The 57,671-nt window shown below is 41.0% G+C and carries 46 protein-coding genes and 1 pseudogene (1 of these 47 running past the window's edge); 11 read left to right on the top strand and 36 right to left on the bottom strand.

The features are described 5' to 3' along the window. Nucleotides 1-298: the 3' portion of an HlyD family efflux transporter periplasmic adaptor subunit gene (locus tag G7Y32_RS08350; protein WP_165212823.1), read on the top strand. 476 nt of this gene lie to the left of the window's left edge; only the last 298 of its 774 coding nucleotides appear in the window; its start codon lies off the left edge, out of view; its stop codon occupies nucleotides 296-298. 52 nt (nucleotides 299-350) lie between these two features. On the opposite strand, the gene G7Y32_RS08345 is transcribed toward G7Y32_RS08350, so the two are convergent. From G7Y32_RS08345 to G7Y32_RS08290, 12 genes are all read right to left on the bottom strand, one after another. Then, entirely contained in the window at nucleotides 351-1,679 is a 1,329-nt protein-coding gene (locus G7Y32_RS08345) for a sensor histidine kinase (RefSeq protein WP_165212822.1), read from the bottom strand. A gap of 2 nt (nucleotides 1,680-1,681) precedes the next feature. Further along, nucleotides 1,682-2,425 carry a response regulator transcription factor gene (locus G7Y32_RS08340; RefSeq protein WP_165212821.1) on the bottom strand — a complete coding sequence of 248 codons (744 nt, stop codon included), beginning with the start codon at nucleotides 2,423-2,425 and terminating at the stop codon, nucleotides 1,682-1,684. Between the two features lie 120 nt (nucleotides 2,426-2,545). Then, nucleotides 2,546-3,049 carry a phosphatase PAP2 family protein gene (locus G7Y32_RS08335; protein WP_165212855.1) on the bottom strand — a complete coding sequence of 168 codons (504 nt, stop codon included), beginning with the start codon at nucleotides 3,047-3,049 and terminating at the stop codon, nucleotides 2,546-2,548. 158 nt (nucleotides 3,050-3,207) lie between these two features. Then, nucleotides 3,208-4,068, bottom strand: a complete 861-nt coding sequence (locus G7Y32_RS08330; protein WP_165212820.1) for a patatin-like phospholipase family protein — start codon at nucleotides 4,066-4,068, stop codon at nucleotides 3,208-3,210. Nucleotides 4,069-5,349: 1,281 nt separating this feature from the next. Next, nucleotides 5,350-6,708 (bottom strand): phage holin family protein, encoded by a 1,359-nt coding sequence (locus G7Y32_RS08325; RefSeq protein WP_165212819.1) that lies wholly within the window; start codon nucleotides 6,706-6,708, stop codon nucleotides 5,350-5,352. Nucleotides 6,709-6,887: 179 nt separating this feature from the next. Next, nucleotides 6,888-9,032 carry a type I DNA topoisomerase gene (gene topA / locus G7Y32_RS08320; RefSeq protein ID WP_165212853.1) on the bottom strand — a complete coding sequence of 715 codons (2,145 nt, stop codon included), beginning with the start codon at nucleotides 9,030-9,032 and terminating at the stop codon, nucleotides 6,888-6,890. A 243-nt stretch (nucleotides 9,033-9,275) separates the two neighbouring features. After that, the gene (dprA, locus tag G7Y32_RS08315; protein WP_165212818.1) at nucleotides 9,276-10,115 is read right to left on the bottom strand and encodes a DNA-processing protein DprA; all 840 of its coding nucleotides are present in this window, start codon (nucleotides 10,113-10,115) and stop codon (nucleotides 9,276-9,278) included. A gap of 509 nt (nucleotides 10,116-10,624) precedes the next feature. Continuing rightward, a complete protein-coding gene (locus G7Y32_RS08310; RefSeq protein WP_165212817.1) occupies nucleotides 10,625-12,112 on the bottom strand; it encodes an ROK family protein in 1,488 nt (495 codons plus the stop codon). A 42-nt stretch (nucleotides 12,113-12,154) separates the two neighbouring features. Beyond that, on the bottom strand, nucleotides 12,155-12,736 hold the full coding sequence (locus G7Y32_RS08305) for a DapH/DapD/GlmU-related protein (RefSeq protein WP_165212851.1): 582 nt from the start codon (nucleotides 12,734-12,736) through the stop codon (nucleotides 12,155-12,157). A 34-nt stretch (nucleotides 12,737-12,770) separates the two neighbouring features. Next, nucleotides 12,771-13,538 (bottom strand): ribonuclease HII, encoded by a 768-nt coding sequence (gene rnhB / locus G7Y32_RS08300; RefSeq protein ID WP_165212816.1) that lies wholly within the window; start codon nucleotides 13,536-13,538, stop codon nucleotides 12,771-12,773. Further along, nucleotides 13,525-14,376 (bottom strand): ribosome biogenesis GTPase YlqF, encoded by an 852-nt coding sequence (ylqF, locus tag G7Y32_RS08295; RefSeq protein WP_165212815.1) that lies wholly within the window; start codon nucleotides 14,374-14,376, stop codon nucleotides 13,525-13,527. The genes rnhB and ylqF overlap by 14 nt, the downstream gene beginning before the upstream one ends. 132 nt (nucleotides 14,377-14,508) lie before the next feature. Beyond that, a complete protein-coding gene (locus G7Y32_RS08290; protein ID WP_165212814.1) occupies nucleotides 14,509-15,015 on the bottom strand; it encodes an ECF transporter S component in 507 nt (168 codons plus the stop codon). A 118-nt stretch (nucleotides 15,016-15,133) separates the two neighbouring features. On the opposite strand from G7Y32_RS08290, the gene G7Y32_RS08285 reads away from it, so the two are divergent. Beyond that, nucleotides 15,134-16,411: an aminotransferase-like domain-containing protein gene (locus G7Y32_RS08285; protein WP_165212813.1), complete on the top strand. Its 1,278-nt coding sequence runs from the start codon at nucleotides 15,134-15,136 to the stop codon at nucleotides 16,409-16,411. A gap of 342 nt (nucleotides 16,412-16,753) precedes the next feature. Here the strand turns inward: G7Y32_RS08285 and G7Y32_RS08280 are convergent, their stop codons facing one another. From G7Y32_RS08280 to G7Y32_RS08255, 6 genes and pseudogenes are all read right to left on the bottom strand, one after another. After that, entirely contained in the window at nucleotides 16,754-17,092 is a 339-nt protein-coding gene (locus G7Y32_RS08280) for an ATP cone domain-containing protein (RefSeq protein WP_004229942.1), read from the bottom strand. Nucleotides 17,093-17,311: 219 nt separating this feature from the next. Further along, nucleotides 17,312-18,259: a 4-hydroxy-tetrahydrodipicolinate synthase gene (gene dapA / locus G7Y32_RS08275; protein ID WP_165212812.1), complete on the bottom strand. Its 948-nt coding sequence runs from the start codon at nucleotides 18,257-18,259 to the stop codon at nucleotides 17,312-17,314. Nucleotides 18,260-18,495: 236 nt separating this feature from the next. Continuing rightward, a complete protein-coding gene (locus G7Y32_RS08270; RefSeq protein ID WP_165212811.1) occupies nucleotides 18,496-19,572 on the bottom strand; it encodes an aspartate-semialdehyde dehydrogenase in 1,077 nt (358 codons plus the stop codon). A 410-nt stretch (nucleotides 19,573-19,982) separates the two neighbouring features. Further along, complete coding sequence (gene cls, locus G7Y32_RS08265) at nucleotides 19,983-21,503, bottom strand: cardiolipin synthase (protein WP_165212849.1); 1,521 nt, start codon at nucleotides 21,501-21,503, stop codon at nucleotides 19,983-19,985. Nucleotides 21,504-21,654: 151 nt separating this feature from the next. Next, nucleotides 21,655-22,841: pseudogene (locus G7Y32_RS08260) on the bottom strand (FAD-dependent oxidoreductase). Nucleotides 22,842-23,042: 201 nt separating this feature from the next. Beyond that, nucleotides 23,043-24,713 carry a formate--tetrahydrofolate ligase gene (locus tag G7Y32_RS08255; protein WP_165212803.1) on the bottom strand — a complete coding sequence of 557 codons (1,671 nt, stop codon included), beginning with the start codon at nucleotides 24,711-24,713 and terminating at the stop codon, nucleotides 23,043-23,045. Nucleotides 24,714-24,893: 180 nt separating this feature from the next. Here G7Y32_RS08255 and G7Y32_RS08250 point away from each other — a divergent pair, with 180 nt between their 5' ends. The 4 genes from G7Y32_RS08250 (at nucleotide 24,894) to G7Y32_RS08235 (ending at nucleotide 28,543) form a co-directional block, all read left to right on the top strand. Next, entirely contained in the window at nucleotides 24,894-25,580 is a 687-nt protein-coding gene (locus G7Y32_RS08250) for a phosphopantothenate--cysteine ligase (protein WP_165212801.1), read from the top strand. Then, entirely contained in the window at nucleotides 25,573-26,121 is a 549-nt protein-coding gene (coaC, locus tag G7Y32_RS08245) for a phosphopantothenoylcysteine decarboxylase (protein ID WP_165212799.1), read from the top strand. Before G7Y32_RS08250 ends, coaC begins: the two co-directional genes overlap by 8 nt. Next, the gene (locus G7Y32_RS08240) at nucleotides 26,111-26,683 is read left to right on the top strand and encodes an ECF transporter S component (RefSeq protein WP_165212798.1); all 573 of its coding nucleotides are present in this window, start codon (nucleotides 26,111-26,113) and stop codon (nucleotides 26,681-26,683) included. Before coaC ends, G7Y32_RS08240 begins: the two co-directional genes overlap by 11 nt. 141 nt (nucleotides 26,684-26,824) lie before the next feature. After that, the gene (locus tag G7Y32_RS08235; protein ID WP_165212796.1) at nucleotides 26,825-28,543 is read left to right on the top strand and encodes a phospho-sugar mutase; all 1,719 of its coding nucleotides are present in this window, start codon (nucleotides 26,825-26,827) and stop codon (nucleotides 28,541-28,543) included. A 352-nt stretch (nucleotides 28,544-28,895) separates the two neighbouring features. Here the strand turns inward: G7Y32_RS08235 and G7Y32_RS08230 are convergent, their stop codons facing one another. After that, entirely contained in the window at nucleotides 28,896-29,513 is a 618-nt protein-coding gene (locus tag G7Y32_RS08230) for a phosphate-starvation-inducible PsiE family protein (RefSeq protein WP_165212794.1), read from the bottom strand. Between the two features lie 512 nt (nucleotides 29,514-30,025). On the opposite strand from G7Y32_RS08230, the gene G7Y32_RS08225 reads away from it, so the two are divergent. Then, nucleotides 30,026-30,295 (top strand): Blp family class II bacteriocin, encoded by a 270-nt coding sequence (locus G7Y32_RS08225; protein ID WP_165212792.1) that lies wholly within the window; start codon nucleotides 30,026-30,028, stop codon nucleotides 30,293-30,295. Between the two features lie 57 nt (nucleotides 30,296-30,352). Next, nucleotides 30,353-30,610: a hypothetical protein gene (locus G7Y32_RS08220; protein ID WP_165212790.1), complete on the top strand. Its 258-nt coding sequence runs from the start codon at nucleotides 30,353-30,355 to the stop codon at nucleotides 30,608-30,610. A gap of 132 nt (nucleotides 30,611-30,742) precedes the next feature. Here the strand turns inward: G7Y32_RS08220 and G7Y32_RS08215 are convergent, their stop codons facing one another. Both G7Y32_RS08215 and gyrA read right to left on the bottom strand, forming a co-directional pair. Further along, complete coding sequence (locus G7Y32_RS08215; protein ID WP_165212788.1) at nucleotides 30,743-31,519, bottom strand: class A sortase; 777 nt, start codon at nucleotides 31,517-31,519, stop codon at nucleotides 30,743-30,745. Next, on the bottom strand, nucleotides 31,506-33,977 hold the full coding sequence (gene gyrA, locus G7Y32_RS08210) for a DNA gyrase subunit A (RefSeq protein WP_165212786.1): 2,472 nt from the start codon (nucleotides 33,975-33,977) through the stop codon (nucleotides 31,506-31,508). Before gyrA ends, G7Y32_RS08215 begins: the two co-directional genes overlap by 14 nt. Nucleotides 33,978-34,183: 206 nt before the next feature. On the opposite strand from gyrA, the gene G7Y32_RS08205 reads away from it, so the two are divergent. Then, complete coding sequence (locus tag G7Y32_RS08205) at nucleotides 34,184-35,173, top strand: L-lactate dehydrogenase (protein ID WP_165212784.1); 990 nt, start codon at nucleotides 34,184-34,186, stop codon at nucleotides 35,171-35,173. A gap of 332 nt (nucleotides 35,174-35,505) precedes the next feature. Here the strand turns inward: G7Y32_RS08205 and nox are convergent, their stop codons facing one another. The 15 genes from nox to G7Y32_RS08130 form a co-directional block, all read right to left on the bottom strand. Then, nucleotides 35,506-36,876: a H2O-forming NADH oxidase gene (gene nox / locus G7Y32_RS08200; RefSeq protein ID WP_165212782.1), complete on the bottom strand. Its 1,371-nt coding sequence runs from the start codon at nucleotides 36,874-36,876 to the stop codon at nucleotides 35,506-35,508. A gap of 281 nt (nucleotides 36,877-37,157) precedes the next feature. Next, nucleotides 37,158-39,554: a glycogen/starch/alpha-glucan phosphorylase gene (locus G7Y32_RS08195; RefSeq protein WP_165212780.1), complete on the bottom strand. Its 2,397-nt coding sequence runs from the start codon at nucleotides 39,552-39,554 to the stop codon at nucleotides 37,158-37,160. Nucleotides 39,555-39,589: 35 nt separating this feature from the next. After that, on the bottom strand, nucleotides 39,590-41,020 hold the full coding sequence (gene glgA / locus G7Y32_RS08190) for a glycogen synthase GlgA (protein ID WP_165212778.1): 1,431 nt from the start codon (nucleotides 41,018-41,020) through the stop codon (nucleotides 39,590-39,592). Continuing rightward, nucleotides 41,017-42,150: a glucose-1-phosphate adenylyltransferase subunit GlgD gene (gene glgD / locus G7Y32_RS08185; RefSeq protein ID WP_165212776.1), complete on the bottom strand. Its 1,134-nt coding sequence runs from the start codon at nucleotides 42,148-42,150 to the stop codon at nucleotides 41,017-41,019. The genes glgA and glgD overlap by 4 nt, the downstream gene beginning before the upstream one ends. Further along, entirely contained in the window at nucleotides 42,140-43,279 is a 1,140-nt protein-coding gene (locus G7Y32_RS08180) for a glucose-1-phosphate adenylyltransferase (RefSeq protein WP_165212774.1), read from the bottom strand. Before G7Y32_RS08180 ends, glgD begins: the two co-directional genes overlap by 11 nt. A gap of 61 nt (nucleotides 43,280-43,340) precedes the next feature. After that, a complete protein-coding gene (gene glgB / locus G7Y32_RS08175; protein ID WP_165212772.1) occupies nucleotides 43,341-45,224 on the bottom strand; it encodes a 1,4-alpha-glucan branching protein GlgB in 1,884 nt (627 codons plus the stop codon). Between the two features lie 170 nt (nucleotides 45,225-45,394). Further along, complete coding sequence (gene pulA / locus G7Y32_RS08170) at nucleotides 45,395-47,584, bottom strand: type I pullulanase (protein ID WP_165212770.1); 2,190 nt, start codon at nucleotides 47,582-47,584, stop codon at nucleotides 45,395-45,397. A 181-nt stretch (nucleotides 47,585-47,765) separates the two neighbouring features. Further along, nucleotides 47,766-48,722, bottom strand: a complete 957-nt coding sequence (locus tag G7Y32_RS08165; RefSeq protein ID WP_004227041.1) for an ABC transporter permease — start codon at nucleotides 48,720-48,722, stop codon at nucleotides 47,766-47,768. Between the two features lies 1 nt (nucleotide 48,723). Further along, nucleotides 48,724-49,794: an ABC transporter permease gene (locus tag G7Y32_RS08160; RefSeq protein ID WP_165212768.1), complete on the bottom strand. Its 1,071-nt coding sequence runs from the start codon at nucleotides 49,792-49,794 to the stop codon at nucleotides 48,724-48,726. Continuing rightward, nucleotides 49,787-51,322 carry an ABC transporter ATP-binding protein gene (locus G7Y32_RS08155; protein WP_165212766.1) on the bottom strand — a complete coding sequence of 512 codons (1,536 nt, stop codon included), beginning with the start codon at nucleotides 51,320-51,322 and terminating at the stop codon, nucleotides 49,787-49,789. Before G7Y32_RS08155 ends, G7Y32_RS08160 begins: the two co-directional genes overlap by 8 nt. A 142-nt stretch (nucleotides 51,323-51,464) precedes the next feature. Beyond that, nucleotides 51,465-52,520, bottom strand: coding sequence for a BMP family lipoprotein (locus G7Y32_RS08150; RefSeq protein ID WP_157769183.1), 1,056 nt, complete (start codon nucleotides 52,518-52,520; stop codon nucleotides 51,465-51,467). A gap of 89 nt (nucleotides 52,521-52,609) precedes the next feature. Continuing rightward, nucleotides 52,610-53,005 carry a cytidine deaminase gene (locus G7Y32_RS08145; RefSeq protein ID WP_241154221.1) on the bottom strand — a complete coding sequence of 132 codons (396 nt, stop codon included), beginning with the start codon at nucleotides 53,003-53,005 and terminating at the stop codon, nucleotides 52,610-52,612. Further along, nucleotides 52,992-53,654: a deoxyribose-phosphate aldolase gene (deoC, locus tag G7Y32_RS08140; RefSeq protein WP_165212764.1), complete on the bottom strand. Its 663-nt coding sequence runs from the start codon at nucleotides 53,652-53,654 to the stop codon at nucleotides 52,992-52,994. The genes G7Y32_RS08145 and deoC overlap by 14 nt, the downstream gene beginning before the upstream one ends. A gap of 9 nt (nucleotides 53,655-53,663) precedes the next feature. After that, nucleotides 53,664-54,941: a pyrimidine-nucleoside phosphorylase gene (locus tag G7Y32_RS08135; protein WP_165212762.1), complete on the bottom strand. Its 1,278-nt coding sequence runs from the start codon at nucleotides 54,939-54,941 to the stop codon at nucleotides 53,664-53,666. Continuing rightward, complete coding sequence (locus G7Y32_RS08130) at nucleotides 54,938-55,528, bottom strand: class I SAM-dependent methyltransferase (RefSeq protein WP_165212760.1); 591 nt, start codon at nucleotides 55,526-55,528, stop codon at nucleotides 54,938-54,940. The genes G7Y32_RS08135 and G7Y32_RS08130 overlap by 4 nt, the downstream gene beginning before the upstream one ends. A gap of 63 nt (nucleotides 55,529-55,591) precedes the next feature. Here G7Y32_RS08130 and coaA point away from each other — a divergent pair, with 63 nt between their 5' ends. Together coaA and rpsT are read left to right on the top strand one after the other, a co-directional pair. After that, the gene (gene coaA, locus G7Y32_RS08125; RefSeq protein ID WP_165212758.1) at nucleotides 55,592-56,512 is read left to right on the top strand and encodes a type I pantothenate kinase; all 921 of its coding nucleotides are present in this window, start codon (nucleotides 55,592-55,594) and stop codon (nucleotides 56,510-56,512) included. 52 nt (nucleotides 56,513-56,564) lie between these two features. Beyond that, entirely contained in the window at nucleotides 56,565-56,813 is a 249-nt protein-coding gene (gene rpsT / locus G7Y32_RS08120) for a 30S ribosomal protein S20 (RefSeq protein ID WP_206221365.1), read from the top strand. The last annotated feature ends 858 nt before the right edge of the window (nucleotides 56,814-57,671 follow it).

The raw sequence follows: 57,671 nt of genomic DNA, 5'->3' as shown, positions 1-57,671 counted from the left end.
AACCTACTACGTTGATTCTAACTACATTGCCAGCATTAAGACTGGCCAGTGGGCACGACTCACCTTAAAAGGTGGCAATAATAAAAATCTTTTTCTAAAAGGAAAGGTCAGCCACATTGATAAAACAGCAACCACAACAAAACAAGGTAATGTTTTCAAAATAACAGCTAAGATAAAGCTCAAAAAGCAAGATAAAAGCTCTCTCAAATATGGTCTACAAGGTAAGGTGACCAGCATCGTGGCTAAAAAAAGTTATTTTGATTACTACAAAGAAAAGGTACTCGCAACCTTTAACTAAGCTAGCATGCGAAAACTCCCAAGTCTAACAGATTTGGGAGTTTTCATATCGTTCACACCTCTACCTCTAGCTGTTGAGTGAAGAGACCATTTTGACTGCTGGTTTTTAGGACAGCATTAGGATAGTTTGCCAAAATCTGCTTGACAATAGCAAGGCCGATCCCCCTATCATTTCCCTTAGTGGAGACATCCAATTGGAAAAGATCCGCAATGTTTTCTGTGGTTGACTGAGTACTATTGACCAGAATGAAAACAAAAGCGCCACCGTGTTTAAAATAAGACAAGGAGAGCTGTCTAGCCTCAGACTCATCAGCGGCTTCGATAGCATTATCCAGTAGATTCGATACTAATCTGACGAAGTCAAGAGTACTAAAGTCAGTCGGCAGTCCTATTGGGTCGGCAATCTCTATCTTGACATCCAACTCTAAATCAATGGCTCTAGATAATTTGGAAGACAGGACACTCTTAAGAGCATTATCAGTAATATTGGAGAGGTTGGCCATTTCAAACTTCTGAGCATCAAGAATTTCACGTGATTCCTGGCTAATCTCATCCAGGGTCTGACGAATACTGGTCAGGTCCTCGTTGTCGGCGCTGTATCGGAGACTGGCTAGGATATTGCTGTAGTCATGACGAAAGGAGCGAATCTGACCATAAAGCTCTTCAATCTGATGATTGTAGTTAGTAATATATTTGAGTTCATTTTCCTTTTGAAGTATCAAGCGTTTTTCATAAATCATCGAAACACGATAATTAAATGCTGAAATAAAGGACAAGAGAGACACCATAAACAAGGTACTTGTATTGACACGATAAGTAACACCAAAATTAGTAGGTGTAATCAAATAGCTCAGCCATAAAGTTATGAAGTAGATGATAAAGAAAATATTATAGTAGATGATAGAAGACTTGACACTCCGATCGTCAATTAACTCATTAATTTGCAGAAAATCCATTTTTAAATAATGAAGAATTAATTCATTGGCCAGAAGGGATAGAGTTGCCTGAATCAGGATTGATAGCACAGGAAAATAATGATGAGTTAATTGAGGGAAGAATGGGTAGATAACCATAAACATCATAAATCTAGCAATGATATCAATACCCAACTTGACATAAAATATAAAGAAAAGCCTTAACGAGAAATCTTTAACTTTATCGCTAAACTTAAAGATGAGAAAACTGATTAAAGCTAATTCCCAAAATTGATTGCTAGCATAAAAATCTTTTAACCAGACATAAGGCAAACTATTTAAGACAAGGAAAGCCAATTGATAAGCCCAAGGGATGCGAATCTTAAAAGAACGCTGCATGATAAATAACTCAACAACCGACCAAAGAAACATTTGAAAAGTCCGATTGATATACAATAAAGATAACATCACTACCTCCTATGCAATTTCTTCAGAGCGCTAGCTAAAGCTCGCATCTTAGTTTTGGCAATGACACAGGTTTCGCCATTGGGAAAATGGGCTAATCGCTGGATTTTATCGACCTTAGCAACATTGGCAGGATTGAGACTGATAGACCGATGGACTCGAATAAAGCGATCCGTTGCCTTATCAACCTCAGCTAGACTACCATAAAACTCCATATAATCCTTACGACCATGCAAAATAATCTTATGAGGACTAGATGAGGCTTCAATAAAATAAATATCACTGTAAGGCATTTGGATACGGAACTGCTCATTCTCAAAAAGGAAGGAATCCTCTGACAAATTCTTACCAAGATTTTCCTGAGCATGACGTAAAATATTACCCAACCGCTGCCGAAATGCTTCTTCTGGTAATTCTTTATCGATAAAATCCAAGGCAGAAACCTGATACTTAAAAGTCAAGGGCATAAAATTGGAATGGGTAGTGACAAAAACAATCAGGGCCTGACTATCCCTAGCTCGAATAGTTCTTGCCACCTCAAAGCCCTTCTTTTTTTCGCCATTTAAATCAATATCTAAGAAGAAGATATGCTGCTCCCCTTTACCTTTAATACTCTCCATCAATTGGTCAGGTTTGCCAGAGACTAAAAATTCATAATCTAAATCCCTTTCTTCTGCAATATTCCGAATGGCACGTTCAATTCTAGCCTGTTGCTTAAAATTATCTTCTAAGGCATAAATATACAGCAAAGACAAACCTCCTTAACACTTATGATAAAAGAAACCCATTTTTACTTATTATACAAAAAAAGACAAGCTAAAAGTTAGCTATGTCGTGAAATGGCCTTAATTTGTCGTGAACGGACAAAATTAGAGAAAAATGAGAAGCAAAAGTCCAGCTAGGACACCGGTGAAATAACCTAGAATAACGTCTCTGGGATAATGGACTCCCCCTAAGACTCGACAGAGAGCTAGAATAGCTGAGAAGACTAGGCAAAGAACACTAATGCGAGGACTAATTTGGTAGAGACAAAGGCTTATCATAGCTGCTGAAAAGACATGTCGGCTAGGTAAGGAATTCCCCTTGGAAGCCTTATCAATCAGAGGACTAATTGCCCAAGTCTCATAGGGTCTGGGGAGATTAAGCCGCATTCGAAAGTAACTAAGTCCTGTAAAAGCCAGACCAGGAATAAAGATGGTTAAACCTAAGTCGTAAAACTGTTCCCGCCCAAGCAAATCAAGCAACAAGAGGGGGTATAGAACAGCCATGAGCTTGGTTAAAATCCAATTGCTTACGCGTAATATTTTTATCATCCAAGGACGCTCTCGTAAGGGAGCCGTTAGACGGCTATAAAATTCAGTATAGTCTTTGATCACTTACCTACTGCTCCTCCCTCCTTTATTTTTCTAAATCAGCCTACCGTATGACTTAATTACTTAGTTTAAACTAATTTGCATCATTACTCCACATCGTCAGCAAAGCTAGCCCTTTTTTGATAGGCATTGGTTAAAAGGATAGATATTGCAAAACATCAAGCTTGGCCATGACCTTCTCCTTGCAAATAGGCCTTTAATTGAGGCATCATTTTTTGAGCATCCGTCAGACCAATATTGTAAATCTCATCAAACTTCTCAGGATCTGTTTCCAGACGGCCAATATCCAAATCTTTCTCAGGACGAATAGCAAATAAATCTCCTGCCTCTTCAAGCTTTATAACCTCTTCTACTTCTCGATTATAAGTTTTCCAGCGTTGACTGGCAGCTTTAACAAACTCGGGATATTTGCGATAAAAGAGCTGATAAATCCGCCCTCTAGATGGTTTCTTGCGGTAGTTCAACGGACGCGTCAAAACGACAACGAGTTTATCATAACCCAAACTTCTGGCAAATTCAACTGGAATAGAATCCGACAGACCGCCATCTAGGTATTTTTGTCCTTGCCAATCAACAATTCTGGAAACCAAGGGCAAGGCCGAACTTGCCCGAAAGATTTCCATCTCCTTAAATACGTTTTTGACAGGAAGATAGGCCGGTTGACCTGTCTCAACATTGGTTGCAACAGCATAAAACTCTGCCCCCGATTCTTCAAAAGTTTCTTGGTCAAAGACATCTAACTCCATCGGAACTTTGTAATAGGTAAACTCCTTATTGACAAAGTTCCCTGTTTTTAGCCAAGACCAAAAACTCATATAATTCTTCTGACCAATAAATCGTTTATTATAACGCAGGCCACGCCCTCTCTGTTTGGATAAGAGGTTAACACCAAATAGAGCCCCAGCAGAAACGCCAACTACACCAGCAAATTTAAGATCTTCATCTAAAAAAGCATCAATGACTCCTTGACTATAGAGCCCTCGCATGCCTCCACCTTCCAGTACCAAGCCAACTTTCATAAATAAAATTACCTCCAACAAATTAAAATTATTATAACAAAAAGCTGGGAGCGATTGAGTCCAACAGCATTAAATTAGACAAGGAAGGAGAAATGTCTAAAAACTCCTAAACGCTACTGAGTCTTACAGCCAACTCCAGCAAATGTGAGCAACGCTCCAAGTGCTAACTTTTTCCTACCTTAAAAACCAACTAAGCCCACAAGGCTTTCCCAACAAGAAACAAGAGAGCATTGGCTTACCGTAATGTTAACTTGACCGATTACTAAAAAGTTCTGTCTAATACCCCATAACCAAATACAAAAATTCCTGAGTTAGAAAAATCTGACCTCCAAAAGCCCTATTCTAGGTGCAGACAGCCCAGAGGGGACAAATAATAGTGAACAGCCAAACTACCGAATTAAACAAAAGTAGAACTGGCGATCAAGACAGATCTTGCTTTGGATCAGCAAAAAATAGAACTGGGCAGGCAGTGCCAGTTCAAAAGATACTACCAATCCATAAAGGAAGCTGCCATTGCCCCAACAGGCGCCCTGTTCCCAACGCCATCACCTGATTATATGAACGATTGTCAGTGCCAGACAGCGATCTCATGATTAACTAGACTCAAGTTTTTATACGTAATCTTCAGAGATTACAATACTTTGTGGATGAGGTTAAAGCCATCTGTCCCAAAAGCTTTTTAACGGAAAAACTCTACAATAGAATCCTATAGAAGCACTCATAAAACTAGAAACATAGCTGGCTCTTCCCCTAAGAAAATGCTGTAGCCCCCTGCTTGATGGGTGAGTAATAAAGCCTTTTATAGTTAATAGCCATGGGTTTAGTCTAGCAGAAATTTCACGAAAGTGCCAAATACAATCACGATAAAGAGAGTGAGATCAACCAAAAATTGAAAATTTTGGTTCTCACCACGCCCTAGTTTCAAGGTGATGACCTGAAACGGTCTCTCCCCAGATTGTTTTTGACACTTGCTTTGTAAGCAAGCTTCATTTCTAATCTCAAAAGATCTCTCAGACCTTTTGAGATTGGAAATAAGATGAACGAAGTTCATCATCACATTCATTTAAGTTTTCCACTTCGACCTTATTGCAAAAAGAAACCTAGCCAGCAGTAATTCATTGTGCTAAAGTACCTAATGAACCATGTAGGGGTAAGACTTCTTGGCTTAGCCAACAAGTCTTACTCTCAACCACTGCGTCCATCTAGTAAAAATCTAGAGCAATAACAAAAGAGGCAGGACTTCTGTCCTAACCTCTGATGGGTTAGCAATTATTATTGCTATTAATCATTCGAAATACCAGCGCCATAACCATATTTATAACTCAAATGGTAAGTATCACCATCATCATTTGTTGTGAACTCCAATGAAATACGTTGAGCATGAGAATCATCAGCATCGAAATCTTCATATTCGATTGTCAAACCTTTTTCAAGCTCATCTGCGGAATAAGTTCTTACCGTATAGTAAGCTGCTGAGGGTTTGGCATGCTTGCTTTTAACGTCAGACCAGCTGGCACCACCAGCACCGGTTTCATCATCCCCAACTTTAAGGGCATCAAAGTCGGCCTTGGTCCAATCAGACTTATAAGAAGCATTGGTATCAATATCATTTGCCTCGAAAATCCCATCAATATAGGAGATAACCCAAGTGCCATCATATCCTTTTTCAAAAGAGACTGTAACTTTCTGTTCGGTATCTTCTTTTGATTTATCTTCGTAACGCAGGGTTAACTCATCACCAGAAATTTCTGCTTCAGTGGCTTTACCATGCTTCTTAACAACATCAGCGACTGTGTCACTTTCAACTTTCAAATCTGAAACATCATCTTGTTTCCATTCAAATTTATAGTTCTTATCAGTATAGTCATTGACATCTGTACTATTATCTTTGACCTTACCGTTCTTATTGCTAGTCACTGATGATGAATTATCAGACTTAGATACAGAGTGGCGAGAATTACTAACAACAAGGCCAACAATGCTAATCAGAACAGCCAAAAGAGCGACAGCACTAGCAATGATTGACAGCAACTTTTTGCCCTTAAGATTTAAAATCAAAAGCACAATAGCAAAAATAAGACCAAGCACCGAAAGACCAAGAAAGACTGGTGCAACTACTGTAAATGAGAAGGCTGCGAACAAAACAGATAAAACCAAAGATACAATTGGCAAAATCAAATCTAAAACTTGATTGGAATGATTTTGCCCCGACTGTACACCAGAGAAAGCCTGCTGTTGGAAATTCTGGGGCTGACCAAATGCTCTCTGTGACTCATTTCCTTGTGGCATTTGCCCTACTTGAGCTTGTTGTTGTGACAAATCATTTGGTATTTGTTGATTAGGTATAACCGCTTGATCTTGAGATGCCTGTTCAGTCTGTCCAGCTGGAACTCCTTGAGATTGGGTTGCTTCATCCTCAGTCAAATTTGCTTGATTCATAACTTGGGCATTTTCTGTCGCTGCTGTTTCAGGGCTTACGCCTACGTCTGAAGCTTGAGCATTCGCTTGATTAGCATTTATAGATGCTGTCAATTGTTCCAAATTAAAGTCAGTTTCTTTAGCTTTTGCAAATTCCTCAGCTGTTGGTTTGCGACCAGTCAAAGCTTCAAACTGTTTGACCCACGCCTCTTTATTATTCATTGTTAACTCCTTTGTTTTAGCTTTTTTCAATAATGAATACTAATCTATTTTAACACGTTTTAAGTTTATGTAAAGGATTTTGCTCAATTTATTTGAACTCTTCCAAATCCGTTTACAAGCCACAACAGCGGTCGAGCTCAAATTCCAAAATAAAAAAGGAGAGCACACTCCTTTTTTACTTATTTCACTTTTTCTTCTTGATAATCACAGTCGGCATTGCTGCAAATAACCTGTTTGCCGCCACCACGGACCTTCTTTTCAACAAGATAGTGATCACATTTGGGACAGGAACGTCCAACTGGTAAATCCCAAGAAGTAAATTCACAATCAGGATAGCGGTCACAGCCATAGAAAATCCTATTGCGCTTGGTCTTGCGTTCGATGACTTGCCCTTGACCGCAGGTCGGACAAGTCACACCAATTTCCTTAGTGATAGCCTTGGTATTGTGACATTCTGGAAAATTGCTGCAGGCATAGAACTTACCATAACGGCCAAGTTTGATAACCATTGGATGGCCGCAGACGTCACAGTCGAAACCGGCAGGCTCATCCTTGATTTGAATTTTTTCAATACCTTCTTCAGCCTTTTCCAGTTCCTTTTCAAAAGGCTTATAGAATTCATCAATAACCCTCTGCCACTGCTCCTTACCAATCTCAACGGAATCTAGCTTGTCTTCCATCTCAGCTGTAAAGGCCACATCCACAATATCTGGGAAAAATTCGACAATCAGATTATTGACAATTTCTCCTAATTCGGTTGGTTCAAAGCGTTTAGCTACCAGACGGACATAGTAACGCTTCTGGATGGTTTCAAGGGTTGGAGCATAGGTTGATGGCCGGCCAACACCATTTTCTTCCAATGTCTTAATCAAGGTCGCTTCAGAATAACGGGCAGGCGGCTGCGTAAAGTGCTGCTCAGGACTAGTAGATACTTTCTTGACCGTATCCCCCTGTGCCATATCTGGCAACATCTTATTTTTATCAGAGTCGTTGTAAACAGCTAAATAACCGTCAAACTTGACCTGACTTCCGTTGGCTGTAAAGGTGACACCATTTTGATCCAAACTCACCTTCATGGTATCAAAAACTGCTGCAGTCATCTGACTGGCCACAAAACGATTCCAAATCAAGGTATAGAGTTTGAGCTGATCCTTGTTGAGGTACTTAGCAATAGACTCTGGTGTATTGAAAACACTGGACGGTCGAATGGCCTCGTGGGCATCCTGAGCACTAGAACTATTGCGAACTTTACTCCCATGCTTAGAATACTTAGCACCAAAACGATCCGTGATAAAATCAGCTGCATCATTTTGCGCTACGGGACTGATACGCGTTGAATCCGTACGCATGTAAGTAATCAAACCTTGCTGACCGCCACGCCCCAAACTGATTCCTTCATAGAGCTGCTGGGCCACCATCATGGTTTTACGGGTTCTAAAATTAATTTTATTAGCAGCATCCTGCTGCATAGACGAAGTCGTATAGGGGAGGGGAGCATTGCGACGTCGCTCCTTCTTTTCAACCTTATCAACGTTAAAATCATCACTGGTAATCTTAGCCAGAACCTTTTTGACATCATCGTTGGTTTCCAGCTTTAACTTCTTACCATCAAGGCCATAAAAATTAGCTTGAAACTTCTTGTTGCCCTTCTTGAAAGTCCCGTCAATGGTCCAATATTCTTGAGGTTTAAATGCCTTGATTTCATTTTCGCGATCAATAATCAGTTTGAGAGCAACAGACTGAACCCGACCAGCAGACAGTCCTTTCTTGACCTTCTTCCACAAAAGCGGAGAGATAGAATAACCAACAATACGATCTAAAACCCGACGGGCTTGTTGGGCATCAACCAAATCCATATCAATAGCCCTTGGCTCAATGAAGGCATTTTTGACAGCATCCTTAGTAATTTCATTAAAAACTACCCGATTTTTGTCTTTTTCATCCAAGTCCAGAATGTGGGCTAAATGCCAAGAAATAGCTTCTCCTTCACGATCCGGGTCACTAGCCAGAAAAACTTGTTTGGCCTTCTTAGCTTCTTTTTTTAAGTCATTAATCAGCGGACCCTTGCCACGAATATTAATGTATTGCGGTTCATAATTATTGTCAAAATCAATGGACATGGAAGACTTCTTCAAATCCCGAATATGTCCAACAGAAGCTACCACTTTGTAGCTTCGCCCCAGATACTTCTCAATGGTTTTAGCTTTGGCCGGCGACTCAACAATAACCAAGTTTTTCTTGGGGGTTGCCCGCTTCCTTCCTTTACTAGTAGCTTTTTTGCTTGTTGTTTGTTTGCCAGTTTTAGCCTTGGTTGCTACTGCCATCAGCATCACTCCCTCAATTTTCGAATAAACTTCTAGCATGATAACTTACTTTTTAGGGGCTGTCAATAAAAAACTTTCTCCTATAGGAAAATGCAAAAGGTCAACAGTTTAACCAAGAGAAAAGAAAAGGCGCTCCTTAAGGCAAAACGGAGCCTACAAACTAAATTAGAAACGACTAAAACCCAGTTACTACAAAATTCTATTTTTTGAATATTAAAAGAGACAAGTCAAAACCTGTCTCCTTTAATCAAATTCTTCCAAAATATCCAAACCAGTCATGATGCACTTGGCTCCTTCCTGAATCAGATGATGACAACCGTCGGAACGCCCATCCAGAATATTACCTGGTACAGCAAAGACATCGCGCCCTTCTTCCATGGCCCGTTCGCAAGTAATCAAACTACCCGATCTTTGCTTGGCTTCAACAACAACCGTTCCTTGAGAGAGACCTGCAATAATCCGATTACGCTCGGGGAAATGGAATTTCAAGGGCTGCTGGCCAGGTTCATATTCAGTCAAGACTAGATGGTGTTTGGCCAAATATTCCTGCAAATCATGATTTTCTTTTGGATAGAAAATATCCAATCCCGTCCCGATAACAGCAATACTTTTCCCACCATTTTTCAAGCAGGCAATGTGGGCTCCTGTGTCAATACCCCTAGCCAAGCCGGAAACAATGACAAAATGATTTGCCAATTCTCTAACAATTTTTTGGACAGACTTAGTCCCAAGATTTGTGCAATCTCGTGACCCCACAATAGAAAGCTTGGGAGCGTCCAAAAGGGTTAAGTCCCCCTGGTAAAAGAGGAGGACAGGCGGATTGTAGATTTGGGCTAAATTTTCAGGATATTCCTTATCCAAAATAGATAGGGAAGGAAATTGATTAAACTGTTGGCGAAGGTATTTGAGGTCTAAATGCTTGTAACTTTCCATGAAATGACCTGCCTTGCTGGTTTGGGAGACGACAGCCATATCCCGCAAGGACAGAGATTTGCCAACTTCTTTTTGATAGTCCAGAATATTGATAATCTGCAGATTAGTCAAACCAGCCTGTTTGAGTTTAAAGAGCTCAAAATTATTCATAAAATCACCTCTACCTATTAATACGAAAAGAGGTTGGGAAAAAGTATTCCAACCTTCTATTTTTTGCAGTAATAACAGTTTGACGCAGTGGTTGATAAGGTTCTAAGCCTTACTCTGCAATGGCTAGCGGCCATCCTAATCAACTGTGCGGAGGTGGGTTAAAAAGCTCTGGTAGAGCTTTTTAATCGGGAAATAAAGGGAAATAAAACTTGCAAAGCAAGTGTCAAAATGCTCCAGTGGACTTTGGCAGTCTGGGGATAGACTGCTAAAGCCTGCCACCTAAAAAACAGGAGAGTGGCAGAGCTCTGAGCCTTAAAATGGAAGAGCGAAGAAAATCAAAGTCGTGATTTTATCACAATTTACGATTTTTATACGTAATCTTCAGAGATTACAATGCTTTGTGGGTGAGGGCTAAGCTATCATGGCTGTTTGTCCTACTCTCTAAAAACCATATACATATTAATAGAAAAAAATAATAGTTTGGCTTTGTGAAATAAGAGCTTTTACTGCTATTTTCGATTGGCCATCAGGTGAAGGTAAGCACCGATGAGATTGGCATCATTACCATTAACAGCTGCTTCAATTTCTAACTGTTCAAAATGCTGGAAGGCAAGAACACTGGTGAAGAGCTTATCATATTGCTCATTGATCGTCTTAACTAAAAGTGGCTGTCTACTGATTCCGCCACCGATGGCTAAGTTTTCCACCTTAAGGAAAGTCTGGAGGTTGAGCACAAGATAGGCAATGTCTCGACAATAGGTTTCAAAAAGTTCCTGCAAAGCTCCTGACGGTTCTTCTTCCAAAGCTTGGAAAACTTGTTTACCATCAGCCTCTTTAAGCCCCAACAGTCGGCTAGCGTCCTCAACAAACTTAACCGCTGAACCAGCATTGGAAAATAGGCTCTCAATCCCAATCCGATTAAGCTCTAAGGTATGACTGATCTGACGCCAGACTGACTCATCGTTAGAACGAAAGTCTTGGGCACTAGGCCGCAAATCGCGTGACGGAAAAGTCACCAGATGATTCTCAGAAACCACACCTAAACCGACACCAGTTCCTAAAACAAGAATCGCCCCGCAAGAACTGTCTTTGAGAACACCTGACTTGGTCTCTGCCAGAGCAGCTGCATTGGCATCATTGAGAACTGTCACTGGCATTGAAAATTGTTCAGACAGGTGTTTGGCTAGGGGAACATTTTTCAAATAAGGAATAAGACCGCCACGATAAACCCGACCATTCTTACTAATTTCTCCCGGGCAAGAAATGGCAATGGCCTTAATCTCATCCTGATATTGCTCAACAATAGCTGTCAAACTGGTCCAAAATTCTTCCAAACTAGCCGGTGTTGGTACTTGTCCTTCTTGCGTAAGAGTCAGCTGCTCATCAATCAGAGCGTGCTTGATAGCACTGCCACCGATATCAATGGCCAAACAACTCGTTTCTGTCAAGTCCTTAATGACCTGAGCCGGATTTCCAGCGATAACCACATTGTCACCAAAAGATTTGGTGACCACAGAACCGGCTCCAACAACTACATTATCTCCTAAGGTCACACCCGGTAGAATGGTCGAACCGCCACCGCACCAGACATTATCACCAATGGTAATTGGACTGCCAAATTCCTTACCCTTGATACGTTCTTCTGCCTCTAATGGATGAAGGGCTGTCAGAAGCTGACAATTGGGGCCAAACATGACATTATCGCCAATTCGAATTTCACAAACATCTAAAAAGGTACAATTATAGTTGGCATAAAAATTTTCCCCAACATAAATATTGCTACCGTAATCACAAACAAAGCGCGGATTAACAGTGATATTTTGCCCTGTTTTGCCAAAGAAAGTCTTGAGCAGGGCTTGAGCCTGCTCCTCATCTTCCTCGGCATTGAACATCCGCGTAATGACCCTAGCCTGCTGACGTAAATCAACTAATTCTGGGTCGGAGGCATCATAGAGTCGCCCCGCCAACATTTTCTCACGTTCCGTTACTGTTCCCATACTATTCTCACTTCATCATCAAGCCTGATTCGCCTTACTCATTTAATCTTCTCGCTCGATTTTTTTAATGTGCCGAGCTGGTACGCCGCCAACAACCGTATTCGCAGGAACATCTCGATTTACCACAGCTCCCGCAGCAATTACTGCTCCATCCCCGATGGTCACTCCTTGCGTGATTGTAACATTGGACCCAATCCAAACATCTTTGCCAATCTTAATAGGAGCTAGGTAGAGATTCCCTCTACGACTGGGCTGCAAATCATGGTTAAGAGTCGCTAGAACCACATTATGACCAATTAGACAATTATCGCCAATGCTAATACCACCCTGATCTTGAAAACGACAGCCAGCATTGATGAAGACATTTTGTCCAAATTTAATATTAATACCACAATCCGTTGAAAATGGCGGAAAAATCCGCAAATTATCCGGTACTGCTTGTTCCGTCAACTCCTTCATCAAAGTAACAATCTCTTCTGGCTTGTGATAGGAACCGTTCATCCGACTAGTGATGGTTAAAGCCCGTTGACCATAAGCGTGAAATTCTGCAGCTAATTCAGATCCCGCCTGAATAATGGAACTTTCATTTAAAGCCTGCCGAAACTCTTCTATATCCATGTGCACCTCCAAAATGAGAAGCAATCTGCTTCGTAAAAAATTATAGATTTATCATTGATTTAACTGGTTCAAAACTATGCCGATGAATGGGGCTTATCCCCAATTTCTGCAAGCCTTCCAAGTGGGTCTGAGTACCATAACCCACATTGTGAGCAAAGTCATAACCTGGAAATTTCCTATCATAATCCGCCATCAAGCGGTCTCTAGTGACCTTAGCTACAATCGAAGCCGCAGCGATAGACAGGCTATTGGCATCTCCCTTAATAATTGAAGTCTGAGGCAAGGCTAAATCCAATTGCATAGCATCAATTAACAGGTGTTGAGGTTGTTCCTCTAGCTTAGCTACTGCTTCTTTCATGGCCAGCTTAGTCGCCTCATAAATGTTGACCTGATCAATAACCTGATTGGATTTAAAACCAAGACCGACTGCCAAGGCTTGTTCCATGACTTGGTCATAAATTTCTTGGTGTTTCTTTTTAGGAATCTTTTTACTGTCATTTAGACCCTTGATTTTACAATTCTTCGGTAGGATAACAGCAGCCGCCACAACAGGCCCAGCCAGAGGACCGCGGCCAACCTCATCAATGCCAGCAATCAACTCAAGACCACGCGCATAGAGCCTTTTTTCATAAGTCAGCATAGCTTCCAAACGTTGATCTTCAGCTAAGTCAGCCCGAATTTCTCGCTGACGTTTTTCGATAGCAGCCTGAACGCCAACTCGCTCATCTTCGGCCAAACTAGCAAAAAAAGGGCTGGCTAGGTCAGTCACCCCAGCTAATTGAGTTTGAATTTCTTTAATGGTTGCCATTGCTATCACTAACCTTATCTAGCGTGTAACGCCCCAACTTGCCATCACGAACTTCCTTGACAAAAAGGTTGTAAAAGCGATCATAATCATCACGAAAGCCTAATTTTTGGGTCAAGTCCATAATCATCTCAGGCACTTCTTGCTCCAAATCAAGTCCCTTGAAGCGGTCTTTTAAACGCTCAGGGTAGTTTTCTTTGAAATAGTTAAGACCAAAGATCGTGACCTCATCCATAGGCAATAGATTATCCTTAATAGCGCCAGTCAAGGCTAATTTCAAGCCGACTAACTGGTCCTCAAACTTGGGCCAGAGAATCCCCGGCGTGTCTAGGATTTCCAAATCTTTATTAGACTTGAGCCACTGCTGGCCCTTGGTAACACCTGGTTTATTACCAACTACAGCAATCTTCTTGCCCGCCAGCCGGTTCATCAGCGTTGACTTACCTGCATTAGGAATACCAATAATCATGGTTCGCAGGGTCTCTTTATTAATTCCCTTCTTCTTCAATCGTTCCAACTTATCCGCCATCAGACTCTTGGCTGCTTCCGTCACTTTTTTTACCGTCGACTGATCTTTAGCATTGATCAGCAAGGTTTTAAGATCCTGATTTTCAAAATAAGTTTGCCACTCCTTGATTAGAAGCGGATCAGCTAAATCAACCTTGTTTAGAATCAAGAGCTTGGGCTTATCACCGACAATCTTATTGAGCATAGGATTTTGGCTGGATAAAGGCAGACGGGCATCAACCAAAACCGTTACAAAATCTACAAATTTGAGATTTTCCTGGACCTGCCGTCTCGCCTTTGACATGTGACCAGGAAACCATTGAATAGTAGCCATGACTTCCCTCGAATAATTTTAATAATAGTCATATTATATCATGGAATTTAGACAAAAATCCTGACAGACAACTTTAAAATCATGTTAAAAAAAGAAGTGATCCTTGAAACAATCACTCCTCCTATTTCTCACTCAATTTTCCCAAGCCTGCTTAAACATAGCGACAAATCGAGTATGGTAGTAAATAAAGTAAACAATTAAGATGGACAAAACAACTGCCAGACTGTCAAAAGGCAACTTCAAAAGAGCTGTCGGCAGATTGGCATAAAGAAAACTCCGCCCCAGAAAATAACCAATTACATTAAGGATACCACCCAAAATCAGACCTGTAAAAAATCGGCTTTTAGACAACTTCTCATACGACTGCTTGACTAAAAGACTGATAACCAGAACCTGAAAACTGTGACTAATCAGGGTTACAAACATTGGAGTTGGATAAAAAAGAAAGTCACCAATAAAGGAACCAATTCCAGCAACTATGACACTCTCAGTCGGTGGGAAAAGCAGACCTACCAGACAGATCACAATACCATTAATATAAAAATGACCGCCAGGAACTGGCACTGACAGATAGGACGAGCTCAAAATAATAACCAAAGCCATAAAGAGCGCTGCAAGTGTAATTCTTTTCGTTGACATCAGCATCACCTCATTTGATAAAGGACCTCATTATCGTGTCCCTCTTAATGTTTCCCATTGTAAGACAAGCACAATTAAGTTACAATAGTCTTATTCTAAAACTGTATGGGGACAGATTATGCCTAGTAAATTTCAAACTCTTTACCAAAGCCTAGCCCAAGCCATCAGAAGCGGACAATTCAAAAAGGGCGAGAAACTGCCCTCGATCCGCAAACTGAGTCAAACTTACGGCTGTAGCAAGGACACAGCCCAGCGAGCCCTCCTTGAACTCAAATACCAAAATCTGATTTACGCTGTCCCAAAAAGCGGCTACTATGTTTTAGAGGGTAAGGATCAAGACGGCGACAATCTGGCGATTAGCCTTGCGGCCTATAATAAGCTAGCCTACCAAGACTTTAAAATCTGCTTATCTGAAACTCTTGTTGGGCGAGAAAATTATCTCTTCAACTACTATCAGCGTCAGGAGGGGTTAGCTGAACTGTTAAGATCCCTGCAGAACCACCTTCTTGAACAGGATATTTACAGCAAGGTGGAAAATCTAGTAGTTACCTCGGGAACTCAGCAAGCCCTTTATATTCTAACTCAGATGGCATTTCCCAACCAAAAATCAGTTATTCTTCTAGAACAGCCCACTTATCATCGAATGAATAGTCTAGTGAGAGAGCAAGGCTTGCCTTATCTAACAATTGAGAGAGATTTTTCTGGCCTCGACCTAGAGCAACTAGAAAAATTCTTTCAAAGCCATCCTATCAAATTTTTTTATACTATCCCAAGAATCTCCAACCCTCTAGGCCTCTCCTATAGTTCCCAAGAAAAACAAGCTCTAGTTGATTTGGCCCAGCGCTATGATGTCTATATTATCGAAGATGACTATATGGGCGATTTTACAAAATCTGAAAATCTACCTTTACATTACTACGATACCCATGAGCGTGTTATTTACCTCAAATCTTTTTCAACTACCCTCTTTCCAGCTTTGCGATTAGGGATGTCCGTTTTGCCACAAAGGATCATGAACGATTTCCTTGCCTACAAAAAATTGATGGATTACGATACTAGCCTGATAATGCAGAAGGCTCTATCCCTGTATTTAGATAACGGTATGTTTGCTAAAAATCTTAGTCAGCTCAAGAACTTCTTTGATCAACGTCTGGATCAGGCCACAGCGCTCTGTCAGAATTTACCTGATTATTTAAACTGCCAAATTGGTCCTAAGCATATTAGTATTGAACTACCAAAGAAATTCAAATTAGGACGTTTTAAAGAAAGAGGCATCCAAACGCTGGATTCATCCACAAGAGTTGACCAGCATGAGCTCCCCTATCTTTATCTAGCCAATAATCAAACACTAGTGGGAGAAATCAAGAAGATTAAACAAATACTCAAGACTTTGTAAAAAAATCACATTTTTTCTCCTACTTAATCATCCAAAAAAGAGTGGGAAAGAACCAAAAATTGAAAATTTTGGGTTCTTTCCCACATCCTAATTTTAAAGTGGTGACCTGAAACGGTCTCTCCCCTGACTGTTTCACTCTCACCCCCGCACGGTTGACCAGGTTTTCTGCTTTGACCTTGCGGCAAAAGGAAAATCTGTCAGCAGTGTTCACAGCTAATGAACTTGCAGGGGCAAGACTTTCTTGGTCTAGGTCTAGCCAAGAAAGTCTTTCTCCACCCACTGCACCAAAAGTTTACTCTAAAACAAGAAGACTGGACAAGTTTTTATCCAGTCTTTTAAACGTTATTTCAATTTTTCAAAACGCAAGTGAACTGCAATTTGATTCCCATAACCATTGCGTTCCAAATCTCTTTGTAAACGGTAGGAAATATAATGCTCCGCAATATTAATATAACCGGCATCCATGAGACGATTTTCAACTTGAGATTGCACCATCGAGATAGTTGGACGGTCAGCATGAGCTTCCTCCAAATCAATCACAACCTTCTTGGTGACTTCTGCCAACTCTTGACGAAGCTTATCATCAAGGACAAAGACAGATTGAGCCGCCTTGAGAATAGCCTGATAAATTTTATCTGGATCAAATTCAACAACTTGACCGCTGCGTTTGGTAATTTGCATGAAATTGCCTCTTTTCTATTCAGAAATTCAACTCTTAGATAACTCGAAGCTTTTAAAAGCTGGGAAGAAAACTGACAGACAATAGAATACTGAACTTCCTTCCGCAAATAATAGAGGAAGATATCTGAGTTTAGACACCCTCACTACAACCATTATCCTTGGCTTAGTCACTTTTGTCAAGCTAAGTGTCCGTCAGTTCTAAGTCGCTAAAGCCCAGCATTAGTAATCTGGACGCACAACACCTGTCACCGTTTGACGAGTGGCTTCGATGTCTTCTTCTAAGACTACCTTGATAATGCGTTTTTCTTCTTCTGGTGTGCAAGATACTAGAGGTAAGCGTAAAGGGCCAACGTCAAAGCCCAGATGATTGAGAACAGCCTTGACAGGAGCCGGACTTGGAACAGAAAAGAGAGCATTAACTTTAGGAATGAATTTACGTTGAATACCAGCAGCTCTCTTGATGTCATTCTGCTCAATAGCCTGCAACATTTGATACATTTCTTCCCCATTAGAATGACTAGCCACTGAAATCACACCATCAGCTCCGATATTCATGGCATGGAAAGCTTCACCATCTTCACCAGTATAAATCAAGAAATCATCAGGCTTATGTTCAATCAGATAAGCCATATTATCCAGACTAGTGCACTCCTTAACTCCAATGATATTAGGATGTTCTGCCAAGCGCAGCATAGTATCTGGAGCCATTTCTACCACGACCCGACCCGGAATATTATAAATAATAATAGGGAGGTCACTGGCATCTGCAATAGCCTTGAAATGCTGATACATTCCTTCTTGGGAGGGTTTATTATAATAAGGGACGATAGCTAAACCAGCTGCAAAACCGCCAAAGGCAGCAACTTCCTTGGCAAAATCAACAGAATCTCGGGTATCATTAGTACCCACCCCAGCGATTAGAGGCACACGTCCATTGACAATTTTTTGCACTGCCTTAAAAAGCTCCAATTCCTCATCGTGAGTCAAAGTAGGACTTTCGGCAGTTGTCCCAGCTAAAAGCAGACCTTGAGTGTGGTGGGTCAAGAGATGTTCAACTAAATCAGGCAAAGCCTCAAAGTTGATAGAGCCATCAGGATTAAAGGGCGTAATCATTGCCGTAATAAGTTTCGCATGACGCAGTTGTTGGATGGATTCTTGCGCAGTCATAATAACCTCCTAATTATGCTTGAACCAAGGTCATTCCCCTCAGTAGGGTTCGACCAATATTTTCATTATAAAAAGAGGGCTGGAGACTCCTGTCCCAGACCCCAGTGTAGCTAGATAGTCAGAGAAAATTGAAATGAGACAGAGTTAGAACTTATAGGCTTGCATTTAACGATTGTTTTGTTTGGCCAATTGACTTTCTAAAGCTCTTTTCTTTTATATGATACCTCAAGTACAACTTATTTCAATTCAAATTTTAAATCCTTTGTTGGACGAACCAGGCCTTTTTCATGGAGCGTTTCTGCAATTTGCACAGAGTTCCAAGCTGCTCCTTTAAGCAGATTGTCAGAAACGACCCACATGTGAATACCTTTTTCGACATCTAAGTCCTTACGAATCCGACCGACAAAGGTTTCTCGTTTACCGACAGCATTGACTGCTTGTGGATAAACTTGATGGGCCACATCATCTTCCAAAACAGCCCCTGGAAAATTGGCGATAGCTGCCTTTACCTCTTCAATCGGTGCGACTTCCTTGGTTTCAATATAAACAGATTCTGAGTGAGCCAAGAGAACAGGAATCCGCACACAAGTTGCTGAAACAGCAATCGAGTCATCTTCCATGATTTTCTTCGTCTCATTAGTCATCTTCATTTCTTCATAGGTGTAATCATTAGCAGTGAAGACATCAATCTGGGCCAATGCATTGAAAGCGATGGGATAATGTTTCTTATCGCCACCTGTTGGCAAAATATCTGCCTCGATGTCTTTAGGATCCTTACCATCATTGAGGACTTCCTTGAGTTCACGTTCAGTTTCATTGATAGCTGATTGACCGGCACCTGAAACTGCCTGATAGGTAGAAACAATGACACGTTCTAAGCCCCATTTTTGCCGAATAGGCTCCAAAGCTACCATCATTTGGATTGTTGAACAGTTAGGACAAGAGACAATCCCATTGTGAGCTTCCAAAGCATGAGCATTGACTTCTGGAACAACTAAAGGGACATCAGGATTTTGCCGGAAATAAGAGGTGTTATCCACAACAACAGCTCCTGCTTTAACGGCATAGGGAGCAAACTTAGCTGAGACAGAACCACCTGCAGAAAAGAGAGCAATGTCAACCCCTGCAAAAGAATCCTCTGTCGTCAATTCAACTGTTATATCCTGTCCCTTATAGTTAAGAACCTTACCTGCTGAACGGCTGGATGACAAAAGGCGCACTTTATCAATCGGCAGACTGGACTGCTCCAATTGTTGAATCATGCGAGTTCCAACGGCACCTGTGGCACCAACAACAGCTACTGTGTATCCCATAGTTTAGACCTTCCTCATAGAATGTTCGTCAAAATTTTCTAAAAATTTATAATAGATTCATTATACACCTTTTTAAGAACCTTGAAAAGTCCAAACCAGCTTTTATCAAGAAATACAAAGATATTAAAAACCTCAGAACCCCCTGATAAGTGCTAATATGTTAGAAAGAAGGGTTCCTTACTTTAAAAGGCAGTCTGATGTATAGTAATCTTTCATCACATTTTGATAGCTTTTTGAATTGACACAAAAAACCTAGACTCTCGCCTAGGTTCAAGGGCACTTATTCAGTGTGATAGAAAGGTTCACACAGACTATCAAGGTCCGCTCCTGCGTTAATGACCTCCCTGCGCAATTGGCCTAAAAGACCAAATCGACTCATCGCATAGTCACATTGTAACATAGGACAGATTCTAAAGCAAGGGAGCAATGGCCTTAACGACTGCTCCAATTGCTTTGACTGAAACTGGCAATTCCTTAAGACTTTGCTCGGTTACTTGACGACAATCAGCCAAAGTCTTCTGGAAGTCTCGCTCAATCTTAGGAATTTCCGAAGAATGATAAAGGTAGGCAGCACACTCAAAATGGTGGTAGAGGCTGCGGTAATCTAGGTTAATAGTCCCGACAACCGAACGACTATCATCAGCTACAAAGACCTTGGCATGCACAAATCCTGGGCTGTATTCATAAATTTTCACCCCCGAAGCCATCAATGATTTGTAGTAGGTTTTAGCCAAATAATATGGCACCTGCTTATCAGGAATACCCGGCATAATAATTTTAACATCCACACCCCGCTCAGCTGCAAACTTGAGAGCATGCTCCATTTCACTATCTAAAATGAGATAAGGCGTCATGATATGCACGTAATCACGCGCCTGATTGAGAATATCGATATAAACATTCTCGCCAACTTTTTCATTATCCATAGGCGAGTCACCAAAGGGAATAATAAAGCCATCAGTCGAGAGCTTATTGGCATGTTGACCTAAATAGGCTTCTACTTCTGTTCCGTCATCTTTAATAGTTTTCCACATTTGTAAGAACAGAATCAAGAAAGTATCAACGGCATGTCCACGAACCATAATAGCCGTATCTTTCCAATGACCGAAGCGTTCAATTTCATTGATATATTCATCGGCCAGATTGACCCCACCAGTGAAGGCAACTTCACCGTCAATAACGACAATTTTACGGTGGTCACGGTAGTTGTAATAGGTTGATAGGAAAGGTGATAAAGGAGCAAAGGCCCGTGATTGAATCCCCAAACGTTCAAGTCGCTTGCTGTAATCAAAGCTCAAGGTAGTCATTTCGATCATACCGTCATACATCACTCGAACTTCAACGCCTTCAGCTACCTTCTCTTCCAAAATGGATAGAATTTCACCCCACATCAGCCCCTCATCAATGATGAAGTATTCCATAAAAATGTAGTGCTTAGCCTGACGCAGTTGCTTCTTGAGTTCAGCAAATTTTTCCTCCCCAGATGAGAAATAGGTAACTTGGCTATTTTTATAAACCGGGAAATGATTATCCCCAAAGCTGAGATACTTAGCCAGATTAAAAGCTGTACTGTGAGAGGTCTTTAATTCGGCTAAGACTGAATCATTTTGACGGAGTAAGGGAACGGTCTTTTCAACATTCCCCTTTAACTGTCGCTTCATGCCATTATAGCCCCAGTCAATCTTAGTGTAGAGCAGGAAGAGACCTCCCAAAACTGGCATGGGTAAAACAACCAGCATCCAGGTCAGCTTAGCCGTACTATCCATATCACTATTAATTAAATAGAGAACCGAAGCAACAGCAATAAGTAAGCCAGCAATTTGAATATGAATTTGGTATTGTTGAAACCACACATAACCCGATGCAATCACGTAAAGTTGCAAAATCAAAAGCAGTACAATGACCGTTGTCCGGCTAAAAATCCCCCGCAGTAAGCTCCGTTGACCTCGTTTTAAGAGCCGCCTTGTTTTTGTTTCTTCGTCTATGACAATCTCCTCCTTCATAGATTAGTTTCCTATCATTATATCACAAGATTAAGGTAAAAAAGTTGAGACAGAAAAAATATTTTTCCTGCCTCATTTGTTAAAAATTAAAAAGATCATTCAAATTTTCAGCCATCGTTGGATGCGTGAAAATTTGCTTTTGAAAATAAGTATACGGAACCTGATTATCCATAGCCATAGTGATAAGATTGATTAACTCTTGCGATTCTGCTCCAAAAAGAGTCGCTCCCAAAATAAGCCTGGTATTAGTATCCACCACTACTTTGAAAATACCGCGCAAGTCAGCATTAACATGAGCACGCGGCATACCCGCAACGGGCAGAACGTTAGCCTTATAAGGCAAGCCCTGTGCTTTAGCTTGAGCCTCATCAAGCCCCACACGCGCAAGCGGTGGATTGATAAAGGTCGTATTTGGAATATGGTGCCGGTTCTTATTAGAATAAGACTTATCCCCATTTAGATAATTCCAGACAATACGAAAATCATCTAAAGAAACATAGGTAAATTGCAAACCGCCTGTCGCATACAATACAGCATCGAAGGAATAAGTTCCGTTTTGTGTCGTAATAAGGACTGACTTTTCTTCATTAGAAACTTGTGAAATATTCGAACCTAGTTCAAATCTCACGCCTGCTTCTTCCATATACTTTTGTGCAAGAGCAGAAATCTCCTCTTCTTCACGACTAAAAATGCGTGTCAGAGGGTCAAAACAGTCACTTCAGAGCCGAGTTTAGCGTATAGACTAGCGAATTCTAAACCAATATTGCCCCCACCGATAATTCCCAAACGCTTAGACTGCTCTTTCAGAGTTTGAATACCCGTAGAATCATAGACTTGCTTGCTTTCGGTCAGACCAGGGATAGGAAGAACATTAGAAACAGCGCCTGTATTGATAATAATAACTTCTGCTGTTAGTTTCTCAGTTTGATTATCCGATGAAATTTCCACAACTTTATCAGCAAGAAAGCGCGCTTTGGCATTGTAAACATCCGCTGTTGCCGCATTGTCTAACATAGCAAAATTCTTAGCACGCAGACGAGAAGTTACCACTTCTCTTTCTGCCATTGCTGATTTAAAATCATGCCCTGTCTCCGCAGCATGAATAAGAACCTTGGTTGGAATACAACCGATATTGATACAGGTACCGCCGTACATCGTCGCATCTGCTTCAATCATAGCAACAGATTTTCCCTGAGCGGCTGTTTTAGCAGCCAGTGTCTTACCAGCTTTACCAAAACCGATAACAATCATATCATAAGTTTTCATGGTATGGCTCCTTTTAGTGATAGTAATTATTATAGCAAGGCTTATGACCACTTGTCAGAAATCTGCTACGAAAAAAATCACAGAAGGAAATCTGCGATTTTTTTGTATGTGAGACGCATCAACTGATGCACAGATTAAGTTTTAACAATACCACCTGCTTAAAAATCCTTGGTAATGTTATTAACAGAGAATTTCACCTGATCAGAACAATCCCAAAGCTGTGCCATCTTCGTCAACATCCATCTTAAGAGCGGCTGGTTGCTTAGGCAAGCCAGGCATAGTCATGACATTGCCAGTTAGGGCAACAATAAAACCTGCACCCGTTTTAGGAACCAACTCGCTGATAGTAATGGTGAAATCATTAGGTGCCCCTAGTAAATGTTGATTATCTGAGAAAGAATACTGGGTTTTGGCCATACAGACAGGTAGCTTATCCCAGCCGTTAGCTTGAAATTGCTTGAGTTGCACCTTAGCCTTAGCTGTAAACTCGACTCCCTTTCCACCATAGATTTCTTTGACAATCGTCGCAATCTTTTCTTCCAAACTAGCTCCGTTATCATAGAGACGGTGATAGTCGCTGGTTTGGTGTTCGACTAGCTCAACTAAGCGTTTAGCCAAAGCTTGTCCTCCCTCAGCACCATCTGCCCAGACACTGGTCAATTCAATGGGTACAGCCATTTGCTCACAAAGCTCTTTAAGGGCTGCAATCTCCTCTTTAGTATCCGAAACAAATTCATTGATAGCTACGACAAGCGGCAAGCCAAATTTACGAATATTCTCCACATGGCGTTTGAGGTTAGCAAAACCAGTCTTAACCGCCTGAACATTTTCCTTCATTAAATCGGCCTTAGCAACCCCACCATGCATCTTGAGAGCCCGTAGAGTTGCCACAATAACCACAGCATCTGGAGACTTTGGTAGATTTGGTGTCTTGATGTCGAGGAATTTTTCCGCTCCTAAATCAGCTCCAAAACCAGCCTCAGTAACAGCATAGTCCGCTAAAGCAAGAGCCGTAGTCGTCGCCAGTACTGAGTTACAGCCATGTGCAATATTCGCAAATGGACCGCCATGAACTAGAGCCGGTGTTCCATAGATAGTTTGGACTAGATTCGGTTTAATAGCATCTTTCAAAATCAAGGTCAAGGCTCCCTCAACTTTAAGGTCTCGAACATAAACCGGACTACGATCATAGCGATAACCAATAACAATATTTGACAAACGCTCCTTGAGGTCCTTAAGATCTGTTGCCAGACAGAGAATAGCCATGATTTCCGAAGCCACGGTGATATCAAAACCGTCTTCCCGCGGAATCCCATTGACTGGACTGCCTAAGCCAACAGTTACATGGCGTAGGGCACGATCATTCAGATCCACAACCCGTTTCCAAATAATCCGCCGCTGATCAATGCCCAGCTCATTGCCTTGATGGAGGTGATTATCAATTAGAGCAGATAAGGCGTTATTAGCCGTTGTGATGGCATGCATATCACCAGTAAAGTGGAGATTGATATCTTCCATGGGCAGAACTTGAGCATAACCGCCCCCAGCAGCTCCTCCTTTGATTCCCATTACCGGACCCAAAGAAGGCTCCCGTAAGGCAATCATGGTTTTCTTACCCAGTTGATTAAGGGCATCAGCTAAACCGATGGTCACAGTCGATTTCCCTTCACCCGCTGGTGTTGGATTGATGGCTGTTACCAAAATTAATTTACCAGCTTCCTGATTTTTCAAACTCTTGATTTTATCAAAAGAAATCTTAGCTTTGTGCTTGCCATACAATTCTAAATCATCAGTCTCAATGCCGACTTTCTTAGCAACTTGAGCAATAGGCTGGAGCTTAACATCCTGTGCAATTTCAATATCAGACTTCATGAAATACCTCGCTTTTAATAGGATAAAACCATTATAACAGACATTATAAAAAATACGCATGTTTCCTATAATTTATTTTTTATCGTTCGGCTTTAATACCTTCAATAAGTCCTATAAAGATTGTTATCCTTAGCCTATCAAATCGTTTACTAAAATAGGACTTTTTAGTATAATCGTCCTATGAAAATTCTAATCACATCGGGCGGTACATCTGAAAAAATTGACCAAGTCCGTTCGATTACTAATCATTCTTCAGGTAACCTAGGCAAAATGATAACGGAACTCTTCCTGCAAAATGGCCATCAGGTTACTCTTGTTACAACCAAGGCTGCAGCGAAACCCCAGAAGCAAGATGGCCTGACTCTCAAAATTGTCAGTGACGTTGCTAGCCTCCAAGCAACTTTGGAACCCTTGGTGAAGACGCATCAGGTCTTCATCCATTCTATGGCAGTTTCCGATTATACTCCTATCTACATGACCGACTTGACTGAGCTTCAGAAAACTTGCGATGTGAACCAATTATTAAAGAAAAGTAATCAAGAAGCTAAGATTTCATCGGTAGCGGATACACAAGTGCTCTTTCTTAAAAAGACACCAAAGATTATCAGTCTGGTCAAGAAATGGAACCCTTCTATCCGTCTGGTGGGCTTTAAGCTCTTAGTTGATGTTCCTAAAGAAGAGCTTATTGCAGTTGCTAGAGACAGTCTCAAACGTAACCAAGCCGAATGCATCATCGCCAATGACTTGACCAATATTAATGACCAGCAGCATATCGCTTATCTGGTTGATGAAAGTACAGAAGGACTGGCTCACACAAAGGCAGAAATTGCTCAGAAAATTTACGAAAGGATAATCGCACATGACTAAAAACATCCTACTTGCTGTAACGGGGTCTATCTCAGCCTACAAGGCAGCAGATTTAACCAATCAGCTCAGAAAATTAGATTACAGCGTTCAAGTTATCATGTCCCAGGCAGCGACAGACTTTATCACTCCACTGACCTTACAGGTCCTTTCAAAACAGCGCGTCTACCTCGATGTCATGATCGAGGAGCAACCAGATCGCATCAACCATATCGACCTAGCTAAGGAAGCCGATCTTTTCATCGTTGCCCCTGCTTCTGCCAATACCTTAGCCAAATTAGCTAATGGCCTTGCGGATAATCTAGTAACGGCAACTGCCCTAGCTCTTCCTAGTGGCCTGCCAAAACTAGTTGCCCCCGCTATGAATACCAAGATGTACGACAATCCTCTCACCCAGCGGAATCTATCAATACTTAAAGAAGTTGGCTATCAGGAAATCGAACCGCGCTCCAGCCAATTGGCCTGCGGAGATACCGGCCGCGGTGCCCTTGCAGATCTTTCAACGATTGTTAAAAGAATCGAGGAGGTTCTAAATGAATCGTAGAAATAAGTCTCAGAAAGTTGCCCAAACTGCTCTTCTCTTAGCCACCATGGTCGTCATTGAATTTGTCAGTCAAATTATCTTTGCGACCTTTGCTCTTCCCATCAAACCAACTTTGACAATGATTCCTGTCATCATCGCCTCTATTATCTACGGTCCTCAGATTGGTGCCAGTCTAGGCGGCTTTATGGGAATAATGAGTATCATTAGAAATTCAGTTATCCTCTTACCAACCAGCTATCTCTTTTCTCCATTTGCTCCCAATGGTTCTTGGAAGTCTTTGATTGTTGCCCTTGTTCCGCGGATTTTGATTGGGATTTTCCCTTATTTCATGTATAAAACAATAAAAAATAAAGCAGGATTGATTCTATCAGGCATTGTCGGCTCCTTGACGAATACCATTTTTGTTTTCTTAGGTATCTATCTGCTTTTCTCTGGGGTTTACACTGGTAGTATTCAGCATTTATTAGCTGCCGTATTTACCACAAATGCTCTGGCTGAAATGATTATTGCTGCTCTCTTGACAACAGCCTCTGTTCCAGTCTTGCAACGTTTGAAAAAATAATCCTCAGTTAAATAGCTCTACAAATGCTGAAAAATAGCCTCTCTGGCTATTTTTTTGCGATCATCGTCATCCCCGTCCAAGCTTGAAGCTGTCTTAATGATATGGTATAATGAAAGCGTTTAAAAGATAAAGGAGGCACTCATGACTTATACTGAAAACTATGAAAAATGGCTCAACTATGCGGAACTCCCCGATTATCTCCATGACGAACTTGTCAAGATGGATGAAAAGACCAAGGAAGATGCATTCTACACCAACCTCGAATTTGGAACAGCTGGTATGCGGGGTATTATTGGTGCTGGGACTAACCGTATCAATATCTACGTGGTTCGCCAAGCAACTGAAGGTTTGGCGAAATTGATTGAAACCAAAGACCAAGCGATTAAACAACGTGGAGTAGCCATCGCTTATGACTCCCGTCACTTCTCTCCTGAGTTTGCCTTCGAATCAGCTCAAGTCTTGGCTCAACACGGTATTAAATCCTATGTCTTTGAAAGTTTGCGCCCAACACCTGAACTATCCTTTGCTGTTCGCCATCTGGGAACTTTTGCCGGTATCATGGTAACCGCCAGCCATAATCCTAAACAATTTAACGGTTACAAAGTCTATGGTGAAGATGGTGGGCAAATGCCGCCTCACGATGCCGACGCCTTGACAGACTTTATCCGATCTATTGATAATCCTTTTGATATTCAACTAGCTGATTTAGAAACCGCAAAAGAGGCTGGTCTTATTACTGTTATTGGTGAAGATGTTGATAAGGAATACCTCAAAGAAGTCAAAGGTGTGAACATCAATCAAAAATTGATTGATGACTACGGTAAAGACATGAAAATTGTCTACACACCGCTTCACGGTACAGGTGAAATGCTGGCTCGTCGGGCTCTAGCTCAAGCTGGCTTTGATTCCGTCCAAGTGGTTGAGGCTCAAGCAGTCGCTGACCCCGACTTCTCAACCGTCAAATCTCCAAACCCAGAAAATCAATCAGCCTTTGCTCTTTCTGAGGAACTGGGACGCCAAGTAGATGCTGATGTCTTGGTGGCAACTGACCCTGATGCTGACCGTCTCGGTGTTGAAATCCGTCAACCAGATGGCTCTTACCTCAACCTTTCAGGTAATCAAATCGGTGCACTGATTGCTAAATACATCTTAGAGGCTCACAAAACAGCAGGCACTTTACCAGCCAATGCGGCTCTTTGTAAGTCTATCGTTTCAACCGAATTGGTAACCAAGATTGCCCAAAGCTACGGTGCAACCATGTTCAATGTTCTAACCGGTTTCAAATTCATCGCTGAAAAGATTCAAGAGTTTGAAGATACAGGCAATCATACCTATATGTTTGGTTTTGAAGAAAGCTTCGGCTATCTCATCAAACCGTTCGTTCGTGATAAGGATGCTGTCCAAGCTGTCTTGATTGTCGCTGAAATTGCAGCCTACTATCGCTCTCGGGGTATGACTTTAGCCGATGGCATCGCTGAAATCTATAAGGAATATGGCTACTATGCTGAAAAGACAATTTCAGTAACCTTATCTGGTGTTGATGGTGCCTCTGAAATTAAGAAGATTATGGACAAGTTCCGCAATAATGGTCCTAAGGATTTCAATAAGACAGCTATCGTCAAAATCGAAGACTTCTTAAACCTAACTGCCACTAGCCAAGATGGTAACGTTGAAAAATTAACGACACCGCCAAGCAATGTGCTCAAATATCATCTGAGCGATGATTCTTGGATTGCTGTACGTCCATCCGGTACCGAACCCAAAATCAAATTCTATATTGCAACGGTTGGTGATTCTGAAGCTAATGCTAAAGAAAAAATTGCAAGTATTGAAGCAGAAATCAATGACTTTATTAGCTAATGAATGCAACACTTAAATAACCAAAAAGGAGCCCCATTTCAGGAGCTCTTTTGATTTTGCAACAAAATTTACTAGGGAGATAGACAGATCAACTGAAGACCAGGTCCTAAGAGCTTGTATAACACCTACTGTGTTACAGTCTATACAGTCTAGAGAACCGTTGAATATGAACAATTGAGCAAATATAATGGGTACTGCTTCTCCTTCAGTTGTAAGCGATTTTTCATTTTTCAAGATATCCTAAAGACTCGAATTCTTGGTACTATGGAAATTTTGTCTTTGACACTTGAACATCACTAAGTGAATGATAAAAATCGCCAGCTTTTCTAAAAAATGTTCAAAATATCAGAGACTATGAAAGAGACTTGATGATCTCTACTCTTGTAATCACCCCATCTTTCATACTGTCAACCCGCAAGGCGACATCATTTAAATAAACAGCTGCACCAATCGTAACATGCTTTTCCTCAGCCTCCAAATGACGGGCAACAAAATCTCGCAATAACTCACCCTTTTCACCAACTAAATTAACACGCGCTAAAATATTAGCAATCTTAACCTTTTGACTTCCTCGGACAATAATATTAGCAGAATCATCAAAATTAGTGAAAAGATATTTACGCGTGGCAAAAAGGGCCACAATCGCCAAAATACTCCATAGAGAATTCAAACCGCTGCTTTGATCGACAACAACATGCCTCGCTATGGCAAAGAGTAGAACCTCAATGACAGTCGCCGAAGTATGCTTACTCAGCATTTTGATTAACTCAACACCAATAGCAATACTCATGGCTTGATTGAGAAAATGCTGTAGATAGTCTTCAATAGGCCCTTGAGAATGAAAAACCCCCATAATATTCATAGCCAAAGAACCAGTCGCAAGGATAAGAACAATCATTAAAATAAAGGAAATCAAAATTTCGACATAAAACGCCATTTCATAAAAACTTACCTGCAAAAACTTCCGCATAAAATCCCCCCATAATCAATATTGAGTTACACATAGCTGTTTCTCTATTATAACCTATCTCAAAAAGAAAAGGTAGCTTCGAAAAATTATCAGTATAGGAAGAAATTTTGGATTCTCTACATCTTATTCTACCACATAATGTCTGTAGACATTGAGCCATGACTCCTTAGCTTTACCAAACGAAATCAAGTATCATAGTTACACATACAAGTTATAAGTCATGTCCCAATCTAGTTTTCAGGTTACAAATTTCCTAGCTGGCAGAACCAATCAACAGAGCAGTTATAACTCCTTAGCCAGTATGTATTAGTTAGAAGCTCGACATCTAATGTTTGAGAAAAATTCAAGAAAATTATTAATCTTTTTACAGAATAGTTAATCTCTCTTAACGAATAACCTTTTCTCTTGAAATTAATTTAAATTATATTAAAATGAAAGTATATTCAACAAATGAGTTGGTACCACTCGCTTTGGAGGATATAAGAGATATTTTAAATAGAGGGAGTATTATAATGAATACTTTGGCGTTTGAACAATTTGATGCAGTGGATACTGAAGTGCTTTCTACTGTAAAAGCGGGTGATTCTTGCACTAATGGGACGATAGGTTCTGTTGGTATATGGGCACTTGGTGGTGCGGCACTTGGAGCAACAATCGGTTCTGGTGTTGGTCCTGAAGGTAGTGTTGCTGGTGCCGTTGTTGGTGGTGTTATTGGTGGCATTGGCGGGGCTATCGTAGGTTATATAGACGGTAGACACGATTATTGCCGTGCAGCTGGCTAATTAGCTCTTGCTACCCAATTTAGTGGAAGTTTGAATGATTAAAAGGAGTCTTAGATTATGGATATGCAAGCCTTAGAACAATTTGACCTAGTAGATACAGAAGCCCTTGCTACTATAAAAGCTGGTGAGTGTGAAGATAGAACGGGTGCTTTGCTTGGTCTAGGTGAAGGAGCACTAGCTGGTGCTAGTTTTGGTGCTACAGTAGGTAGTATGGTTCCCGGTGTAGGAACAGTAGCAGGTGCCCTAGTAGGTCTTCCCTATGGTATGATATTTGGTGCATTTAAGGGTAGTGCTGATGGACAATGTCACGCTTAAGTTATTAGGCTTAAGAGCTACCAAAACAGTAGTTTAATTATAGTTAAAGAACCTGCCCTTCTCTTTCAGTGGGCAGGTTCTTGTTTATAAAAAATCAGCTTTTGGTGTTCTGCCGGAAGCTGATTTTTCCATTTACATAGATAATTGGTTGTACGAGCGATTAAAGGCATCTAACATTCTTTGTGAAGCCTTATCATAGACTACCTCTTTCTTATAATTAGCTGAGACAATGATCCGATGACTAGCTTCTGCATCATCACAGGTAACCAAGGTTAAGGTCTTAGAACCTGGCGTATCGTCGATAACGGCAACATCAGATGGATCAACCGTCTTAACCTCTGTAATCACATAGGTATAAACTTTATTTTTATCGGTCAGATAAATATCCATCCCATTTTTTGCATGATCCAAAGGAGAAAAGAGCATTTTGGAAGCACCAGTGACACCAAAAACGTGGTGACTAGCCAGAGCATAGTTATTCTCACCGCCCATGACTTGGTTTTCCTTCATGGTGCCAGCCCCGTAAGAAAGCTCAGTATTCCCCAATCCCTTAAAGATTGGCAGATTTAACTCTAAATCAGGAATAGCAATTCCGCCGATAACCGGCAAATCTTGAGCATCCATCTGAGAACTGATAACTGACTGAGCTGAAACTGATTCAACCGAATCAAAATCGTAATTCACCTTGGCCTTTTTATTCTTTTTCAGAGTCTTCTCATCCACCTTAGAAACTTGATATTTATTGGTATTCCAGGCAATCAGCGAATTCCGAATAGAACGATTAAAAACCAGAGCAAGGCCGACTACTAACAGCAAAACAACTAAAATTGTTCTCAGCCAATGATGCTTTTTCTTAGAAGAATCCCTCTTCTTATGGTAATCTGACTGCCGAGATTTAGCTGTCTTCATTTACCTCTTGCTCCTTCTCTTCCTCTTTACTATCTTCTTCATTTTCAATGAGGGCAAATGTCACAATCTTAGCACTATCATCCAAGCGCATGACCTTAACTCCCATGGTGGAACGACCAGTTTGAGAGATATTAGAAACACCAGTTCGGATAATAATACCGGTATCCGTCATGATCATGATGTCTTCATCACCATGTACAGTTACTAGACCTGCTAAAGAACCGTTCTTATCGGTGATATTAGCAGTCTTAATGCCTTTACCACCACGACCCTTAGTTGGGTATTCACTGGCAAATGTTCGCTTACCGTAGCCTCTTTCAGTGATAACCAATACTTCTTGAGCATCAGTAATAACTGAGGCACCGATAACTTGGTCACCATCACGCAAGGTAATTCCCTTGACACCTGTCGCACCACGCCCCATATTCCGAACAACCTCTTCTTTAAATCGAACAGAATAACCAAATTGGGTACCGATGATAATATCATCTTGACCAGTTGTCAAAAGGACATTGATCAATTCATCACCATCCTTAAGATTAAGAGCTCGCAGACCATTTTGCCGAATATTAGCAAATTCCGAAATGTTGGTCCGCTTGACGACTCCCTGCCTGGTCGTAAAGAAGAGAGACTTTTCAGCAATCTCCTTTTGATTAAGACTGATAATGGTTTGAATAGTTTCTCCTTCAGTCAATTTCAGGAGGTTAACAACCGGCAAACCCTTGGCTGTCCGTCCATATTCTGGAATTTCATACCCTTTGAGGCGATAGACACGGCCTTGGTTGGTAAAGAAGAGAACCACATCGTGGGTACTGGTTGAAACCAAATCTCGCACGAAGTCGTCATCATTAACGCCTGTTCCTTGAACACCACGGCCGCCACGTTTTTGAGCTCGAAATTCATCCTGAGCTAAACGTTTGATATAGCCCTTATTTGACAAAGTAATGAGAACGTCCTCTTCTTCGATTAGGTCTTCATCTTCTAGAGAAAGGACTTCACCAACCATGAGCTCCGTTCGACGAGGATCAGCAAATTTGCGCTTGATCTCATCCATCTCATCTTTGATAATGGTCACAACCCGCTCTGGTTTAGCTAAAATATCAGCCAAGTCAGCAATCAAAGCCAAGAGATCATTGTATTCATTTTGAATCTTGTCACGTTCCAAACCGGTCAAACGGCGCAGACGCATATCGAGAATAGCCTGACTTTGGCGCTCGGATAATTCAAAACGAGACATGAGCTCGGCTTGAGCTTCAGCATCAGTCTGGCTGCCCCGAATAATAGCGATTACTTCATCCAAACGATCTAAAGCAATCAGCAAGCCTTCTAAAATATGAGCTCTAGCTTCAGCCTTTTCCTTATCAAAACGAGTCCGGCGAACGATAACTTCTTTTTGGTGCTCAATATAGTTATCAATGATTTGTCGCAGTGACAAAATCTTTGGCACACCTTTTTCAATGGCCAGCATATTAAAACTAAAGTTCGTTTGCAAGCTGGTTAATTTGAACAAATTATTGAGGATAACATTAGCAGAGGCATCGCGGCGGACCTCAATAATAAAACGGACACCTTCACGACTGGATTCATCACGAACAGCTGTAATGCCTTCCACGCGCTTTTCCTGAGCCAAGCGCACAATATGCTCATGCACCTTAGTCTTATTGACACCGTAAGGAAACTCTGTCACAACGATACGTTCTCGACCCGATTTAGTCGTTTCAATCTCGGTGCGTGAGCGCAAAACGATAGACCCCTTACCCGTTTCATAAGCGCGATGAATACCCGATTTTCCCATAACAAGAGCACCTGTAGGAAAATCTGGACCGGGCATAACCTCCATAATATCTCTAGTTGTAGCATCTGGATTATCCATCACTAGCTTCACGGCATCAATCGCTTCACCTAAATTATGTGGTGGAATATTAGTCGCCATCCCAACAGCAATCCCTGTTGCACCGTTGACCAGCAAATTAGGAAAACGAGCCGGCAAAACCAGCGGCTCCTTTTCACTACCATCGTAGTTATCTTGAAAATCGACGGTATTTTTATTGATATCACGGAGCATCTCCAAGGCTATTTTGGACATACGGGCTTCGGTATAACGTTGAGCCGCAGCGCCATCACCATCCATAGACCCAAAATTCCCATGACCATCAACCAACATGTGACGATACGACCACCATTGAGCCATCCGCACCATGGCTTCATAAATAGAGGAGTCCCCGTGGGGATGGTATTTACCCATGACATCCCCAGTAATCCGAGCGGATTTTTTATGGGGCTTGTCCGGCGTGACTCCCAGTTCATTCATCCCGTAGAGAATACGACGGTGAACCGGTTTGAGACCGTCTCTAACATCTGGCAGGGCCCGAGCGACAATAACACTCATGGCATAATCAATGAAGCTGGTCTTCATTTCACTGGTCAGATTCACATCTACTAGATTATTATCTTGCATTAAATCTGTCTCTTTCTTGTTTAAGTATACCATATCATTATAGCATATTTGGGGGATTCTTTCAGCAATTTCACCTATGAAATCAAGCTTTCACGGGTTTGCAAAGTTTACATTTTCCAACCATTAGCTAGTGACATTTACGATAAAAGGTGGTAAGATAATACTGTATGGGCTTAAGCCTAAAAAAATTAAGGAGATGTTTAGACATGACTGCAACTAAACAACATAAAAAAGTCATCCTCGTTGGTGACGGTGCCGTAGGTTCTTCTTACGCATTCTCACTTGTCAACCAAGGAATCGCTCAAGAGCTTGGTATCATCGAAATCCCACAATTATTTGAAAAAGCTGTTGGTGATGCTCTTGACCTCAGCCACGCCCTTGCTTTCACTTCACCTAAGAAGATTTATGCTGCTAAGTACGAAGACTGCGCTGATGCTGACCTTGTTGTTATCACTGCGGGTGCTCCTCAAAAGCCAGGTGAAACTCGTTTGGATTTGGTTGGTAAGAATCTTGCTATCAACAAATCAATCGTTACAGAGGTTGTTAAATCTGGTTTTAACGGTATCTTCTTAGTTGCCGCTAACCCAGTTGATATCTTGACTTATGCAACTTGGAAATTCTCAGGATTCCCTAAAGAGCGCGTTATCGGGTCAGGTACTTCACTTGATACAGCCCGTTATCGTCAAGCTTTGGCAGACAAAATTGGTATTGATGCACGTTCTGTCCACGCTTACATCATGGGTGAACACGGTGACTCTGAATTCGCTGTTTGGTCACATGCTAACGTTGCCGGTGTTAAATTGGAACAATGGCTACAAGATAATCGCGATGTTGATGCAGAAGGCTTGATTAGCTTGTTCGAATCTGTTCGTGATGCTGCTTACACTATCATCGAAAAGAAAGGGGCAACTTTCTATGGTATCGCCGTTGCCCTTGCCCGTATCACTAAAGCTATTCTCGATGATGAAAATGCTGTCTTGCCACTGTCAGTCTTCCAAGAAGGCCAATACGATGGGGTTTCAGATTGCTTTATCGGTCAACCCGCTATCGTTGGGGCTCACGGTATTGTGCGTCCAGTAAACATCCCTCTTAATGATGCAGAACTACAAAAGATGCAATCTTCAGCTACGGCTTTGAAAGCTATCATTGATGAAGCTTTTGCCAATCCAGAATTCCAAGCTGCTTCTAGAAACTAAGCAGACTAAAAACGAGATAAAGAAAAAAGGTTGAAAAGTTCATTTTTCAATCTTTTTCTTTTACTAGACTTATTTGATAACCAAAACTGGTATGCTAAACTCATGAAAGCCGCATACGAAAAGCCCTAAAACCTTACTCAGCACATTTAAAATGGTTAAGCTAAGTTGATTTGTGGCATTATCAATTAGGAAAGGCGTTAGTTTTCGAGCAAATTTACTGATTATTATATCCTAATAACGCGTCGACAACCACATCTTTTATTTTGGCAAAATTGTGTTCATGAAAAGCAAAAGGCCGTTGATGCTAAAGACATCAGCGGCTTTTTCAGGATCTATTTCTCTGCTCCAAGAGCTGCCATTGTAATATAGTTATATGGCTTGTTGAAATGTGGGAGGAAGAAAATATCGGTCAAGGCTAATTTATCAATAGTGACGCCTTCTTGAATAGCCAATGAGAACATGTGAATCCCCATAGAAATATTTTCCCTAGAAGCCATCTGAGCCCCTAGAACTTTGCGGTTATCCTTATCGTAAACAATTTTGAGAGTAACAGGCTCATTAGCAGTTTCCATAAATTCAGGCTTCTGTAAATCAGTAAATTCAGTTACTGCTGCATTAAATCCTAACCGCTTGGCTTTCTCCAAGGTTAAACCAGTCGAAACCATGTTGAAACCATAGATTGAGATACCATTAGATCCTTGGACGCCAATACCTTCTAAATCATGTCCAGCAGCATTATGAGCTGCTACGATACCAGTTCGAACAGCATTAGAAGCTAGAGCAATGTAGTTTGTATCTCCAATAGCATTATCATAGATGGTTGCACAATCCCCGATAGCATAGACATCCTTGATACTAGTCTCTTGCTTTTTATTTACAATCCATGCACCATTGCGGAAGGTATCTAAACGACCTTCCCCAAGAGCAGTATTTGGTCGGAAACCAACTGCCATGATGACCATATCTACATCAAATTCGGCCTTATCGGTAATAATCTTTTCAACCTTATGCTGACCAGCAATTTCCTTAACAGTTTGGCCAAAGGCTAACTGGATACCGTGATCCGATAAGTTCTTAGCCATATTGTCAGTCAAATCACGATCGTAGTATCCTGCCATACAGGTATCAGCGACATCAATTAAGACGACTTCTTTCCCCTTGCGTTGGAAAGCTTCAGCTAATTCAACTCCGATATAACCTGCACCAACTACAGCGACACGGCTAATATCCTTATCTTTCAAACGTTCAATAACGTCTTGAGCATTTTGGTAAAGCTTAACAAATTGTAAGTTCTCTAAAGTTGCTTCAAACTGACGGGAACCTTCTTTGAGAGCGGCCCCCTTAATTGGTGGCAAAATAGGTTGCGAACCTGTTGCTAAAATTAATTTATCAAATGACTCTTGATGTTCCTGACCATCAACCAAAGCTGTCACAATCTTTTTATCATAGTCAATATGGGTAACAGGTGAGTTCATATAAACCTTGGCACCAAGGCTTTCAAGTTCTTCTTTGTTTGAATAAAATAGACCATCACCAGTCGAGATTTGGTCACCAATCCAAAGAGCCATACCGCAGCCTAAGAATGAGATATTTGAGTTCTGATCAAAAGTAACAACTTCATTTTCAGAACCGTAATTGGTCAGAATCGTTTTGATAGCTGCTGTACCAGCATGGTTCGTTCCGACAACAACAATTTTTGCCATAAGTTTTCCAACTTTCTATTTTGGTTACTTCTAAAGCCTATCATAATTTGTAAGCGATTACAAATTATATGCTCACAGCTTTCAGAAAAAACTGAGAAAATCAGGAGGCCTAATTGATAAAAACTACTGAACTCATGAAAAAACGACTCATTGTCAACTGTAGTGGGTAACTCTGAGAGGTGATATACTCGAGAAAAAAAGAGATCTTATCCCAAACTTGGAATAAAATCTCCTAGCTTAATGACATTGGACTTCCATCTAATCTTTTATTCTAAACAAGCCTACTTTTGTAGTTCCCAAATTTCCTTAGCATACTGAGTAATTGTATCATCAGCAGTAAACCTATGCGATTTGGCAATATTAGTCAAACTGATGCGAGCCCATTTATCTTTATCACGATAAAGAGCTTCAATCTTTTCCTGTGCTGCTACATAAGAATGAAAATCCTCTAGCAAAAAGTACTCGTCATTATGTTGAATAAGGGCTTCATAAATTTCCATTCCTTCGCTTTGAATGTTTGGAATGGTACCGTTAACAAAACTGTCAATCACTCGGTGAATGGTTGAGTCATTTTCATACAAATCCCAAGAATGATAGTCATTAGCATGGTAGTGTGCATAGACTGCATCCTTATCCATACCAAAAATAACAATATTGTCGTCCCCTACTTCATCCTTGATTTCAATATTTGCGCCATCAAGTGTCGCTAAAGTAATAGCTCCAGTCATCATGAACTTCATATTTGAAGTACCAGAAGCTTCCTTCGATGCTAGGGAGATTTGCTCTGACACATCCGCAGCAGGAATAATCAATTCAGCCAAGCTCACATTATAATTTTCCAAGAAGAAAACATGGAGCTTGCCTTGCAAGCTTTCATCGTTATTAATCAAATTAGCTAACTCATTGATAACCTTGATAACCGACTTAGCAAAGTGATAGCCGAGTGCTGCCTTAGCTCCAAAAATGAAAACTCGAGGAACCATATCTTTATTAGGATCATCTTTTAAATCCCAATAGAGCTTGATAATATGAAGAACATTGAGCAGTTGACGCTTGTAAGCATGAAGACGTTTAACTTGAACATCAAAAATAGCATCTGTTGACACTTGGAAACCTGTTGTCTCCCTAATATAGTTAGCTAAACGACTCTTAGCATCCTTTTTAACTTGATAGAAGGTATCAAGAGCTTCTTGGTCATCAAGATAAGTTGAGAGGCCTTCCAACTGGTGGATATCACTGCGCCAACCATCACCAATAAATTGGTCAATAGCACTGGATAATTCTGGTGCCGCAATCTGTGTCCAGCGACGAGGGATAATACCATTCGTTTTATTGTTAAATTTTTCAGGATAAAGCTTATAGAAGCTCCGCAAGGTATCTTCCTTCAACAGTTCCGTGTGCAGCTTGGCTACCCCATTGACAGAGTGACCACCAATAATGGCTAAGTTGGCCATGTGGATTTGATCATCTTTTACAATACGAGTATTATTGACAACATTTGCATCGTAGCCTGCCTTACCAAGCTCTGCGACAAAGCGATTATCAATTTCCAAGATAATTTGATAAACACGTGGCAAAACTTTCTTGAAGAGCTCAGCATCCCATTTTTCTAAGGCTTCAGACATGATAGTATGGTTAGTGTAACTCATGGTCTTGACAGTTGCCTTCCAAGCGTCATCCCATTCTAAGCCATAATCATCAACTAAGAGTCGCATAAATTCTGCTGGAGCAACAGCTGGATGAGTATCATTGATATGAACAGATACCTTCTTGTAAATATCCTCCAGCGGAGATCCCTGCTTGAGATAATACTTGATAATCGTTTGCAATCCAGCACTAGTCATAAAGTACTCTTGGACCAAGCGCAATTGCTTACCTTCTAGAGTAGAATCATCAGGATAAAGAATTGCTGTGATATCACTAACAGCCCGACGAGATTCTACCGTTGGATAAAGAGCTTCTTGATCAGCCGGAATCTCAACATCCCAAAGACGCAAATTATTAACATTACCATTTTGAAAACCAATTTGTGGCACATCATAAGGTACTGCACGAAGAACCTGACTGTTATGGTAAGTTGGAACAAGGTTTCCTTCTTCATTCTGCTCTAGGAAGACGTCCCCGAAAAGACGGACATCCACAGCATCGTGATCTTTTCGGATTTCCCAAACATTACCTAGGCTGCCAAACCAATCATCAGGCAATTCGACCTGATGACCGTCAACAATCTTTTGTTTGAAGAGGCCATAGCGATAACGTAACCCATTACCGAAGCCAGGATAACCAGTTGTTGCCAAGGAATCCATAAAAGCTGCAGCTAAACGTCCCAAACCACCATTTCCCAATGCCATGTCATGCTCTGCATTTTTAACATTTTCAAAATCAACACCAAGTTCAGCAAAACCTTCCTTAACAGTATCCAAAATACCAAGATTAAGCAAATTAGTTTCCAGCATCCGGCCTGGTAAGAATTCAATCGAAAAGTAATAAGCAATTTTTTCCTTATTGACTGTTAGATTACGATTACGTTCCAACCATAAAGGAGTGTAATACTTCCGAATCACCTTAGCTAAAGCTGAGAAAAGTTCTGTAGGGGTAGCATCTGGAACCTTGATTAACTGTTCTTCATGCAAAGTATCTTTAAAATCGCGAATAAATTGATCTTTTGTTAGTGTCATGATAAATAACGCCTTCTTATCTATTATTAGTAAGTTTAGAAAAGTTCATGATAGAGATTAACATAAGCTTGACTAGCTGTATCCCATGAGAAATCTCTCGTCATAGCATGATTTTGCAGAGCCTGCCAATCCTCTGAACGATTTTGATAGACTTCCAAGGCCAATTTTATAGTATTGGTCATAAGATAGCCTGAAAAACCGTGGAAGGAGAATCCTGTACCGGACTGATCATGTTCATTGTAAGGAATGACAGTATCTTTTAAACCACCTACTTCATGCACGATTGGCAGACTTCCATAACGCATAGCCATCATTTGTGAAAGACCACATGGTTCAAAAGCAGAAGGCATAAGAAAGAGATCACTAGCACCGTAAATTTGTTGAGCTAAGCCCAAGTCAAAAGTTATATTAGCCGATAACTTGTCAGGGTACTGGCTGGCAAACCAAGAAAAGCCATTTTCATAGTCCGCATAGCCTGTTCCCAGAACAACAACTTGCAAATCAAACTGTAAAATATGTTGAAGCTCACTAACAACCAATGAAAAACCTTTTTGGTCGGTCAAGCGAGATACAATTCCAATCAGAGGAACATCTGCCTTAACTGGTAGACCCAATCGCTCTTGTAATTTTGCCTTATTAACAGCCTTACCAGATAAATCATCCGCCGAGAATGGGGCATCCAGATATTGGTCAGTAGCTGGATTAAAGAGTTCCGTATCAATCCCATTAACTATGCCTGAGATCTTGCCAGACTCCATCCGCATGACCTGATCGAGCCCCTTACCAAACTCAGGTGTCATGATTTCTTGAGCATAAGAAGGAGAAACAGTGGTCACTCGATCAGCATAAAGTACTGCTGCTTTCATCCAGTTTAAACGGTTATTCCAACGGAGTGTCCCATCAGCATAGCGCTCATAGCCAACTCCAAAAAGATCCCAAAGCATTCCAGAATCAAACTGTCCTTGAAACTCAATATTATGGATGGTAAAGACTGTTCGAATGTTTCGGTAGGCGTTAATCCAACGATACTTTTCCTTGAGCAAGAAAGGAATCATTGCAGTGTGATAATCGTGTACATGCAGGATATCTGGGATGAAATCGATCTTTTCCATCAGTTCAAGAGCTGCTAGTTGGAAGAAGGCAAAGCGCTCACCATCATCCCAGTCACCATAAACATGACCACGGAAGAAATAAGATTGATTATCCAAAAAATAAAAGCTAACCTTGTCCTTGACCAGTTTCTTAACACCAACATATTGATGACGCCAACCAACATTGGTGAAGTAATACATGACATCTTCAACCTGATCCCCAAACTTGTTATCTACTGCATCATAATAAGGTAAGACAACCGCAACCTCATGACCTTTTTTGACAAGGGATTTAGGTAGGGCCCCAATAACATCCCCCAGACCTCCAGTTTTAGCAAAGGGTGCACCTTCTGCTGCTACAAACATGATTTTCATTGAACAATATCTCCAGTAACTTCTTGACCTTTACCGATAACTAATGGCTTTTCCGCACTGCCTCGCAGGGTTACGCCAGCTGGGACTGTGACTCCCTTATCAACAATCACATGCTCAAGTTGAGCTCCTTGACCGATTTTAACCTTAGGAAAAATGACAGAATCACTGACTGTTGCTCCTTCTTCAACATAGCAGGAACGCGATACAATGGAATGGTGCACAGCTCCCTTGATAATGGAACCAGATGCAAATTGAGATCGTTTGACATCGGAGCTTGGGGCAAAGTAACTGGCTTCTTCATTTTTAACCTTAGTATAAACCTTCTGATTGCTATAAAAGAGAGCATAGAACTTTTGCGAATCCAACATATCCATATTAGCATCATAGTAAGATTTAACTGAACTAATATTAGAAAGGTAACCAGTATGCTCAAAAGCCAAAGCCCCAGTATCAACCAAAAGATCGCGCAGAAGATAGCGAATCTTTCTTGGTCGCTCTTGCTTAGCTTCTTTTTCCAACTGCTCGATTAACCATGGTGTATTAACAACAAAGATATCGGCAGACATTGGTACAGGTTCGTCAATATTTTGCAAGTCGAGTTTACCCGTAACATGATCTGTTTCATCAATTTGCAAAATCTCATTAGCATCTGAGATGTGCTCACTCGAAACTTTCTTATAAACAACAGTGATATTACGATGGTTAACATTATGCAGATGAAGCACTTGTTGCAGATTGATATTGCAAAGTATATCACTAGACATATAGACAGTTTGGTCCGTATCTGCTCGTTTAAGATAGGTTAAAATTTGTTTATAATAATTCGAATCTGAAATATGTGTTTGATCATCGCTTTCATAAAAACCAAGGAAATAATGACTCAAGAGAGTATTAAGTCCCCACTCACGACCTGAACGGATATGGTCAAAAACTGAACGGATATTTTGGCCACGGAAAATACCATAGACACTGCGGATACCAGCGTTAGCCAAACTAGATAATTGAAAGTCCAAAAGACGATATTTCCCGTCAAAAGGCAGACTGGCCAAAGGTCGATTTTCAGTCAATTTTCCCATATCATGGTAACCGACTGCATTTCCTAAAATGGCAGAATATTTATCAATCTTCATTTGGAACCCCCACTACTTCATTATAACCAACAACTTGAACCTCATCGCTACCATCAATAACGACATTTTCACCGATAACAGCTCCTTCACCAACAATTGCTCGGGTAACCTTGGCCCCCTTCTTAATTGTCGCACCGCTCATGATGAAACTATCTTTAATTTCAACACCTTCCTCAACTTTAACGCTGGTTGAAAGAATAGAATGGTCAACTTTACCAGAAACCACACACCCATCAACAATTAAGGAATCCACTACTTGAGCCTGCTCCGTAATAAAGTTTGGTGGAGCAATCAGATTCTTAGAGTAGATTTTCCAGTTACGATCACGACTATGAAGAGCATTATCTTCACCAATATACTCCATGTTAGCTTCCCAAAGAGACTCGATTGTACCAACATCCTTCCAATAACCCGAGAAATTATAAGTATAAACAGGCTCACCTTGTTCCAAGTAGGCAGGAATAACATTTTTACCAAAGTCAGACATATCAATATCGTTCTTTTGAGCATCAAGAAGCATTTCTCTCAACTTCTTCCAATCGAAGATATAAATTCCCATAGACGCCTTCGTTGATTTAGGCTGTTCAGGCTTTTCCTCAAATTCAACAATTCTATCATTAGTATCGGTGTTCATAATACCAAAACGACTAGCTTCTTTGAGAGGGACATCAATCACCGCAACTGTCAGACTAGCCATATTATCCTTGTGAGTTTGCAACATATCATCATAGTCCATCTTGTAGATATGGTCCCCAGATAGAATCAAAACATACTCAGGATTCATGCTATCGATGTAGTCAATGTTTTGATAGATAGCATGACTGGTCCCTTGGAACCAACGATTTCCTTCAGTTGCTGAATAGGGTTGCAAAATGGTGGCACCGCTGTCAATGCCATCTAACCCCCAAGCAGAACCATTTCCAATATGGCTATTTAGTGCCAGAGGCTGGTATTGGGTAATCACGCCGACATTGTTGATGCCAGAATTAGCACAGTTAGAAAGGGCAAAATCGATAATCCGATAGCGACCTCCAAACTGGACAGCTGGTTTAGCAATGGATTGAGTCAATTTGCCCAAACGTGTACCTTGACCACCTGCCAAGATAAGTGCTAACATTTCATTTTTCATGTAAAAACTCCTTCCGATAAGATGTTAAGCTATTAAAATCGACGAGGCAAAAAACCTCCATCTATTTATTCGGTTTTGTTCGTTGATGTCTCTTCACACGCCAAATACTTGCACCAAGAGCTGGCATAGTGAAAGTCAAAGTTTGTTGATAATCTTTCCACAAACCAGACTGCGTCTTGGTTGATGGATTAGATTTTTTCCAGACACCCCCGAATTCTTCCAACTCAGTATTAAAGACTTCTTCATAGAGACCAGCGACAGGAACACCAATCGTAAATTCCTTACGTTCAACCGGGGCCATATTAAAGACACAAATCAGAAGGTCTCCTTTTCTGTCTCGGCGAACAAAGGATAGGATAGATTCTGCAGTATTATCAGCATCAATGATTTCAATACCATCATAAGAATCATCAATTTGCCAGAGAGCCTTGTGTTCCTTATAAAATTGATTAAGTTTTGCTGTATAATTCTGCATTTGATGATTAAGTTTATCTTCCAGATTGGTCCATTCCAACTGATAGTCATACTTCCACTCCAAAAACTGACCAAATTCAGAACCCATGAAAAGCAGCTTTTTACCAGGGTGGCACATTTGATAAGCATAGAGACAACGCAGACCAGCAAATTGATTATAGCGGTCTCCCCACATCTTGTGCATCAGACTCTTCTTGCCATGAACGACTTCATCGTGGGAGAAAGGTAGGATAAAGCTCTCAGAAAAAGCGTACATAAAGCTAAAGGTAATTAAATTAAAATCATACTGGCGATAGATTGGATCTTCCTCAAAGAACTTGAGCGTATCATTCATCCACCCCATATTCCACTTGTAATCAAAAGCCAGTCCACCCGATTCAATCGGGGACGTGATTGGCGTAGCTGCAGTCGATTCCTCAGCAATCATCATCACATCAGGGTGGTGATAATGAATAACACCATTTAATTTTTGCAGGAAGTTAAAACCTTCCAGATTACGATTGCCACCAAAGACATTAGGAGTCCATGGACCATCATCATAATCGCGGTAAAGCATGTTACTGACAGCATCTACTCGCAAGCCATCAATGTGATATTGTTCAATCCAATAGAGAGCACTGGACACCATAAAGGACTGAACCTGATTTTTGCCGAGATCAAAATTCAGAGCGCCCCAGCGTCTATTATGAGCACGATCGCTATCGGCATATTCAAAAGTTGGCGTACCATCATAGTAAGCCAAAGCATCATCATTCTGAGTAAAATGCCCTGGTACCCAGTCTACAATAACTCCAATGTTATTCAGATGACAAGTTTCAACGAATTCTTGAAAGTCTTCTGGCTTACCGTAAGTATGCTCAAAAGCAAAATAACCCATCAGCTGATAACCCCAAGACATGCCCAAAGGGTGAGCCATTAATGGCATAAACTCAACATGGGTATAATTCATTTTAACCAAATAAGGAATCAATTCCTTAGTCAGTTCCTTAAAGGTCAAGAGTTGACCATCAGATCCTAGCTTCCAAGAACTCGAGTGAACCTCGTAAATATTGATAGGACGCTCCTTGAAGCCAAAACGTTTCCGCCGTCCCATCCAGAGTCCATCTTTCCATTTCTTTTCTTCAAAGGTCTTAATAATGGCTCCTGTTCCTGGACGTTCTTCTAAGTAGAGAGCACAAGGATCAATTTTTTCAACAATCTGACCACCGCGACGTTGAACCAAAAATTTATAAATTTGACCTTCTTGGGCTTGATCGGTCCTAGCCTCCCAAACCCCTGCGTGATTCAAGGCCATATCCAGAGGATTGTCAAACCAACCTGTAAAATCACCAATAACTTGCACATGCTCGGCATGTGGAGCCCACACTCGAAAACTGTACTCTCCATTTTCTTCACGATGAACACCTAAGTAATCTTGCACATGAAAATTTTCGCCAGTCCCGAAAGTATAAAGCTCTAATTCTTTTTCCATATAACCACCTACCTTTTTTGAATAATATCACTGTCAGCCATAGACAATTTGATAAAACAAAGAGCAGCCCTAAACTTAAGGCTACCCGAATTGTCAATGACCTAAGTAAACATTTAAAATGTTAGCGACCTTATTAACCACCTTTATTTTATCATAAACTGATAGCTTTGTCAGGTCATTTTCAAGGAAATTTCTTGGTTATTAAAAATGAAATCGCCTTCTTTTGATGAGATTTCTACAATCCCCGAATGATAAGCATTGCTCTTGATAGTAATATTTGCATATATATCCTCAAACCTTCTTTCAGAAAATTCTCGTCCGCTTTTCTTGCAAATAAGCAATTTTTTAATTTTTTCCAATAAATCTTGATGCTCCGTTACTAAAGTCCAGTCAATAGCATTAACTGAATCTGGCGCATTATAACTGTTGCTAGCCCGTTTTAAATCTTCTGTTGTCACTTCACCATTTTGACCTGTCGGCTGAATCTTCGTCCGCATAAATTCCTGTCCCAGCTGCATAAAGCAGATACCCTGCATGGATAGATTTAAGGCGTTAGCCAAATAAACTCTCGCTTTACGCGTCTCCAAGCTATCCTCAGGATGGAGAACTGCCAATAAATCATTGAGATTATAGTTATCATGAACCTCAACATAGTTTAAAACCTGGCTTGGAGCTGAATAAGGTGCAAAAGCCTGACTACCCAGCAATGCTTGCGAAACTTCCCATTCAAGCGGTGCCCCTGAAACATAGCCAGCCTTGATATCACCATAAACTTCTGCCCCTTTGACAGCATCTCTAGCATTATCATTAAAAAAGGCAACACGCGGCATCACATCAGCATTGATCTTAGCCGCCTTCTGCCTTTGAGGCAGACCAGTTCCCATATCCCAGCCTTCACCATAAACCAAAATCCGCTCGTCAATGCTATCCAAGAAATCACGAATAAGATTTATAGTCTGGGTATCATGGAGGCCCATCAAGTCGAAACGGAATCCGTCGATATTATATTCCTGTACCCAATAACGTATGGAATCCATCATATACTTGCGGAACATTTCCTTTTCACTAGCTGTTTCATTACCACATCCTGAGCCATCTTGGAAGGAACCGTCGGCATGCATTCGGTAGTAATAATAAGGACAGGATAACTGGAAAGGAGAATTGTAAGAGGAATAGGTATGATTATAGACAACATCCATAATCACGCCGATACCGGCATCGTGATAGGCTTGAATCATCTGCTTGAATTCAAGAATTGGTGCCAAGGGATTAGACTGATCAGCAGCAAACTGGCGATCAGGAACATTATAATTTTCAGGGTCATAACCCCAGTTATAGAGGAGTTCTCCGTTCTTTGAATAAGTTTTATGATGGTCAAAAACCGGCTGCAATTGAATGTAAGAGTAGCCCATATTCTTAATATGTTCAAAGGCTGTCGGATGACCACTAGGATTTTTCACAGCAACCTGACTAGCTCCTAAAAAAGTCCCTCTAAGTTCTGGACTGACTCCTGAAGAGACATGATTTGTAAAATCACGCAAGTGTAATTCACTAATAACAGCCGAACAGGCATTATTAGTTCGCCAATAGGCATCTTTCCCCTGTTTAACTTCAAATCCCTCTGGTCGCAAATCTTCATCTGGGACAATCAGAGATTTCTTATTATCTAGACTGAGGACCGTACTGTAGGGGTCTCTGGTATCTTGATAAAAATTGGCCTCATGATAGATTCGGTATTGGTAGGACCAGCCTTTCAAGTCTTCATTAACCGTCACCGACCAAACACCATGATTATTTAATTCGTGGTGGTCTGTATTAAACTTATGTCCTCTGTTCATAAGAATCAAGCGTGCTGGACTCTGAGCATCCTTATAAAGCAAGAGATAAATCCTATCGGCCAAGGGAGACCAAATTTTAAACTTTGTCTGATCAGCTTGATAACGGAAACCAAGCCAACCTTGGTAACCCCAGCGGCGGTCAAAGTCATTAGCATGAATTCCCATGTCAAAAGCCTTGCCGTCCTGACCAGTATAAAAGGGACTAGTTTTAGCTACCTGTTTAGAATAATAAACTTGATCATCTCCTGCAACCAACCAAATGTTGTTAGGCGCATCTCCTGAAAAACGCCGAACGGTATAATCGCAAGTCTGTGATGACCAATCAGCTGTCTTAACTAAAAGATGAACCTGACTAGCAAAACGTTCAAAGGGATAACTAATCTTCCCCACAAGGCCAAAGTCGTCTTGATTATCAAATTGAGCATCTTCGCCCCAATAGCCATCCAACCATTTCCACATGCTATAATTATCATAATTTCCCTGACGGTTATGAAAATGAACCGTCAATTGATTTTCTATCATACGAACCAACTCCCAAACATTAGAATACACTCCCTCACTAGTATTCTATCACAGTTCAAACTTCTTGGATAGCTAAACAGGCTAGAACCTTAGGTTCTAGCCTGTTTAGCCATATGCAGCACGCTTATCAGTTATAAATCTATAGATACCTACCATAAGTCTCTGCTCAAAATGATTATAATTACTTAGTCTTAATATAATTGACACCATCTGCTTTAGGAGCAACAGCTTTGCCGAAGAAAGCTGCCAAAACAACAATAGTCAAAACATAAGGAGCAATTTCCAAATAAACTGATGGTACATGGGTCAAGCCAGGAATCTTATGGCCAATAATAGCCAGAGATTGGGACAAACCAAAGAAGAGACTGGAAAGCATAGCACCGATTGGATTCCAACGACCGAAAATCATAGCCGCCAAGGCAATGAATCCTGGACCAGCAATAGTGGTGACCGCAAAACTATTAGAAATAGCTTGAGAATAAACAGCACCGCCAATCCCGCCAAAGAAACCTGACAACATAACCCCAGCATAACGCATTAAATAGACATTAATGCCAAGAGTATCCGCAGCTTGGGGATGTTCACCAACGGAACGTAAGCGCAAACCAAAACGTGTTTTAAAAATCAGGATATAGGCAAGAAAGGCTACCAAAATAGCCACATAACCAATCAATGACGTGTTTTTAAAAAAGATATCACCAATCACTGGAATGTCCTTTAAAATAGGGAAAGAAAAGCGCCCGAAGGATTGGCTGATAGTATCAGTTTCTCCTTTACCATACATGACACGACAAAGGAAAACTGCCAAGGCAGGAGCAATCAGATTCAGAACTGTCCCAGAGACAACATGGTCTGCCCGAAAATTAACAGTCGCTACTGCGTGAATAAGGGAATAAACAAGGCCAACGAGACCAGCTACCAAACAAGCTACCCAAGGAGTCGCCTTCCCTAAGCTATCTGCAAAGGCTAGGTTAAAAACAACGCCAGAGAAAGCCCCGATAACCATAATTCCTTCCAGACCGACATTGACAATACCACCGCGCTCAGAGAAGGTTCCACCAATGCTGGTGAAAATAAGGGGTGTTGAATACTTGAGAGCCGAAGAAACTAAAAGAACTAAAACTGCAAGTAGACCCATCTTATTTACCTCCTTCCGCTACGACTTTTTTAGCATTTTTGGCCGGTTTAATAAAGCGACGAATAATATAGTTACTGCCAACAAAGAAGATAATTAAGGCAGAAACAACATCAATAACTTCAGATGGCACATCTACCATACCAGTTTTACCGACTGATAACACACCAAAGAGAAGGGCAGCAAATGGGATACCGATTGGACTGTTAGAAGCCAAGAGGGCAACAGCCATACCATCCCAGCCAATTTGTAGGGAACTGGTTTGAACATAGACATTTTCATACGTTCCCAGACCATCAACAGTTCCTCCCAGTCCGGCTAAGGCACCCGAAATAACCATTGACCAAATAATGACTTGTTTAGAAGACATACCGGCATACTCAGCTGCATTGGGATTGAGCCCAACTGCTGTGATTTCATAACCAGTTTTAGTCTTTTTCAAGAGGAACCAGATAATAAAGACAGCCGCTAAAGCAATAAAGAAACCGAGATTGAAACGAGAATTGTCAGTGAGACTGGACAAGAAATTAGTTTGATAGGACGCAGAATCCGATACTTTAATACTAGCTGTTGTGGTTCGCATCACATCCTTAGAGATACCATCGAGAATAATAGCCTTAGAAACGTAGAGTACCACATAATTCATCATGATGGTAACAATAACCTCACTGGTTCCTAAGTAAGCTCGTAAAATCCCAGGAATGGCTCCAATGATGCCACCAGCAATTAAACCAATTAGAACCGTACAGATAACAGAGACTGGCTTTGGCAGATCTGGGAAAGATAAGGCGAACCAAACTGACATCAGCCAACCAGCTAGGGCTTGACCTGGCAAACCAACATTAAAGAAACCTGCCTTAGAAGCCACAGCAAAACCTAAGCCAATCAGAATCAAAGGACCCATAGCCCGCAGAATTTCACCAATATTTTTAATTGAACCAAAAGCAGAATAAAGCAAATCATTGTAGGCCCAGAAAGGGTTGTAGCCAAAAATCAACATGATAATGGCTCCAGCAAGCATCCCCAGCAAGACTGCAATCAGGGGCACTGCCCAATTTTGCGTTTTCTTAGACATTTGCGTCCTCCTTCTTCAAATAGCCACCAGCCATCAAAACACCTAATTCTTGTTTATCAGTTTTGGCTGGGTCCAAGATACCTTGAATTTTACCATCATGGATAACAGCAATCCGGTCTGACAAGTCGAGAATTTCATCCAATTCAAAGCTGACGACTAAAACTGCCTTACCTTTGTCGCGTTCCCCGACTAAACGTTTACGAATATATTCGATGGCACCAACATCCAACCCTCGAGTTGGTTGGCTGACAATCAAGAGATCCGGATCACGATCGACTTCTCTAGCAATCACTGCTTTTTGCTGATTACCACCCGACAAAGAACCAGCAGAAACTTGTTCACTAGCAGCTCGAACATCAAACTCTCCCATCAGGCGTTTGGCATTTTTATTAATGTAGTCGTAATCCAAAACACCATGGTGACTAAAAGGCTCCTTATAATAAGTTTGTAAAGCCATATTTTCAGCTAGCGTCATTTCAAGAATCATTCCATCACGATGCCGGTCTTCCGGAATATGGCCAACACTCATCTCTGTTATTTGACGAGGATTGGCATGAGTAACTTCTGCTCCCTTAACTTTGACAGAACCAGATTTAGCCTTACGTAAACCAGTGATAGCCTGAATGAGCTCGGTTTGGCCATTGCCATCAATCCCAGCAATACCTACGATTTCACCACCACGAACATCGAGGGACAAACCTTTAACAGCAGGCACACCACGGTTCTCATTAACAACTAAATCTTTAATAGAGAGTACCACTTCTTTTGGATGTGAGGCAATTTTATCTGTTTTGAAAGAAACCGCACGGCCGACCATCATTTCGGCCAATTCTGCGCTGGTTGTTCCAGCCACTGGGACGGTCTGAATAGACTTACCACGGCGGATAACTGTGACACGATCGGCAACGGCACGAATCTCATCCAATTTATGGTTAATAAGGATGATTGATTTACCTTCCTTGACCAAGTTACGCATGATATCCAAGAGCTCAGCAATTTCTGCTGGAGTCAGAACAGCAGTCGGTTCATCAAAAATCAAGATGTCTGCACCACGATAGAGGGTTTTCAAAATTTCTACCCGCTGCTGTGCTCCAACCGAAATATCAGCTACCTTGGCCTCAGGGTTGACTGCTAAGCCATACTTCTCAGAAAGCGCTTTGATTTCTTGGGTGGCCCTTTTGAGATCCAGAAAGGCTCCCTTTGTGACCTCAGTCCCTAAAATAATATTTTCAGCGACTGAAAAGGCATCAACCAACATGAAATGCTGGTGAACCATCCCAATTCCTAAACTTGCTGATTTAGACGGCGAATCCAATTTTACAGCTTTACCATTGAGAAAGATTTCTCCTTCTGTTGGTTCGAGTAGGCCTGATAACATATTCATCAAGGTAGATTTACCCGCACCATTTTCACCCAATAAAGCATGGATTTCACCCGCTTTGACATCTAGATTAATATGGTCGTTGGCCACAAAATCACCAAACTTTTTGGTAATATTGCGCATTTCAATGACAGTTTCTTGTGCCATAGTAGTTCCTTTCAACTTATATTTTTAGGTCAGTTAAACCCACTAGCGGCTACAGTTAATGGATTTAACTGAGATAAAAATCTCAGTCCCTTAAAAAGCGACCATTTTAGGTCGCCCTTTTAAAAGTTATATTTTTGATCGTTTATTTTTTCTTAACGCCATCGTCAACTTTGGTTTTACCATCAATAATGTCTTTCTTAGCACTGTCAACGGCCTTCTTGATATTATCTGGCAAATTCTTAGTGACAATATCAACACCCTTATCTTTCAATCCATAGGTAGTTGTTTTTGCTTGGAATTTCTTGCCATCCAATTGATCATTAGCGATATCTTTTACGACTGTACCAACTTCTTTAACGGTTGAGGTCAAAACAAAGTTTGATTTCTTACCATCTTGAGCAGTATAGTTTCCTTCTTCGGATTGGTCACGGTCAACACCGATAACCCAAACTTTATCAGCAGCATCAGAATTCAATCCTTCATTGATTTCCTTAGCTTGCGAGAAGACACCTTTACCAGAACCACCAGAAGCATGGTAGATGACATCGGCACCACCAGAGTACATTGACTGAGCAATGGTTTGTCCTTTAGCAGCATCATTGTAAGAACCAACATATTGAACTTCTACTTCAATATCCTTGTTCACAGAAGCAACACCAGCCTTAAAGCCAGTTTCAAAACGAGTGATAGTATCTGATTTAACACCACCGACAAAACCAACCTTATTGGTCTTAGTTTGCATAGCAGCTGCAATACCTGCAAGGTAGGCACCTTCATTATCAGCAAAAAGGACACTGGCTACATTCTTTTGGTCTTCAATGACATCATCAATAATAACATAATTTGTCTTTGAATTTGATTGAGCTGCTTCAGCAACAGCATCGTGGAGATTGTAACCAATACCAAAAATCAGATTGTAACCCTTACTTTGGGCTGAATCTAGGTTGGTTGCATATTGAGACTCATCGTCTGATTGGAAATAAGTGAAATCAGTATCCTTTTTCAACTTATTTTCCTTACCCCAAGCTTGCAAACCTTCCCAAGCCGATTGGTTAAAGGACTTATCATCAACCCCACCAGTATCTGTTACGATAGCAGCTTTAACTGAACTAGATGATGAGTGCGATGAACGGCTACAAGCACCGAGTGATAGGATGGCAACTGCTGCCAAACCTAAGCCAATAAGTTTTTTGTTCATCTTCATAAATGAACTCCTCCTCTAAAAAGTCGCAACTAGGTTGCAAAAATATCTTAAACCCTAAGGTCTAATCCAATTAACACAAGAACCTACTCTAGGTTCTGAAAAGAGTATGGTAATAACTCACCGACTGTCATCTCGACAGTCGCACCATCTTTAGAAACTAAAGTAACAGGGCAATCCAAATCAAAAAACTCAGCCATAACCTGTCTACAGGCCCCACAAGGAGAAATTGGCCGATTTGTTTGGCCATAAATCGCAATGCTGCAAAAATCTCGCTGTCCCTCAGAAATTGCCTTAAAGATTGCCGTTCGCTCTGCACAATTAGTCAGGCCAAAACTGGCATTTTCAATATTACAGCCCTGAAAAACTTGACCAGACTTGGTTAGAACAGCCGCACCAACCGGAAAATGCGAATAAGGCACATAAGAACACAGACTAGCTTTCCTGGCCAATTCAACTAGATTGGAATCAGTTAGCACCACTGGCCTTTTCTCCTTCAACAATAGCAACGCCTGCTGAAGCGCCGATTCGACTGGCTCCCGCCTCAACGAAAGCTTTGGCATCTTGGTAGGTACGGGCACCACCAGATGCCTTGACACCGACCGTATCACCAACAGTTTGGCGCATTAATTTCACATCAGGAACATTTGCACCACCCGTTGAGAATCCCGTAGAGGTCTTGACATAATCCGCCCCAGCTGCAACAGCTAACTGACAAGCCTTGACTTTTTCATCATCTGTTAACAGGCAGGTTTCTATAATGACCTTGAGCAGGGTTTTGCCTGTCGCCTCCGCTAAGGCATGAATATCTTCCTTAACAGCTTCATAATTACCAGCTTTCAATTGGCCGATATTAATGACCATATCCACTTCTTCAGCACCGTTTGCAATGGCATCCTTAGCCTCAAACACCTTAACAGCAGTGGTATTAGCACCCAGAGGAAAACCGATAACCGTACAAACCTTGACATCTGAGTCTTTCAAAGCTTCTGCACAGTAGGCAACCCAATATGGATTAACACAGACAGAAGCAAAATCATAATCTTTAGCTTCTGCCAACAGTTGATCTATCTGATCCTTAGTCGCATCTGGCTTCAGTAGAGTATGATCAATGTACTTATTAATAGACATAACTCTCTCCTAATCAATGATTTTTAATATTTCACTTATGGACACTTTTTCGTTACTTATTGTAACATTTTTTGCGAATTCTGTAATCTTTTTTTGAGGAATTTTTCGATTTGAGTAAATTTTTGCTAACGAATCTCCAGCTGAAACCGTATCCCCGACTTTTTTGTCGAACATAATTCCAGCATCATAGTCTAATTGGTCGGTTTTTACTGCGCGGCCAGCTCCTATTTCCATGGCAAAGCGACCAAAATAGAGGGCCGGAAGAGACGAGATATAACCTGAGCATTCCGCCCTTACTTCATAGATAAATTCAGTCTGAACTGGCCGATAGATATCTTGGACTTCACCGCCTTGAGCAGCTACTAGGTCTTCAAATTTTTTTAGGGCATGGCCTTGTGTCAAGTGGCTCTTAATTTCCTCTAGTTCTACTTCTTGTCCACCTAATTTCAACATAATCTGTGCTAGCTGGCAAATGAAATCAGTAATATCCGACCGCCCTTGTCCCTTCATGATTTGAACAGCTTCAAGGACCTCTAGTCGGTTACCAATAGCTTGGCCCAAAGGCTGTTCCATATTGGTAATGACAGCAACGGTCTGGCGTCCAACCTCTTTACCAAGGTTGACCATAGTTCGAGACAGCTCTTCTGCATCATCAAGGTTCTTCATAAAAGCACCGTCACCAACAGTAACATCCAGCATAATAGCATCTGAGCCAGCAGCAATCTTCTTAGACATTACCGAACTGGCAATCAAAGGCATAATATCAACTGTTGCCGTCACATCCCGCAAGGCATAGAGCAATTTATCAGCCTTAACCATCTGCTCTGACTGGCCAATAACCGCAATACCTATGTCTTTCACCTGCTGAATAAAGTCTTCTTCTGCAACCTCGATTTGGTAACCTTTGATGGATTCTAGTTTATCCAAGGTTCCGCCAGTATGCCCCAGCCCTCTTCCACTCATTTTAGCAACGGGTACGCCAAAACTGGCTACCAAAGGAGCCAAAATTAATGTTACCTTATCACCAACGCCACCGGTCGAGTGCTTATCAACCTTAATACCAGAAATGGCCGATAAATCAAGCTGATCGCCCGAAGCAACCATAGCCATGGTCAAATCGCGAGTCTCTCGCATGGTCATCCCCTTGAAAAAGATAGCCATAGCAAAAGCTGACATTTGGTAATCAGGCACAGCCCCCGCTACATAGTTCGCAATTAACCACTGAATTTCCGCTGTAGTTAATTCGCCGCCATCACGTTTTTTCTGAATTAAATCAACCGCTCTCATTCCTTTATACTCCTTAAAACATAGTAACCCTTATCTTTTTTGACCAGTTCAACATTGCCATAGACTTGCTCCATCTTAGCCTTTGCGCTAGGGGCCCCCTGCTTCTTTTGAATAACTACGGTTAAGCTACCAGTCGGATTGAGATGGTCATAGGCACCTTGCAAAATTTCATGAACCACCTGTTTACCTGCCCGTATAGGGGGATTGCTGATGATGTGATCAAAACGCCCCTTGACATGCTCATAGATATACGACTGGTAAATGTCGGCTTGAACGCTATTGCGCTGAGCATTTCTTCTAGCTAAATCCAAAGCTCGCTGATTAATATCAACCATGCTTACGGTTAAATTATAAACTTTAGCACAGCTAATCCCAAGGGGTCCATAGCCACAGCCAACATCAAGGAGACTGTCCCCAGCTGAAAAATCTAGGGCAGACAAAAGGACCTGACTACCATAATCAATCATCTTTTTTGAAAAGACACCAGCATCAGTATAAAAACGAAAAGTTTCACCTAATAGCTGGACCGTCAAATCATGGATATCATGCTCAGCATCAGGCTTTTCAGCGTAGTACATCTTAGCCACTTCTTCATTTACTCCCTTTATTCAGTCACTTCATTTTATCATATTTTGTGCTACAATAGTCCTATGTCTCATGAATTTATTAATTTCGAAGAAATCAGTCGAAAAACTTGGCAAGGCCTGCATCAAGCCGAACAAGCACCCTTAAGCCAAGAAGAACTAGATTCTATTAAAAGTCTCAACGATAAGATTGATATTCAGGATGTGACAGATGTTTATCTTCCGCTCATTAGCCTGATTCAAATTTATAAGAATGCTCAGGAAAATCTCAGTTTTGCTAAGGGAATCTTCTTACAGAAGCAAGCTAAAAAACGACCCTTTATCATTGGTATCTCTGGTTCAGTAGCTGTTGGTAAGTCTACTACCAGTCGACTTCTGCAACTTCTTCTAGCCCGAACCTTCAAAAATAGTCGTGTTGAAATGGTAACAACCGATGGTTTTCTCTATCCTAACCAGATCTTAATCAATAAGGGTATTTTGGACAAAAAAGGCTTCCCTGAAAGTTATGACATGGAACGTTTGATTAATTTCTTAGATGGTATGAAAAATGGTCAAACCATGTCTATTCCTGTATATTCTCATGAAATTTATGATATTATTCCTCAAGCTGAGGAAACCATTCAGTCACCTGATTTTCTTATCATTGAAGGTATCAATGTCTTTCAAAATCAGCAGAATCACCGACTGTATATGAATGACTATTATGACTTCTCCATCTATATTGATGCAGAAATTGCCCATATTGAAAAATGGTATCTTGAACGTTTTCAAAGTTTACTCCAGCTAGCTAAAACGGATAGTAAAAATTATTATTATTCCTTGACAAAGCTAGATTTAAAAGAGGCCTTAGCCATTTCCAAAAAAACTTGGCAAAGAGTCAATTTAGTTAATCTGGAAAATTATATCGAGCCGACTCGCAACCGTGCTGAGCTCATCCTGCATAAATCACAGAATCATAAGATTGATAAAATTTACCTGAAAAAGTGATTAAGACTTGTCAAAGCCAGCTATTTCCTATATAATGGAATGGTTAGTAAAAATGGAGGTGAAAACTGTGGCAAATATTAAATCAGCTATCAAACGTGCTGAGCTTAACGTTAAGCAAAACGAAAAGAATTCAGCTCAAAAATCAGCTTTGCGTACTGCTATCAAAGCTTTTGAAGCAAACCCATCCGAAGAACTTTTCCGTGCTGCTAGCTCAGCAATCGATAAAGCTCAATCTAAAGGGTTGATTCACAAAAATAAAGCAAGCCGTGATAAAGCTCGTCTTGCAGCTAAACTTGGATAAAACTGACCTCCGTCTGGAGGTTTTTTTATAACTCAAAATCAAGAGTCAGCTCCAGCTTAGCCAAACCGATATTAATACTCAAAGAAAATCAATTAGAAACAAGGTCACAAAGTACAACAGCCTATCAGTTCTGGGAGACCATTGAAGCTACAAAAATAATCAAACAAAGTCTTAGCAAGCTGAAATCAATAAGGTACAGTTTTGATTATCAAAGAACATAAGTCAAAATAACTGTTCCCCTCTCCCTTAATCTCAAGTTCCATAAAAAAAGTGGGAAAGAACCTAAAATTGAAAATTTTGGTTCGCCCCAGATCCTGGTTTCAAAGTGGTGACCTGAAACGCTCTCTCCCCAGACCGTTTTTGACACTTGCTTTGTAAGCTTCATTTCCCGATTAAAAGGTCTCCCAAGCCTTTTACCCCACCTTTGCACAGCTCAACAGGTCTGGAAGACCTGTTGAGGTTAGAAATAAGATAAACGATGGCCATCACATTCGTTTAGGTTTTATACTTTGGCCTTGTGGTAAAAGGAAAGACGCTCAGCAGCGGTTTATCGAGGCTGGTAAAAGGTATTCCAACCTTCTATTTGTGCAGTAATAACAGTTTGACGCAATAGTTGATTGGAGTGAGACAGAAGTCAATTTTTTATATAACTTGACTTCTGTTCCACTCTCTAATGAACTTGAACTGCGCAGGAGTAAGAGTTTATTCCAAAACAAAAAGACTGGACAAATTTTTATACGAAAACTACAAAGAATGCAAAAATTCCCTCCCTATGATATAATCAAAGCGAAAAAAATTATATTTAGACTACTAGCTCGTCCCTAGTAGTCTTTTTCTGTGCTAAAAATTCAGAATAAG

This window comes from Streptococcus tangpeifui (genome assembly GCF_011038795.1).
GTDB lineage: Bacteria > Bacillota > Bacilli > Lactobacillales > Streptococcaceae > Streptococcus > Streptococcus tangpeifui.
Note: the sequence above shows the minus strand (reverse complement) of the source record. Positions and strands in the feature narration are given on the sequence as shown.

Coding starts and splice junctions, on each gene's coding strand:
- G7Y32_RS08345 (WP_165212822.1), bottom strand. CDS start 1,679: ATGTTATCTTTATTGTATATCAATCGGACTTTTCAAATGTTTCTTTGG.
- G7Y32_RS08330 (WP_165212820.1), bottom strand. CDS start 4,068: ATGAAAGTTGGCTTGGTACTGGAAGGTGGAGGCATGCGAGGGCTCTAT.
- G7Y32_RS08325 (WP_165212819.1), bottom strand. CDS start 6,708: ATGAATAATAAAGAGGCGTGGGTCAAACAGTTTGAAGCTTTGACTGGT.
- topA (WP_165212853.1), bottom strand. CDS start 9,032: ATGGCAGTAGCAACCAAGGCTAAAACTGGCAAACAAACAACAAGCAAA.
- dprA (WP_165212818.1), bottom strand. CDS start 10,115: ATGAATAATTTTGAGCTCTTTAAACTCAAACAGGCTGGTTTGACTAAT.
- G7Y32_RS08310 (WP_165212817.1), bottom strand. CDS start 12,112: ATGGGAACAGTAACGGAACGTGAGAAAATGTTGGCGGGGCGACTCTAT.
- rnhB (WP_165212816.1), bottom strand. CDS start 13,538: ATGGCAACCATTAAAGAAATTCAAACTCAATTAGCTGGGGTGACTGAC.
- ylqF (WP_165212815.1), bottom strand. CDS start 14,376: ATGGCTACTATTCAATGGTTTCCTGGTCACATGTCAAAGGCGAGACGG.
- G7Y32_RS08290 (WP_165212814.1), bottom strand. CDS start 15,015: ATGTCAACGAAAAGAATTACACTTGCAGCGCTCTTTATGGCTTTGGTT.
- G7Y32_RS08285 (WP_165212813.1), top strand. CDS start 15,134: ATGCCTAGTAAATTTCAAACTCTTTACCAAAGCCTAGCCCAAGCCATC.
- G7Y32_RS08280 (WP_004229942.1), bottom strand. CDS start 17,092: ATGCAAATTACCAAACGCAGCGGTCAAGTTGTTGAATTTGATCCAGAT.
- dapA (WP_165212812.1), bottom strand. CDS start 18,259: ATGACTGCGCAAGAATCCATCCAACAACTGCGTCATGCGAAACTTATT.
- G7Y32_RS08270 (WP_165212811.1), bottom strand. CDS start 19,572: ATGGGATACACAGTAGCTGTTGTTGGTGCCACAGGTGCCGTTGGAACT.
- G7Y32_RS08255 (WP_165212803.1), bottom strand. CDS start 24,713: ATGAAGTCTGATATTGAAATTGCACAGGATGTTAAGCTCCAGCCTATT.
- G7Y32_RS08250 (WP_165212801.1), top strand. CDS start 24,894: ATGAAAATTCTAATCACATCGGGCGGTACATCTGAAAAAATTGACCAA.
- coaC (WP_165212799.1), top strand. CDS start 25,573: ATGACTAAAAACATCCTACTTGCTGTAACGGGGTCTATCTCAGCCTAC.
- G7Y32_RS08240 (WP_165212798.1), top strand. CDS start 26,111: ATGAATCGTAGAAATAAGTCTCAGAAAGTTGCCCAAACTGCTCTTCTC.
- G7Y32_RS08235 (WP_165212796.1), top strand. CDS start 26,825: ATGACTTATACTGAAAACTATGAAAAATGGCTCAACTATGCGGAACTC.
- G7Y32_RS08230 (WP_165212794.1), bottom strand. CDS start 29,513: ATGCGGAAGTTTTTGCAGGTAAGTTTTTATGAAATGGCGTTTTATGTC.
- G7Y32_RS08225 (WP_165212792.1), top strand. CDS start 30,026: ATGAATACTTTGGCGTTTGAACAATTTGATGCAGTGGATACTGAAGTG.
- G7Y32_RS08220 (WP_165212790.1), top strand. CDS start 30,353: ATGGATATGCAAGCCTTAGAACAATTTGACCTAGTAGATACAGAAGCC.
- G7Y32_RS08215 (WP_165212788.1), bottom strand. CDS start 31,519: ATGAAGACAGCTAAATCTCGGCAGTCAGATTACCATAAGAAGAGGGAT.
- gyrA (WP_165212786.1), bottom strand. CDS start 33,977: ATGCAAGATAATAATCTAGTAGATGTGAATCTGACCAGTGAAATGAAG.
- G7Y32_RS08205 (WP_165212784.1), top strand. CDS start 34,184: ATGACTGCAACTAAACAACATAAAAAAGTCATCCTCGTTGGTGACGGT.
- nox (WP_165212782.1), bottom strand. CDS start 36,876: ATGGCAAAAATTGTTGTTGTCGGAACGAACCATGCTGGTACAGCAGCT.
- G7Y32_RS08195 (WP_165212780.1), bottom strand. CDS start 39,554: ATGACACTAACAAAAGATCAATTTATTCGCGATTTTAAAGATACTTTG.
- glgA (WP_165212778.1), bottom strand. CDS start 41,020: ATGAAAATCATGTTTGTAGCAGCAGAAGGTGCACCCTTTGCTAAAACT.
- glgD (WP_165212776.1), bottom strand. CDS start 42,150: ATGAAGATTGATAAATATTCTGCCATTTTAGGAAATGCAGTCGGTTAC.
- G7Y32_RS08180 (WP_165212774.1), bottom strand. CDS start 43,279: ATGAAAAATGAAATGTTAGCACTTATCTTGGCAGGTGGTCAAGGTACA.
- glgB (WP_165212772.1), bottom strand. CDS start 45,224: ATGGAAAAAGAATTAGAGCTTTATACTTTCGGGACTGGCGAAAATTTT.
- pulA (WP_165212770.1), bottom strand. CDS start 47,584: ATGATAGAAAATCAATTGACGGTTCATTTTCATAACCGTCAGGGAAAT.
- G7Y32_RS08165 (WP_004227041.1), bottom strand. CDS start 48,722: ATGGGTCTACTTGCAGTTTTAGTTCTTTTAGTTTCTTCGGCTCTCAAG.
- G7Y32_RS08160 (WP_165212768.1), bottom strand. CDS start 49,794: ATGTCTAAGAAAACGCAAAATTGGGCAGTGCCCCTGATTGCAGTCTTG.
- G7Y32_RS08155 (WP_165212766.1), bottom strand. CDS start 51,322: ATGGCACAAGAAACTGTCATTGAAATGCGCAATATTACCAAAAAGTTT.
- G7Y32_RS08150 (WP_157769183.1), bottom strand. CDS start 52,520: ATGAACAAAAAACTTATTGGCTTAGGTTTGGCAGCAGTTGCCATCCTA.
- deoC (WP_165212764.1), bottom strand. CDS start 53,654: ATGTCTATTAATAAGTACATTGATCATACTCTACTGAAGCCAGATGCG.
- G7Y32_RS08135 (WP_165212762.1), bottom strand. CDS start 54,941: ATGAGAGCGGTTGATTTAATTCAGAAAAAACGTGATGGCGGCGAATTA.
- coaA (WP_165212758.1), top strand. CDS start 55,592: ATGTCTCATGAATTTATTAATTTCGAAGAAATCAGTCGAAAAACTTGG.
- rpsT (WP_206221365.1), top strand. CDS start 56,565: ATGGAGGTGAAAACTGTGGCAAATATTAAATCAGCTATCAAACGTGCT.